Genomic DNA, 56325 nt, shown 5'->3' on the forward strand with positions numbered 1-56325 from the left:
GCCGGGAGATCGGCCGCCGCGCGGTCGCCGTGGCGGAGGGGGACGAGGCCGCCGTACTGCTGGCGGAGCACGCCGACCGCCTGGCCGAATGGTTCGTGCTGCCCCCTGTGCCGCCCGCGCTGCCGCGCAGGCTGGCCAGCAAGGAAGGGCTGCACCGGATCTGCCAGGAGCACGGGGTGCCCACTCCCCGGACCCGGTCCCCCGTCGACCGCGCCGAGTTGGTCGCGGTGAGCCGCGAGTGGGGCTTTCCTGTGGTGCTCAAGGACAGGGAGGCGTTCACCAAGCTGGACGACTCCGCCATGGGACACACCACCGTCGTCCATGACGAGGGTGAGCTGCTCGCCCGGTGCGGGGCGGCCGAGTCTCCGTCCGTCATCGTGCAGGAGTACATCCCTCTCGACATCGCCGAGGAGTGGTTCACCCACCTCTACGTGAGCGCCTCAGGCACGCCCCGGCTCGTCTTCACGGGCCACAAGCTCCGCTCCTGGCCGCCCGGGACGGGCCTCACCACCCGGGCGCGGGCCCGGCCCAACTCCGTCCTCGCGACGCTGGCCGCCGAGCTGTGCCGGGCGATCGGCTACTGCGGGATCGCCGACCTCGACTGGCGGTTCGACCGGCGCGACGGCCGCTACAAGCTGGTGGACTTCAACCCTCGGTTCGGACAGCAGTTCCGTCTCTTCGGCACCGCGCGGGGACTGGACGTGGTCCGGGCGCTGTACCTGGATCTGACGGGTCAGCACGTTCCGGACGAGCAGCAGATCCACGGCCGGGGCTTCATCGTGGGCAATCTGGATGCGGTGTCGGCGACGGTGAGTGCCTGGCGCGAACGCCGGCTGCCGGCGTCGCTGTCGCGGCGGAACCTCGAACGGGCCTGGCTGAGCCGGGACGACCCCGTGCCCGCGGTCGCCGAGGCGGCGCGCTTCAGCGGCACCGTGGCCCGGCGGCTCACCAAACCGGTGCGTGTCCTGGCGCAGAAAGGCGCAGTGTCGTGAGGCGGACCATCCTGCACTTGGCGCAGTCGAGCGAGGCGGGCGTCGCCCGAGTGGTCACGGACCTGGCCGCCGGGCAGTGCGCGAGGGGCGACCGGGTGATCGTGGCATGTCCGGCCGCGGGCACGCTGTCGTGGACGGCCGCGCAGCGTGGCGCCGAGGTCGTGCCGTGGGACGCCGTGCGCTCTCCCGGTGCGGCGCTCCCGCGTGAGGTGGCCGGAGTGCGGCGCATCGTGGACCTGGTGCGCCCGGACGTGGTGCACCTGCACAGTGCGAAGGCGGGCCTCGCGGGCCGCCTGGCGATACTCGGGCTGCTGCCCACCGTCTATCAGCCGCATGCCTGGTCGTTCGACGCCGTGTCCGCTGTCCTGCGGACCGCCACCGTGCAGTGGGAGAGGGCGGGAGCGCGCTGGGCACACCAGGTGGTGTGCGTCAGTGACGGCGAGCGTGCCCATGGGGTGGCCGCCGGCATCCGGTCCCGGTACGCCGTCGTACGCAATGGGGTGGACCTGGACTGGTGCAGCCCGCCGGAGGCCGGTTCCCGTGCGGCTGCGCGGTACCGGCTCGGTGTCTCCGGCGCCGGGCCGCTGGCCGTGTGCGTGGCGCGTCTGTGCCGTCAGAAGGGGCAGGACGTGCTGCTCGACGCCTGGGCGCAGATCGAGGAGCGGCTGCCGCAGGCGCGGCTGGTCCTGGTCGGGGGCGGGCCGGACCGTTCGGTCCTGGCAGCGCGGGCGCCCTCGACCGTCGGGTTCGCCGGGACCGTCGTCGACCCTCGCGACTGGTATCTGGCTGCCGATCTCGTGGTGCTGGCCTCCCGGTGGGAGGCGGGGATGGCGCTCGCCCCGCTGGAGGCCATGGCTTGCTCCCGCCCCGTCGTCGTCACCGATGTGCCGGGAGCCCGGGAGTTCCTGCCGGCACGTCATGTGCCGTTTGCCGTCGTGGCGTTGGACGATCCGGGCGCGCTCGCGAGTGCGGTGGTACGTCTGCTGGCGGATCCTGCGGCCGGCCGTGCACTCGGCGAGGAGGCGCAGGCGCATGTGCGCCGCCATCACGACGTGCGGCGGGTCGTCGAGCGTATGTACACCGTGTACGACGAGGCCCGCCGCGTCTGGGCCGCGGGCGTGCACGGCCGGAACCGTACGACGGCCGGGGCGCGTGATGCGCAGATGCGGTCATGACCGGTCGGCGGAGCCGATCAGTGAGTGCAGGGTGGGGCGCAGCGACGGTACCGCCCCGGACATCCGGCGGACGGCGGAATAGCCGCGCCAGGTCTTCAGTCGGAAGGTCGCGCCGATCTCGGTGGCGTTGATGTCGACGCGCGGGACGGCATGGCGCCCGGCGCCTTCGTGCACGCTGAACGCGATCTCGAAGCCGGCTTCGGCCACGGCTCTGCGTACGGCGGCGTCATGCGTTCCGTAGGGGTAGGCGAAGGCGCGGGCGCGCCTGCCGGTGATGTCGGCCAGCACCGCCGCGGCGTCCACGAGATTGCGGGAGAGGGTCCCGGGCCCGGCGTTCGCCATGTCGCTGTGGTCCCATCCGTGGCATTCGACGTCCAGCCCCGCATCTACGAGTGCGCGCACGCCTTCCGCGTCGAGCAGCGGCTCGTCGGGCATCTCGGCCATCCATGTGGAGCGGCCGCCGAGCACTCCGCTGAGCACGAAGGCGGTGGCCGGGAACCCCAGTTCGTTCAGGATGGGCAGTCCCTCGTCCAGAAGGGCCCGATAGCCGTCGTCGAAGGTCACCAGCACGCTGTGGCTGGGGAAGTCACCGCTCAGGTAGCGGCCGAGCGTCAGGGGCGTCCAGCCCCGGTCGAGGAGCCCTCGCAGTTGTCTGCGGAGCGTGTCCGGCGGGACGAACAGGCAGAACGGGTCCTGCCGGGCGGGGCGTGTGCCCACGCCGTGGTACATGAGTACCAGCGGCCGCTTGAGCGCGATGGCGGGACTCATCGGGAACCCTCTGCATGCGGACCGTCCGCGGCAGCTCCGCCCGATCTCATCCAACCGGCCAGTCCGCGCCCGGCCCCGGCAGCCTTGGCGAGGTCGCGCACCGCCGCGGCGAAGGGGACGAGGGGCAGCGCCGCCCAGTGGTGGCGGCGTACGGCCCGGGCGAGCGGCAGTGACACGTACGCCGCGAACCCCACAGCCGCGACCGACCGGGCGCGCGGGCCCGAGACCACCGCGGCGAGGGCGCCGGCGTAGGCGAATCCCCTGGCCACATCCCGGCCCAGCATGCGCGGGTTCGCCGATCGTCCGTCGCCCTCGCCGTAACGGAAGTACATCTCCGCCGTCCGGCGCAGCGTCGGCCGCTGATCCCAGCGGACCTCGGCGGAGGAGGCGAGGACCGCCCGGTGGTCGGCCCCGATGACGGCGCGGCCGAAGAGCACGTCCTCGGCGGTCCGCAGCTGTTCGGGGAAGCCCCCGGCGTCCTGCCAGGCGGTGCGGGCGAAGGCCATCGAGCGCCCGGTGGGCATGGTCGGGTCGAGTCCGCGGCCGAAGAGCCGGCAGTACACGCGTGTCCACGGTCCCGGATGCCGGGCCTCCTCGGGGACCGGATAGCCCACCGCCGCCATGGCCCGGGCCGGCGCCGCGCCGCCGTCCACCCGGTAGACGCCGGTGATCAGGTCGGCCGGGTCGGGCTCCGCCGCCGCCGCGCGCAGCCGGTCCAGCCAGTCGGGGTCGGGGTAGCAGCCCGCGTCGGTGCAGGCGATCAGCGGGTTGGCCGCGGCGCGCACGCCGGCGTTGCGGCCGGCCGAGATGCCGGAGCCGGGGAGCCGGAGCAGGCGGATCCTGGCGTCCTTCGCGGCCCACGCCCCGACCCGGTCGGCCGTGTCGTCGGCCGAGCCGCCGTCGACGACGACGATCTCGTCCCCGTCCTCCACCAGTTGGGGAACCAGCAGGCCCAGCAGCCGGTCGATCACATCGCCCTCGTTCAGCACGGTGGTCACCACCGAAACCGGCGCCGTCCCGGTCAGCCCCGCGCCGGGCAGCCGAGCGGCCTCGGAGAGAATCTGCACCAGCCGTCCGGCGCACTCGGCGGGGCCCGGATGGGAAGCGGTCAGCCGCTGCCCCACCGCGCCCATGGCGAGACGGGTGTCGCGATCCGCCAACCGCCGCAGCGCCAGGCCCACTTCGGCGGGGGCGCCGGGCGGCACGGAGATCCCGGCGGGCGCCGCACCCGGCTGCGCCACCCGGTCGGCCACGGGGCCCGGCGTGGCGATCACGGGGACCGCGGAGCGCATCGCCTCCAGGGCGACCGCGCCGAACCCCTCCGGATGGGGCATCGCCGGGGTGGGCTTGGTCAGCACCGCGACCGCGTCGGCCCCGGGGATGCTGCGCCAGGCGTCCTCGATCCAGCCCGTGAAGTCGACGCGGTCGCCCACCCCGAGGTCGGCGGCCAGCTGCGAGAGCCGGCTGCGCTCGCCCGGTTCGGCGGGATCGTCGCCCCCGATCGCAACCAGCCGCCAGCGCTCGCCCCCCGGCCTCGCCAAGGCCTCGATCGCATCGTCCACGCCCTTGTTGGCGACCATGCGGCTGAGGGTGAGCAGCAGCGACTCGTCGTGGCCGTTGAGCCGTACGCCCTGTCGTACGAGATTGTCCCGGGCGGCCTCGCGGGGCAGTGCGGTGCCCTCCGGCGCGGGGAACGGTACGAGTACGGCACGGGGGTGTCGCGAGGCGACGACCAGTCCGTCCGCCGTGGCGACGCAGTCGTCGATGAGCGCGGCCAGGAGCTTCATCAGACGGGGGTGGGTGTAGTCGTGCTTGGCCCATACGCAGCGCACCCCGGTGAGCCACGCGGCCGGGCCGCACACGCACGCCGCTTTGATCCCGTTGGCGAGAACCACGTCGGGCCGGTCCGCCCGCAGCCGGCGCGCGAACCATGCCGACGAGGCCCCGACCGCCGATCCGGTCCGGCCCGTGCGGTGCGTGACGCAGGGCACGCCCCGGCGGCGGAACTCCTCGCCCAGCGGCCCCTCCCCCAGCATCACCGCGTCCACGGCCAGCCGGTCCGTGGCGTCGAGCAGCGCCAGCAGCCAGAGTTCGGCACCGCCGAGGATTCCGGCGGTCGTGACCACTGTGACGCGCAGTGGACGGTTCATGGGCCCCTCCTCGCAGAGTCGCGGCGCCGGTCTGCCGCCGACCCGAGGAGGACAGACCAGCGCCGCCCAGAGGATTCATGGCAGCTATATGTATATTTACGATGTATACGTACAGACTAGGCCGAAAGGTGCGCACGGTCAAGGCGGGGTCTCCCGCCATTTCCGGCTAACATCCGTGTTTACGTCGTATACGGACGCGTCGCGAGGAGACGGGCAATGGCAGAGAGCGGCTCCGAGACCGGACCCACCCGTCGCGCCAGCGACCGCGGCCGCTACGGCAGGCTCAGTCGTGAGCGCGTGCTGGCCGCCGCCCTGCAACTGGTGGACCGCGAAGGCCTCTCGGCCCTGAGCATGCGCCGGCTGGGTGCGGAGCTCGGAGTGGAGGCGATGGCGCTCTACCGTTATGCGGCGAGCAAGGACGCACTCCTCGACGGCCTGGTCGAAGCGCTGTATCTCGAGCTGGAGGAGAGCCTGGCCGCCGGCCCCGAAGCCGGCCCGACGGACGCTGCGCCCGCCTGGCGCGCCGAGCTGCACCGCATCGCCCGGGCCACCTACGACGTCTGCCTCGCCCACCCCCAGGCGGTCCCGCTGCTCACCACCCGCATGCTGGCCGTCCCGCTCGCGCGTCGCCCGCTCGCCGTGCTGAAGGACCACGAGAGGGTGCTCGCCCTGCTCCGGGAGGCGGGCCTCGACGACGCCGGCACGGCGGCCGCCTTCCGGGCCTTCACCGCATGGCTGCTCGGCTATGTGTCCGTGGAGCTGCGGCCGATGGTGGACAACCCCGACGAGCAGGAACCGGCGTTCCGCCTCGGCCTGCACCGCATGCCGCCCCAGGAGCTGCCCAGGCTCCGCGAAGCCGCCCCCGCCCTCACCGAGCCGGGCGGCCCGGAGGGCCTGACCGCCGGCCTGGACGCGCTGCTCGACCGTTTCGGGGAGACCGCCGGGAGCTAGACCCCGCACAGGCTCCGCGCGATACGTATTCCGGTACGTATTCCTCGACTTCCGGTACGTATTCTTCGACGGTGCCTGAGACCGAGCTGATGCAGCTCCCCGACATGCCGCTGCACGATCCGTTCATCGTCGCCGACAAAGCCACCCGCACGTACTACCTCTACACCTCCAACGACCCGTCCGTATCGGGCGTGGACGGCACCGGCACGATGGTCTACCGCAGTCACGACCTGCGCGGCTGGATGCGCCCCGTGGTGGTCTTCCTCGCCGCCGAGCAGAGCGGGATCTGGGCGACCGACGGCGGATGGGCGCCGGAAGTGCACGAACTGGGCGGCAGGTACTACCTGTTCACCACGCTGCACAACCAGGACAAGGCGCTTCCGGTGCCACCGGCCAACCAATGGGGCACGCCGTTCCAGCTTCCGAACTACCTGCGCGGCACGATCACCGCCGTGTCCGACTCGCTGCTGGGTCCCTTCACCGCGGTCGACCCCGCGCGCCCCACCCCGCCCGAGAACCTGATGACCCTCGACGGCACGCTCCACGTCGACCGGTCCGGGCAGCCCTGGATGGTGTACGCGCACGAGTGGCTGCAGACCGTCGACGGCACCATGGAGGCGATCCGGCTGACCCCGGACCTGTCGGGAACCGTCGGAGATCCGGTCTTCCTGTTCAAGGCCTCGGACGCGTTCTGGATCAGCGAGCAGATCCCCGGCGGGGTCCCCCACCAGCTCCCGCCGTACATCACCGACGGCCCCCAGCTGTACCGCACCCCTGACGGGTCGCTGCTCATGCTGTGGTCGACGTACGAGAAGAACGTGGCCGGCAAGGACGGCACCGTCAGCGGCGGCTATGTGCAGACCTGGGCCGTCGCCGAGTCCGGCGAGATCACCGGGCCGTGGCGGCAGCAGCGGCCGCTGGTCCGCGACGACAGCGGTCACGGCATGCTGTTCCGCACCTTCGACGAGCGGCTGATGATGGTCCTCCACCGCCCCTTCGAGAACGCGCGAGGAAAGCTGTACGAGATGCAGCTCGTCGGCCATGAACTGCGGGTGCTGCGTCAGCGCACCGACCTCGACGGCGGCGGATGAAGACAGAGCAGGTGTGGCCGTCCGGCGGCGATGCCGGACGGCCACGTGTCTGAGCAGTGCCGTCAGCTCTTGCCGACGAGCCGCCAGATCTGGTTCTTCTTCGTGCTCAGCGCGCTCGCCGCGTCGCAGGTCCACTGGTGGATCAGCGCGCCGGGCGTGGTCGAGACGTTGGAGACGTCGACGCACTTGCCGCTGTGTACGGCGACCAGCTGGTAGTCCTTGCTGTTGCCGAGCGCGGTGACGGGGTTGAGGGTGAACTGCTGGTTGGTGGCGCCGTTACAGGTGTACTGGATGACGGCCGCCCCGTCGGCGGTGGACGCCCCGGAGACGTCGAGGCACTTGCCGCTCAGCTCGTTGACCACGGTGTAGGTGTTGGTCTTGCCGCTCACCGGCTTGAGGTCGAGCATCTGCTGGTAGCCGCCTTCACAGTTCCACTGCTGGTACTGGGTGCCGTTGGCGGTGCTTAGGTTGGTGTCGTCCAGGCACTGGCCGCTGTTCTCGCTGACCGCGACCGTGGAGACGGTGGTGTTGGACGGCGGCAGCAGGGTGACGGTGTAGCCGTCCTTGGTGTTCGTCCAGGGGAGGCTCACCGAGGCCGCGTTGTTGCTGACGTTCAGGGTGGTGTCGGAGATGGTCTCCGGGCCGGCCACCGCGGCGCCGTTGTTGTACGGGACGCGCTGGACGACCGCGCGGACCTGGCCGTTCTCCACCACCGAGGTGGTGTCGAGGCCGGTGAGGTTGACGGTGACGTTGCCGGTGTTGCCGTTGCTGCCGAGCAGCACCTTGGCGTTCTTCGCGGTGTTGTCCTTGGTGGCGAGGCCGTCGGTGCCGGAGCCGGGGGTGAGGCTGACGATGTTGCCGGTCTGGGAGCCGTAGTAGCGGTACATGAACCACTCGCCCAGGGGCAGGTACTGGCCCGCGCTGTTCTTGGTGAGCAGGTTCGCCTCGTCGTCGTGCAGAGCGGTGCCGGAGGCCCAGTTGCCCCGCAGACCGTCGGCGCCGGCCCGCTCCAGGCGGCCGATGAACCAGGCGCCGCCGCCGGGGTTCTGCTGGGAGAGCGCGGCGTACTCGTTGATCTGGTACGGGCGGGTGTTGGTCAGCCCCGCGGAGGCGAGGGTGGAGTTGGCGCTGGATACTCCCGGGACGGGGTCGGCGGGTTCGTCGTGCCAGCTGTAGATGTCGGGGGCGACGTTGTTGGCCTTGACGTAGTTGAGATACGTGGTCCACCAACCGTTGGAGGAGGTGGGCTGGCCGGCCATGCTGGGGCCGACGATGAGCTGGCCCGGGAACGCCGACCGGACGCGGGCGTAGAACCGCGACCACATCTGCAGGTACTGGCTCTGCGAGGGAGCCCAGAAACCCTTGCCGTCGGGCTCGTTCCACAGGTCCCACTCGACGGTCATGTTGTTGGCTTTGACGTCGTTGATGAGCTGCGTGACGAAGTTGTCGAAATGCGTCCAGTCACCGTTGTCGCCGGGCCAGCCCTGGCTGGTGGTGCTGTCCGCGCCCCACAGGTCATGCGGCAGGATGACGAAGGTGCCGCCGAGGGCCGCGGTGCGCTTGTACTGGGCGAGCGTGGCGTTCCAGCGGGTCTGGTAGTCCGCGAGGCTGGTGCCGTAGCCGCCGCTGTTGAGCTGGGCACCGCCGGCCCGCATGAAGTGCCACTTGATGTCCTTGAAGAAGTGGTCCTGCGGGAGCGAGCCGTTCGGCGTCATGCCGTAGATCATTCCGGAGGCGTGGTACGTCGGGGCGCCTCCGGCGGTGGCGAAGTCGACGGTGACGCTCGTGTCCGCGGCCCGGGAGGGGGCGGCCGGTATCAGGGTCGTTGCCAGGGCGGTCAGGAGGACGGCGACGGACGAGACGGCCCGGCGCCTGATGCTTGTTGTGGGTCTGGGGAGGGTTGTGGGCGAATTCATGGTGCGGCTCCTGGAGGGGGAGGACCGGGGCTCGTGACGGCCCCGGGGCTGTGTGGGAGGCGGCCGCTCAGCGGCCCTCTCGGTGGGCGTGTGCCTCGGCCAGCAGGAGGTAGCTGCTGGCGGTCCAGGTGTAGGCGCGGTCGCGAAGACCCGTGCCGGTGAGGGCGTCGAAGTTCTCGGCGAAACCGTGGGTCTCGCACAGGGCGCGGAAACGGGCGCTGATGTCGTCCGCCAGCCGGTGGTGGCCGGCCCGGCGCAGGCCGTCCTCGACGAGGACGGTGGCGGGGGCCCAGATCGGGCCGCGCCAGTAGCCGTCGGCGAGGTAGTGCGGCGAGGTGGTCAGTTCGGTGGCCAGGCCGTACGGCGTCAGATGGGCCTTGACGTGGTCGGCCAGCGCGCTGCTGACCTCAACGGGCAGATGCTCGCCCAGCACGACGGGCATCAGGTCGAGGAGGCTGTCGCTGCTCCAGGTGTTCCCGGTGGCCACGCCCCGGGCGACGAACCGGTCATCGGTCCACAGCTGGTCGAGCAGCGCCGTCTGTATGTCCTCGGCCATCGCCGTCCACCGGCGCTCCTCGTCCGCCTTGCCCAACTCCCCTGCCAGACAGGCGAGTTCATGCAGCTGAAGGACGAGGAATGCGGCCAGGTCAGCGGTGACGACCACCCGCTCGGGGTCGAAGGTGGTGGCGTTGTCCCAGCCGCTGTCGTTGCCGTGCTGGTAGTAGGGAAGTTCGGCATCGGGGGCTCTTCGTGCGGTGAGCCAGAAGTCGGTCCAGCGCTCCAACCTGCCGTAGATGTCGGCCAGTTGGGCCTGGTCGGGAGGTGCCGGCAGGCGGCGGCGCAGATGGCCGAAGGCCCAGCCGTGGATGGGCGGCTTGACGAAGTTGTACAGGACCTCGGAGTGGGTGACCGAGTCGGGCAGGGCACCGCTGTCGTCCTGGTGGTCGAAGGGCAGGGCGAACTGGTCCAGGGCCAGTTCGGGGCAACCGGGCGCCAGGGCAAGGGCGTTGAAGCAGTGGTCCCAGCTCCAGACCTTGTCCATCCAGTGCTTGGACATCAGCACCGCGGGGCGGGTGACCAGGCCCGTCGGCCGTACGGTCGCCGACCACACGACGTAGGCGGCGAGTTCGGCCGCCGGTGTCCCGGACGAACGCCAGGGGGCCACCGCGTCCACGAAGTCCGCGAACGCGCCCCGCGCGGACTCCGCGATGTCGTCGAAGGTCGCCGAGGTCGCGTACGGCGGGCGGGAGGTGTCGAGTTCCTCGACCGCGATCTCCCAACCGCCGCCCCCGTCCTGGGTGATGGCAAGACCGCGGTCGCCGCCGCCCAGGGCCTGGGCCCCGGCCGCCTCGGCGATGCTGCCGGACAGCACGGTGACGCGGTAACGGCGTCCGGTCTCGTACGACGTGAACACGTGCGCGTCCGCCGCCGGATCGTGGAAGAAGTACGTGCCGCTGAACGGGGTGAGGGTGTGCGCGGCGGCGAGGACGCCGAGGCCCAGGCCGCTCCCCCGCAGGCGTACGGTGTCCGGCGACTCGTAGGCGAGGTCGATGCGCCCGCTCTCGCCGATCCAGCTGAGCCGGCCCGGTGTTGCCTCGACGCGGGTCTCGGCGCGGTCGGCCGTCGTCGTGCCCAGGGGGACCATGCGCAGCACGGCGTGCATGCCGTTCTGGTGCGAGACGAGATGGAGGTCCTCGGCGTATGTCTTCTCCGCCACCACGGGCGAGATGTCGAACCAGGATCCGTACGTGCTGAACGGGATGTCGTGGACGGAGAAGGCCGGGCCGGACGGGGCGGCGGTCATGGTGGCGTGACTCGTTTCTGGGGCAGGGGTAGCGGCCGACTGACCAACTGGTCAGCCGTTGTGGCGGGTTGGGGCTCAGTCCTTGACGGCTCCGGCGGTCACGCCGGCCGCGACGTAACGCTGGGCGAGGACGAGGATCACCGCGGCCGGCAGGGAGGCCACGACAGCGGTGGCCATGATGGCGTTCCACTGCTGGTTGTTGTTGCCGATGTAGTGGTAGATGCCGAGGGTGATCGGCTCGTGGGTGCCGCCATTGACGAGGGTGCTGGCGAAGACGAAGTCGGACCAGGACCACAGGAAGGCGAACAGGGACACCGTGACCACGGCGTTGCGGCTCATCGGCAGCACGACGGACCAGAAGGTCCGCAGTGCCATTGCTCCGTCCATCTGCGCGGCCTGGAGCAGCTCGCCGGGGATGCCGGACATGAACGCCGTGAAGATCAGGACCGCGAACGGGACGGCGAGGGTGGAGTCGGCGACGATCAGGCCGGGGACGGACTGGAGCAGCCCGAGCTGGAGGTAGATGGCGTAGAAGCCCATCGCCATGATGATGCCGGGGATCATCTGCGCGGCCAGCAGGACGAAGCTCAGGATGCCGCCGCCGCGCGGGCGCAGCTTGGCCAGGGCGTAGCCGGCGGGCGCGGACAGGAGGACGGTCAGCAGGACGGTGCCCAGGCCGATGACCAGGCTGGTGCCGAGGTAGGGCAACTGCTCGTCCAGGACGGTGCGGTAGCCGGCCAGGGTGCCGTGCAGCGGGAGCAGGTCGGGTGGGCTCTTGCGCATGTCCTGGTCGCGGGTGAGGGACACGTTGAGCATCCAGTACACCGGGAAGAGCATGATCCCGGTCAGCACGACGCCGATCGTGGTCTTCACCCACGTACGCCTGCGGATGCGGCTCATGACAGGGCCTGCTTTCGCTGTACACGGACGTAGACCAGGCCGAAGACCAGGGCGGCGACCACCAGGAGGTTGCCGACGGCCGCTCCCGGGCCGAAGGCCGGCAGGAGGTTGCCGAAGCCGAGCTGGTAGGACCAGGTGGCGAAGGTCGTGGAGGAGTCGGCCGGGCCGCCCTTGGTCATGATCCAGATGATGTCGAAGACCTTGAGCGTGTAGACCAGCCCCAGCAGCAGGGTGATCGCGGACACCGGGCGCAGCAGCGGAAAGGTGATGCTCCAGAACCGGCGCCAGGCGCCCGCCCCGTCCAGGGCTGCGGCCTCGTACAGGCCGGCCGGGATGGACTGCAGGCCGCTGTAGAGCACGACCAGGTTGAAGGGGACGCCGATCCAGATGTTCGCGATGATCACCGAGGTGAGCGACCAGGACGGCGAGGTCAGCCAGTTCACCGGGGCGATGCCGACGGCGTGCAGGATGGCGTTGACGATGCCCGAGTCGGTGTTGAGCATCCACGACCAGGTGGAGGCCGACACGATCAGCGGCAGCAGCCACGGTACGAGGAACAGGGCGCGCAGGGTCGCGGAGAGCCGGAAGTGCTGGTTGAAGAAAACCGCGAGGGCGAGCCCGATGGCGTACTGGAAGACCAGGCAGACGGCGGTGAAGACCGCAGTGTGGAGCAGGGCCGGGGCGAAGGTCGGGTCGTCGAGGACGGTGCGGTAGTTCGCCAGGCCGGTGAAGGGCGCGTCGCCCTGGACGAAGGAGCGGACGGTGTAGTTGCGCAGGCTCAGGTCGAGGTTGCGGTAGAGCGGATAGGCGTAGAAGAGGGCGAGGTAGAGGGTCACCGGGGCGAGGAATCCCCAGGCGGCCCACTGGGTGGAGACGGGCCGGCGGCGCCTCCGGCCGCGGGCCGGGGGCGGGGCGGCGGTGGCCGCCCCGTTCCGGACGCCCGCAGGCCGGTGGTCCGGCGGATGTGTCGTCTGCTTCATGGCGTTCATCGGGCTGACGTCACTTGGCCGCGGACTGCGCCGAAGTGAGCGCGTCCTTGGGCGACTTGGACCCGCTGAGGGCGGACTGGACGGCCTTCCACATCTGCTCGGAGATCTTGGGGTACTTGGTGCCCAGGTCGTCACTGGTGCGGCCCTTCGCCGCCTTGACCGCGTCCACCCACGGCTTCAGCTCGGCGTTCGCGGCCACCTGCTTGACCTGGACCTCGCTGGTGGGAGCCACGTAGGACAGGGTGGTGTCGGTGGTGTTGAGGTTGTCGGTGCTGGTCAGGCAGGACACCAGCTTCTGGGAGGTGGTGTAGCGGCCGGTGTCCTTCTGGACGGGGATGGTCACGAACTCGCCGCCGGTCGGGGCCGAGGCGTTGCCGCCCGTGGCGGCCGGGATGGGCAGCACGCCGTAGTCGAACCCGGCCTTCTTGGCGTTGGCTAGCTGCCAGGTGCCGTTCTCGCTGAACGCGTAGTCGCCGCTGGCGAACTCCTGCCAGCTGGTGGTCTGGGTGTTGTTGAGCACCGAGTTCGGGGCGTAGCCCTGCTTCAGCCAGTCCTTCCACAGGGAGAGCGCGGACACGGCCTGGGAGGAGTCGAGTGCGGTCAGCTTGGCGCCCGAGCCCCAGAACCAGGGCAGGAACTGGAAGCTGCCTTCCTCGGTGCCGATCGCCGAGAAGGTGATGCCCTTCTTGCCAGCCTTCTTGACCTTCGCGAGCGCCGCCGTCAGCGAATTCCAGTCCTTGACCGAGGAGATGTTGACCCCGGCCGTCTTCAGCACCTTCTTGTTGTAGTAGAGGGCAAGGGTGTTGGCGCCGATGGGCGTGCCGTAGGTCTTGCCGCCCGACTGGCCGGCCGCGAGCAGGTTGGGGTCGACCTTCGAGGTGTCCAGCTTGTTGTCGTCGGTCGTGGTGAGCACGCCCGCCTCGGCGAGGGTGGACACCACCGGGTTGTCGACGATGAGGACGTCCGGCGAATTGCCCTGCTGCGCGGCCAGCAGCGTCTTGTTGCCCAGATCGCTGGTGTCGAAGGCGGTCCGCTTGACCTTCACTCCGGCCTTGGTGCCGCACTGGTCCAGCAGCTTCGCCCAGGCCGAGGTCTTGTCGAACTGCGGGTACGGGTCCCAGAGGGTGTACGTCCCGCTGCCGGCGCCCTTGGTGTCGGTGCTGCCCGAGCCGGAGGAGCAGGCGGTGGCACTGACGGCCACGGCGAGTGCGGTCAGGGCTGCGGCGGTCAGACGGCGCTGTCTGGAGGAGCTGTTCATTGCGAGGGTTCCTTTGTTTTGGGCATGCGGGTGCCGAGGGCACGGGGTGGTGAGGGAAAACGGGCACGGCGAACGGCGCTGTCGAGCGCTTCGACGTCCGGTGAGGTGAAAAGACCTACGTGAGGTGAGAGGTGTTACGTGGGTGCGGTCAGGGAGCCGTAGCGGGCCCGGTGCTGGCGCGGAGGGAGATCGGGGGTGCGAGGAGATGGTGCCGGGGCGCCGCGTCGGGATGGTCGAGCCGCTCCACCAGCAGGTCGACGGCGCGTCGGCCCATCTCCTCGGCCGGTACGTCGGCCGCGGTGAGCTGCGGGGTCACCGTCTCCGCCCAGCGGCCGGCGACGACCCCGGTGACGGAGAAGTCGCGCGGTACATGGCGGCCGGCCTGGGCCAGCCCCCGGTAGAGGCCGCCGAGAGCGGCTTCGTTCAGGGTGACCAGGGCGGTGGTGGCCGGGTCGTCGTGCAGGATCTGTTCCAGGCAGGCCTGGCCGGACGCCGCGTCGTCCCCGCAGCAGTACGTCCGCACGGTCAGCCCGCGCTCGGCCGCGGCCTTGGTGAAGCCGTCCAGGCCGCGGTGCGCGGACTCGTAGCCGGCCCGCAGCAGCTGCTCGGGACGGTTGACGAAGGCAACCCGGCGGTGGCCGAGGTCCGCCAGGTGGTGGACGCAGGCCGCCGCCAGCGCGGTGTGGTCCAGGCCGACCCACCAGCCGCCCTCCGGGTGGGCGGTGCGGCCGATGGCGACTGAGGGGAAGGCCAGTTCGGCCAGGTGATCGACCCGGTCGTCCGCCAGCCTGATCTCCATCAGGATCGCGCCGTCGACCCGCCGCTCCCCCAGCAGCCGCTGGAACGAGCGGTCGCTGTCCACGCCGCTCGGGGAGAGCAGTACGTCGTAGTCGTAGGCCGCGGCGGCCTCCACCACGCTGCCGATGAAGTCGAGCTGCATGCCGGTGTAGTGGTTGCCGGCCGGCGGGAAGACCAGGCCGATCGTGTTGGTCCGGCCGTTGGCGAGGGCGCGGGCGCTGGCGTTGGGGCGGTAGCCCAGTTCGTCGATGACGTGCTGGATCTTCCGGCGGGTGTCGTCGGAGACCGGGCGCTTGCCGCTGAGCGCGTAGGAGACGGTGCTCCGCGAGACACCGGCCCGCCGGGCGATCTCACCGATGTTCACGGGTGGCTCCTTGCTTGAGGTTCGAACCGGTTCGACTTCTCAATGGAGAGAGTACTCGCGGGCCGGGTGTCGAACCGGTTCGCGTGAAGTGAAGGTAGGAACCTCACCGAACGCCTGTCAACACCTCTGACGATACTTTCGCACCGGCGGAAGGTCCGGATTTCCTCGGGTCGGGGGGATTGCTGGCCAGGATTGCCGGTGTTAGCTTCCCCGAACCGGTTCGACGAAGTGATCGGAGCCGCCGACCCCTGCCAGCCGAACAGTTCCCTTGCTCGTGCGGCACTGCGATCGAACCGGTTCGATCAGCCCGCAGCGCAGGTCGACCCTCCGCCACTCAAGGATTGAGGACGCAATCCATGCCATCCGCTGACAGATCCGCCCGGCGCCGGTCCCCGGCCGCCGTGGCGCTGGCTCTGGGCGCGGGCCTGCTGGCCGCACCGGCCGTGCCCGCGCAGGCAGCCGATACGCCCCAGCCCACCGCCCACTACACCTTCGACCAGGACGACCTCGCCTCCGGCAGGATCACCGACAGCTCCGGCAACGGCCTGACGGCGACCCTGGTGAACGGCTCCACCGCGCAGTCCGTTGCGGGCACGGACGGCGGCAAGGCACTGGCCCTGCCCGGCGGGGCACCCACCTCCGACGGCGCGTACATCCGCCTGCCCCGCGAACTGCTCGGCGACGCAAGCGACTTGACCGTCTCGGCCCGGGTGAAGTGGAGCGGCGACAAGTCGTCCTGGCAGCGGATCTTCGACCTGGGCACCGATACCACCAAGTACCTGTTCACGACGCCGTACAACGGCAGCGTGCTGCGCACCGCCGTGACCACCGGCGGAGGGGGTACCGAGGCGCAGGTCTCCGGAGACGCGCCGCTGCCCGCCGACGCCTGGCGGACCGTCACCGTCACCCTCGACACCGCCGCCCACCGGGTCACCACCTACCTCGACGGCGTGGCGGTCTCCTCCGCAGCGACGACCGTCAAGGCCAGGGACCTGCTGGACAGTTCGGCCACGGCCGCCGGCTACATCGGCAAGTCCTTCTACCAGGACCCCCTGCTCAAGGGCGCGATCGACGACTTCACGGTCTGGCACTCGGCGCTCAGCCCCGAGCAGGTCGCCGGCACGGTCGGGACCCTCCCCACCCTCGATCAGCTCTCGCAGACGTCCTTCGAGGTCCGCACGACGACCGGGACGGCCCCCGTCCTCCCCGCCGCAGTCCGTTCCTCCTTCTCCGACGGCTACGACCGTGACACACCGATCGGTTGGGACGCCGTACCGCCCGAGAAGTACGCCCGGACGGGCACCTTCACGGTGGCCGGAACCGCCGCCGGACGTGCGGTGAAGGCGACCGTCACCGTGGTCCGCGAGGGAGCCCTGACCGTCGATCTCGGCTCGGACACCGGCAGGTTCCACGGCGGCGCCTCCGGCACCCTCTACGGCGTGTACGGACCGGACGTCCCCACCAACAACCTCATCGAGGGCATGGGCCTGCGCACCGTCTCCACCAAGGCCCAGGACGGCCCGCAGCACCCCGGCGCCGACGCGCTGGACGTGGTCGGGCCGCTGGCCGACTCCACCGACGGCGACGTGTACATCTACATGACCGACATCCACCGCGGCTTCCCGTACGAGTGGCCGGGCGCCACCCCCGCAGAGAAACTCAAGCTCTACGAGGAGAAGATCGCCAAGCAGGTCGACCAGGTCCTGCAACTGCCGAAGCAGTACCAGGACAACATCGTCTTCGTGCCGTTCAACGAGCCCGAGGGCAACATGTTCGGCACCGGCGAGTGGAGCTACGACAAGGTCAGCTGGCTCACCGACCCCGGCGCGTACTTCGCCGCCTGGGACGAGGTCTACAAGCTCATCAAGGGCAGGATGCCCACCGCCCGCATCGCCGGCCCCAACACCAGCGTCCTGTTCGACCAGGTGAAGGGCTTCCTCACGCACACCCTGGCCGCCGGGACCCTCCCGGACGTGATCACCTGGCACGAGCTGAGCCACCCGGAGGCGGTGCGCGAGAGCGTCGCCAAGTACCGGGCGTGGGAGAAGGACCTGTTCAAGGGCACCGACCGCGAGGGCACCCAACTCCCGATCAACATCAACGAGTACGCCTTCAACTACCACACCTCCGTCCCCGGCCAGATGATCCAGTGGGTGTCCGCGATCGAGGAGTCAAAGGTGGACGCCGACATCGCGTACTGGAACATCGACGGCAACCTCTCCGACTCGGCGGTGCAGTCGAACCGCGGCAACGGCCAGTGGTGGCTGCTGCACTCGTACGCCTCGATGAGCGGGCACACGGTGACGGTGACGCCGCCGTTCCCCGGCGAGAACTACACCATGCAGGGCGTGGCCACGCTCGACGAGAAGAAGAAGCAGTCCCGGCTGATCTTCGGCGGGTCCGGCGGCAAGGGGCACATCACCTTCGCGGGCGTCCCCAGGAAGATCTTCGGGGATCGGGTGCACGCCTGGGTGCGGGAGATCGAGTGGAGCGGGCAGGTCGGCGACAACTCCGGTCCGAAGCTGCTGTCGGAGACGAATCTGAAGGTCGGTGACGACGGCACCGTGGTCGTCGACTTCGGGGACGGCACGCTGCCGACGCTGAAGGAGTCCTCGGCGTACGAGATCGTCCTCAGCCCGGCCGGGAAGGCGAAGGGCACGCAGTCGCCGCCCGTGCGCTGGCAGGGATCGTACGAGGCGGAGGACGCGGCCCACACCGGGTCCGGCTACTCCAGGAACGGCCCGGAGGGCTCGACCGGCGACGTGTCGAAGTTCTACACCTCAGGCGGCTACGACGTGGGCGGCCTGCGCACCGGCTCGGACGTCACCCTCGACTTCGGTGTGGACGTGCCCGAGGACGGCACCTACGACCTGAGCGTCTTCGCCAACTCCCTGAACACCTACGACAAGGTGAAGGAGCAGGGCCCCACCAACGTCTTCCTGCGGGTGGACGGCAAGACGGACAGCGAGCAGGAGTTGTATCTGCCGCTCGGCTACAAGTGGGTGGTGTGGGACCACACCGACACCGAGGTCCATCTCAGCAAGGGCAAGCACACCCTGACGCTGGCGGCGAAGAGCCTCGACGGCAAGCGCGCCACCAAGGGTGACGCGATCGTCGACCGCCTGACCCTGTCCTTGCCGGAGGCGTCGGCGGCCACCCAGGTCTACGAGGGCGAGCTGGCCTGGACGGGCGGCGGGGCGCGGCCCGTCTACGACCTTCCCGGGCGCGCCGGAACTCCCGCCACCGGCTCGGGCGCGGTCCGGGTTGCGAAGGACCAGACGGCCACCTTTTGGGTCTACTCCCCCGCCGACCGCGAGGCCACCCTGCGGGTCGACACCCTCGGCGGCGCGGATGCACGGCTCTCCGTCAACGGGCACGCCGTCCTGCGCCTGTCGAAGGGCAGGCACGCGGTGGCGGTCTCCCTTTCGGGCGGCATCAACAAGGTGACGGTGACCGGTGGTTCGGCCGCCACCCTCGTCGATCGCCTGACGGTCACGCCCAGCGACGGCACGCTCAGGGCGCGTACGTACGAAGCGCAGGACGCCGAGCTGGCGGGTTCGGCGACGCTGACCCCGCTGTCCCTGGCGAGCGACGGTACGGCGATCACCGGCATCGGCGGCGACCCGGGCAACGGCAACACCGCGACGTTCACCGTCGCCGCGGACAGGGCCGGCCTGTACGCGCTGCGCATCCGCTACTCCGACCCGGAGCAGTCCGAGGCCACCCACTACAACCCGGACCCGCTCGCCCGTCACGCCGACATCACCGTCAACGGCGGCGAGATGCAGCGCGTCGGCTTCCCGCACAGCTTCCATCAGAACAACTTCTGGGAGCTGACCGTCCCGGTCCGGCTCAGGAGCGGGCAGAACACGATCGCCTTCCGCTCCGAGGAACTGCCGAACTTCGACGGCACTACCTACGCCTCGGACACCTTCCCCGGGGTGCTGCTCCGCTCCCGCTTCGCGCCGCTGATCGACCGCATCACCGTCGCGCCGTATGCGCGGGAGGTGCGGTGAGGGTGACCGCCCCCGGCGACCGGCAGCAGAGGGCGCCGGGGGCAGGATCATCCCAGAGACGTGAGTGCGCCGCCGTCGAAGAACCTGCCCGCGCTGTAGACCATGGGAGGGAGCTCGGTGACGGCGGCGTGCACCACCCGGCAGATGAAGACCGTGTGCGTACTGGCCCGCAGCCGCTCGCGAATCTGCACTTCCATCTGCGCGCTGCTCCGAGCGATCAGCGGGCTGCCGAACGGCCCGCTCTCCCAGTCCAGGTCCTGGAACTTGTCGGCGGCCTTGCCTGCGAACGTGCCGACGACGTCGAGCTGGTCGGTGGAGAGGATGTTGATCGCGAGGTGGTCCGCCCGGAACAGACAGTCATGGGTGGACGAGGTGTGCTGGACGCACACCATCACCGTGGGAGGGTCGAGCGAGATGCTCGAGAACGCGTTGACGGCCAGCCCCCTGGGCGTCTCTCCATCCATCGCGGTCACGACCGTGACACCGGTGACGAACTGCCGGTTCACCTGCTTCATCACGTCGATGTCCGGGGTGGAGGCAAGCGCGGCCATGACGGTGCTCCTTGTCATCTTGATCGTCAGTTCCGTCCCACGTTGATCGTCAGTCCTGTCCCACGCTGATGATGCCCAGCGCCGAGAGCAGCGCCCGGGGATCCCATGTCACGTGCTCCTCGACGACCCGGTCGCCCTCGAAGCGGGCGAACGTGGCGCCGCTGATGTCGACGCGCCGCTCGGTGGGTGGGACACCGAGGAACGCGTTCGCATGGGTTCCGCTGCTGTGCCAGCGGATCGCGGCCCTGTCACCTTCGACCACGATGTCGTCGATGGTGGTGGTCAGGTCCGGGAACGCCGCTCGCGTGGAGAGGATCGCCGCCTTGAAGGCGTCCAGGGTCTGCGGCTGCGGCTCTGTCCCGTGGCGTAGGTAGTGCGGGCTCAGCAACGTGTCGAGTGCATCGACGTCGCCGTGCCCCCAAGCCTCGGCCCATACCTTCTCGATGAGTTCTCGACGGGCGTCGGTGCGCGCCATCTCTTCTCCCTTCACAGGCCCCATGGCTGGCCCCCCGGCCTCGCGTTGGCATACAAGAAGCAGTAAGGCATGCCACAAGGGGAGCGTCAAGGGATCGAGGGTGCAAGATCGCTTCTCCGACCTCACCGGTCGCCAGAAAATGCAGTTCAAGAGCCATATTGCGGCTGCCGCCCCTGGACCATGGAGGGCACACGAAGGCCGTTCGGGCCGGACCCCTTGACCGGTTTGCACGTGCATGCTTATCGTCCTGTGCCATGCAAGAGAGCTTGGAACACCGCATGGAACACACTGACGAGAGCATCGGTCTCCGCAAGCTCGTGCTCTACCGTGATGTCGTCCTCACCGAGGCGGGCGAGGCGCCTGCGCGGCCCGCCTGGCGAGCCAGCGTCGCCGCGGTCATACGCAATCCATGGGTGGCATCCGGTCCCTCGACCGATCTGTCCCTGGAGCAGGCTCGGATCGCACCGGTGCTCGCGAAGCTGCTGACCGACCGGCTCATCGCTTCCCTGGGCGGTGCGGACGAGATCGAGTCGTTCGGCAAGGCCGCCATCGTCGGCACCGCGGGCGAGATCGAGCACGCCGGGGCGTTGATCCACACGCCGTACTTCGGCAATCTGGTGCGAGAGTTCCTCCAGGGCGAGTCCATCATCTGTTTCGCCGACACGCGTGCCGAGGCCGGAGAGTCGCTGATCATCCCTCTCTGGCACAAGACGCATGCCGCGACGCGCAGTCACTACCAGACCATCAGTGCCCGGGTGTCCGACGGGCCGCGGGCGGACGAGCTCGTCGTCATCGCGGCCGCGTCGACGGGGCCGCGCCCGCATCCCCGTATCGGGGACCGTATGACCGACCCCGTCGTCACCACCGAAACCCTGGAGGTTGTGCCCTCATGAGCGTCCGCAGGATCGTGACCGTCGTCGAGGAGATTCACGCCGAGGGGGGCCGGGAGCTCGACCGTCCGGCCCGGATCGCCGTCGTCGCGGCGGTGATCGAGAATCCCTGGGCCGGCCAGGGCTTCGTCGAGGATCTGAACCCCGGCATCGACGCGCACGCCTCCGACCTCGGCGCGCTGCTGGCTCCGGCCGTCCTCGACGCCCTGGAGGCTCCCGCCGAGGCATACGGCAAGGCGGCCATCGTCGGTCTGGACGGCGAGATCGAGCACGGCTCGGCGCTGATCCACACCCTCAAGTTCGGTGATCACTTCCGCAAGGCGGCCAATGCCGCCACCCTGCTGCCCGCGGTCGAGAAGCGAGGGCCGACGGGCGTGGTCTTCGACATCCCGCTGAAGCACATCACCGATGCCACGATCCGTTCGCACCACCAGAGCTTCGAGGTCCGGATCAGCGACGCCCCGCACCCGAACGAGATCGTCGTCGCGCTTGCCGCGGCCGCTCAGGGGCGCCCCCAGCAGCGCCTGGCGCCGCTCTCGACCGAACAGTAGGCGCCCATGAGCAAGCCGACCGTGGTCCTGCTGCACGGGGTCGGGCTCGACCACACCATGTGGGAGCCCACCGCCGGGCTCCTGGCCGACCGCTTCACCGTGATCGCCCCCGACCTGCCGGGCCACGGCACCCGCCCGCCGGTGAGCGACGGGGTGACACTCGCCGACCTGGCCGACGGGGTGGCCGGTGAGATCGGGGCCGGCTCGCACCTGGTCGGATTCTCGCTGGGGGCGCTGATCGCCCAGCAACTGGCCCTGCACCGGCCCGAGTTGGTGGCCACCCTGACCTCGGTCAGCTCGGTGTGCAGGCGCACGGCCGAGGAACGGACCTCCGTCCTGGACCGGCTGCGCACCGCGGAAGCCGACTTCACGGCAAGCGCGGCAGCATCCCTCAAGCGCTGGTACGACGGCACGGACGTCACCCCCGGCTGGGTGGCCCGCACCGAGGCCACGCTGTTCGCCAATGACGTCGGCTCCTTCCTCGGCTGCTATCGCGTGTTCGCCACGGCGGACGCCGAACTGGGGCCGGACCTGGGCTCCATCGCCGTACCTGCGCTGGCGGTGACGGGGGAGAACGATCCCGGCTCCACCCCGGAGATGGCTCGTCGGCTCGCCGCGGCGCTTCCCGACTGCCGGGCGGTGGTCGTCCCCGAGGCTCGTCACATGCTGCCCGTCGAGCGTCCCCGGGCGCTGGTCGACTCCCTCACCACCTTCCTCGGAGAGTGTGCTCATGTCTGACCTCACCACGTTGCAGCACTTCATCGGCGGGGCGCGGGTGGAGCCCGCGTCGGGCGAGTACTTCGAGAGCGCCAACCCGGCCACCCGCGAGATCCTCTACCGGGCCGCGCGCGGCGACGCCGCCGACATGGACCGGGCCGTCGCCGCCGCGAAGAGCGCCTTCGAGGACCCGCGCTGGCGCGACCTCAGCCAGACGCGCCGGGGCCGCCTGCTGCGCCGCCTCGGTGAGCTGATCGCCGAGAACGCCGAGGACCTGGCCCGGACGGAGACGCTGGACAACGGCAAACTGCTGCGCGAGATGCGGGGACAGCTGGCCACCCTGCCGGAGTACTACCACTACTACGCGGGGCTCGCCGACAAGATCCACGGCGACTTCATCCCCACCTCCGACCGCCAGGTGCTGAACTACACGGCCCGGGAGCCGCTGGGCGTCGTAGGAGCGATCACGCCCTGGAACTCCCCGCTGACGCTGACCACCAGCAAGCTGGCCCCTGCCCTCTGCGCCGGCAACACGGTTGTGATCAAGCCCTCCGAACACACCTCGGCGAGCATCCTCAAGCTCGCCGAACTGGCCCTGGCGGCAGGGTTTCCGCCGGGTGCGGTGAACGTCGTCACCGGGTTCGGGGCCGAAGCGGGACAGGCCCTCGTCGACCACCGCGACCTCGCGAAGATCTCCTTCACCGGCTCCACCGCCACCGGGGCCCGTATCGCGGCGGCGACCGCGAGCCGGTTCATCGACTCCACGCTCGAACTCGGCGGCAAGTCCCCCAACATCGTCTTCGAGGACGCCGACATCGCGAACGCGGCGATGGGAGTCGTGGCCGGCATCTTCGCCGCCGCCGGACAGACCTGCATCGCGGGCAGCCGCGTCTTCGCCCACCGGTCGGTCTACGACGAGTTGCTGGAGCGGGTGGCCGAACGCGCCAAGACCATCCGTATCGGCGACCCCCTGGACGCCCAGACCGAGCTCGGCCCGCTGGCCTTCGCCGCCCAGCGCGACAAGGTGGCCGGATATGTCGACCTCGGGCGCAGCGAGGGCGCCCGGGTGCTGACCGGCGGGCAGCCCACCGACGGCGGGCTCGGCGGCTACTTCTACGAGCCCACCATCCTCGTGGACGTCGACAACAGCATGCGCGTCGTACGTGAGGAGATCTTCGGCCCGGTCCTGGCCGTCATGCCCTTCGACACCGAGGACGAGGTCCTACGGCTGGCCAACGACACCGAGTACGGACTCGCGGCGGGGGTCTGGACGACGAACCTCGCCCGGGCGCACCGCATGGCGGCGCGGCTCGACGCCGGGACCGTCTGGGTCAACACCTACCGGGCCATGTCCCCCATGTCCCCGCGGCAGGGCTTCAAGACCAGTGGCGTCGGCGTCGAGCACGGCACCGAGACCATCAAGGAGTACACCCGCCTCAAGAGCGTGTGGATCAACACCAGCGACGAGCCCGTGGCCGACCCGTTCACCATGCGCAGCTGATCGGAGCCGACATGCCACAGGTCGCCATCACCCTCGCCGAGATGAACGCCGTCGGCCCGCAGGACGAGGAGCAGTCATGAGGTTTTCGTTGTTCGTGCACATGGAGCGCTGGGACGAGGAGGTCAGCCATCGCCAACTCTTCGAGAATCTCGCCGAGTTGACCCTGATGGCCGAGGCCGGCGGGTTCGGCACCGTGTGGATCGGCGAGCACCACTCGATGGAGTACACCATCTCCCCCAGCCCGATACCGCTGCTCGCCCACCTGGCCGCGCAGACCTCGACCATCCGCCTCGGCGCCGGGACCATCGTCGCCCCGTTCTGGCACCCGATCCGAGCCGCCGGTGAGTGCGCGCTGCTCGATGTCATCAGCAACGGCCGGATGGAGGTGGGGCTCGCCCGGGGCGCCTATCAGTTCGAGTTCGACCGGCTGGCGGGCGGGCTGTCGGCCCGCGACGGCGGGAAGCACCTGCGCGAGCTGGTGCCCGCCGTCCGGGCGCTCTGGCAGGGCGACTACGCCCATGACGGCGAGATCTGGCAGTTCCCGACGTCGACCAGCGTGCCCAAGCCGGTGCAGCAGCCCACCCCGCCCATGTGGATCGCCGCCCGCGACCCCGACTCCCACGACTTCGCCGTCGCCCAGGGCTGCAATGTCATGGTCACCCCGTTGATGAAGGGGGACGAGGAAGTGACCGATCTGAAGCGGAAGTTCGACACCGCGGTGGCGAACCATCCCGAGGTGCCGCGCCCCGAGCTGATGGTGCTGCGGCACACCCATGTCCACTCCCCCGACGAGCCCGACGGATGGCGGCCGGCCGCGGAGGCGATCGGCCGGTTCTACCGCACCTTCGACGCCTGGTTCGGCAACCGGACCACCCCTCGCAACGGGTTCCTCGACCCCAGCCCCGAGTCGAAGTTCGAAGGCCGCCCCGAGTTCGCACCGGAGGCGCTGCACAGGACGGCGATGATCGGCACCCCTGCCGAAGTGATCGAACGGCTGCGCAGCTACCAGGAGCTCGGCGTCGACGAGTACAGCTTCTGGATCGACACCAGCCTGCCGCACGAGGAGAAGCGCAAGTCGCTGGAGCTGTTCATCAAGGAGGTCATACCGGCGTTCCAGTAGGCCGCCACTGTCCGGCCGAGGTGTCCGGCGGAGGCGTCCCCCGGCCCGGCCCCGCATCGCATTGGTTGACCAATGATTGGTTGGCAAACTACGTTGCTGGCCAAGGAGGTCACATGAGCTTCGAGGCATCTTCCGGTACGCGTGGGGCACGTCAACCCGGGCGCGGCACCAAGTGGTTCAACAAGTGGACCATGAGGCGCATCCGCCGCAAGGGCGGCGGCAAGCTGATGGGCATGGACGCGCTGGTCCTGACGACCGTCGGCCGCAAGAGCGGTGAGCCGCGCGAGACTCCCGTGGGCTGGTTCCCCGGCAAGGACGGCAGCTGGATCGTCGTGGCGTCGGCGGCCGGGGCGGCGAAGAACCCGGCCTGGTACTACAACCTCGCCGCCCATCCCGACCGGGTGCAGGTGCAGATCGGAAGCCGCAAGGTGGAGGTCACCGCCGAGCAGCTCCACGGGGAGGAGCGGGAGGAGGCATGGCGGCAGATCACCGCCGCCGTGCCCCGTTTCGCGCAGTACCAGGTGAAGACCGACCGGGAGCTGCCGATCATCCGCCTGGTGCCCCGCTCCCTCAACTGATCCATTCTCAGAGCGAGTCGGCGTCGATCTGCATCACCACCGCTATGGGCTCGGTGAAGAACTCCCGGCTGAAGGTGGCCCCTTGCCAGTTGCCAGCGAGGGCAAAAGAGCCCCTGTCAGTGGCGAGCCGATCGGCCATGTCCGGCAATGCGTGGCGCTGTACCCTTTGTTTGTTCAAACAAACACTCAGGCCACGCGAGGAACCCATGAGCCAGCCGGAGACCCCGGACACCCGTCGGCCCTCCGCAGCCGACACCGAGGGCCCGGCGTACGTGGAGATGCCGGACTCCGTCGCGGCCGGCGCGCTCAATCACGCGATCCTCCGTGTGGCCCGCCTGCACCGCATGCTGGCCGGCCAGCTGCTTCGTCGCGTCGGCCTTCACCCCAGCCAGGAACTGGTCATGATGCAGCTGTGGGACCGCGGCCCCCAGCGGCAGACCGACCTGGTCCGGCTGCTCGGTTCCGACGCCGCCACCATGACCCGCACCATCCGGCGCCTGGAGAACGCGGGCTTCGTCCGCCGCCGCCCCTCCAGCACCGACAAGCGGGTCACCATCGTCGAGCCCACCGCCGCCAGCAACGCCCTGCGCAGCGAGGTGGAACAGGTCTGGATGGACCTGGAGACCAGCGTCGCCGAAGGCATGACCCCCGCCCAGCAGAAAGAGGCCGTCGAAGTCCTGGCCCGCATCGAGGAAGGCCTCGCCCGGGCCACGTCTCACGACGCCTGAGCGGGCAGAAGGCTGTCGGCGGTCACGACGCGCAGCCGAAGAGGTCCGGAATCGCCGGCACGACGACGCCGCGTCCGGTCAGCTCGGTCAGGCCCGGCGCATGGAGTTGGCGGTACGAGACGCCCATGGCGAGAAGGAGAAGGCACCGGCGCCCAGGCCCAGTTGCAGGCGTCCGCCCGACAGCAGGTCGCGGGGACGAGAGCACGGGCAGGGTCACGGTTCTCACTCCGCAGGCCGGGGCTTGCCGCCACACAGACAATCCATTGGCCGACCAATTTAGTATAGGTGAGATGATTCCACGACAAGTGACTCGCTCGCCGAGCAAGGCCGAGCAAGGAGGAAGAGCAACATGCCGCCAGCGTCCGAATCGGTCCAGGGCAAAGACGACGCGGTTCCGACCGTCGCCGACGCTCCGATGAGCGAGGCCATCTTCCGCGCCGCCCGCGTCCACCGGATCACGGCGGGCAGCCTGCTGCGCGAGACCGGCCTCTACCCCGGGCAGGAGCTGCTGATGATGCAGCTGTGGGAGCGGGGCGAGCAGCGCCAGGCCGATCTCATCAAGACTTTGGGGCTCGATCCGTCCACCGTCACCAAGATGCTGCAGCGGCTGGAGCAGTCCGGGTTCGTCACCCGCAGCCCCTCCCCCACCGACCGTCGGGCCGTCGTCGTGAACGCCACGCGCGCGGGCCAGGCCCTGCGCGACCGGGTCCTGCAGGCCTGGCGCGATCTGGAGGCTGTCACGGCCGCGGGCTTCTCGGACGAGGAGTACGAGCAGGCGATGCGGGTCCTGGCCCGTATCGAGGCGAACCTCACCGGCACGAACTCCGACGCCGACGACTCCTCGATGGCCTGCTGACCGCCGTCACGGCGTCTCATTCGCCCGGGTAGCGGACCCCGATGCGCGCGCGTACGGCATCCAGCGTCGCCATGACCGCGAGCGTGCCGTCCAGTGGGACGTACGGCGATTCGGTGGCGCCGGCCCGCAGACAGCGGGCGACCTCCAGCGCCTCGTGGGTGTAGCCGTTGCCCGGGGAGTCGGGCAGGCGGATCTCCTCGGGCTCGCGGCCCTGCCGATGCAGGACGAAGCCGTCGGCGTGGAAGAAGTCGCGCGCGAACTCGATGCGGCCCAGGGTGCCGTTGACCGAGGCGTGCTGGGCCGTCTGGGTGCCCAGTGAGCAGGAGAGCACGGCGACGGCTCCGCTGTCGTAGCCGAGCAGGATGCCGGTGTTGTCGTCCACTCCTTGGGGATTGAAGTGCGCCCAGGCCTGGACCGCGTCCGGCACGCCCAGCAGCAGGTGGGCGAAGGAGACCGGATACACGCCGAGGTCGAGCAGGGCTCCGCCGCCCTGCAACGGGTCGTGCAGGCGGTGCCCGGCGTCATACGGCAGGGCGATGCTGAAGTCGGCCTGGACCGAGCGGAGTTCACCGATCGCGCCGTCCGCGATCAGCTCCCGCATGCGCAGCACGGCGGGGTTGATGTAGGTCCACATCGCCTCCATCAGGAAGACGTTCCGCTTGCGGGCGAGGGTCACCAGGTCCTGAGCCTGCGCGAGGTTGAGGGTGAACGGCTTCTCGCACAGCACCGCCTTGCCGGCATCCAGGCAGAGCGCGGCCGCCGCGCGGTGGGCCGAGTGCGGGGTGGCGACGTACACGACGTCCACCTCGGCATCTCCGGCCAGGTCCCGCCAGCTGCCGTGGGCCCGGGCGATGCCGTGCCGGTCGGCGAACCGGCGTGCGGCGGCGGCGCTGCGGGAGCCGACGGCCACCAGTTCGGCGTCGTCGGGTATCAGCCGCAGGTCTTCGGCGAAGGCGTGGGCGATGCTGCCGGTGGCGAGGACGCCCCAGCGGACGGGACGGGTTCCTGTCATGGGCCGGGCCCTTCGGTAGGTCGATCGCTCATTTGCCGAAGCCGGCGGTCAGACCACTGATGAGCTGGCGGCGGCCGATGGCGTACAGCGCAAGGATCGGCAGGATGGACAGGACGACCGCGGCCAGGATCGCCAGCACGTTGATGGTGAACTCGCCCTGGAAGCTCCAGACGTTCAGCGGCAGCACGCGCTGTCGGGGCTCTGGGTGAGGACAAGGGGGAAGAGGAAGCCGTTCCAGACGTTGAGGGCGTCGTAGATCGTGACCGTGATCAGGGCCGGGCGGGACAGCGGGAGGGCCAGGTTCCACAGCATGCGCCAGTGGCCGGCGCCTTCCGCGCGCATCGACTCGTAGAGCTCGTCGGGGATGTCCCGCAGGAAGTTGACCATGATGATCACGGTGATCGGGATCACGAACGCCGCCGAGGGCAGCACGATCGCGAGCAGGGTGTCGTACATCTGGGCCTTGGCGATCAGGTAGTACACCGGGATGATCGTGGCCTGCAGCGGGTTGGCGAGGCCCAGCAGGAAGACGCTGAACGTCCAGCGCAGGGCGCGGCTGGTGCCGCGCACGATGGCGTAGGCCGCGAGGAAGGACACCGACAGGGTCAGCGGGGTGGCGCCGGCGGTGACGACGAGGCTGTTGAGCAGGTAGGGGCCGGACCACGTCGAGCGGCAGATAGGGGGCCGCCTCGGGCAGGGCCACACCGAGCCTGAGGCGGTCGGTGCCGGCCTGGTCCAGGTCGGCGAGTGTCATGCGCACGCTGCGGAAGCGGTCGTCGTGTTCCGGGTCCGGCGCCCGGGTGAGGAGGTCGGCGAGGGCTTCCGGGGTGGCGGGTGCGTCGCCCAGCCAGTCGGGGGCGTTCTGCAGTGCGTAGGCGAAGTAGCCGCCCACGCCGCTGTCCCACAGGCCGCGCAGCAGCGCCGTACCGATCTCGGTGGAGGTCTGGAGGTGACTGTGGTCGACCAAGGTGATGGTACCGGCAGAGATCGATTCCAGGCCGCCGAGCAGGTTGGCCAGATAGGCGTCCTCGGCGTCGAAGCAGCCGCCGTAGCCGCCACGGACCAGACGCATGTACGCCGGGAAACTCCAGTCGGTGGCGAGCCCGTGCAGCAGACTCTGCCAGGCGTGCCGGTGGCCGTCGACGAGTCCGGGAAGGACGATCCACCGCCCGCCTCCACCACGTCCGCTCCGCCTGCCGGCAGGTTCGGCGCGACGTCGGCGATACGTCCGTCACGGACGAGCACATCGGCGTCGGGCAGATTCCCGAGGCCGGGGTCCATCGTGACGAGGTGGCCGCCGCGGATGAGGATGGCGCCCGTTGGCTACCTCCACCGGCTAGGACACCAGCGGCCCCTCATAGGCGACGCGAGCCGTCTCGACCTCGGCGAGATGCCGCCGGGACCACTCCGCGAGTGCGGCGAACACCGGGCTCAGCGACGCCGCCAGGTCCGTTGCCTCGTACTCGACCCGCGGCGGCATCTCCTCGTAGAGGGTGCGCGTCACGAGTCCGTCGCGCTCGAGCTGCCGGAGCCGTTGCGCGAGCACTTTCGCCGTCACCGCAGGCAGCCGCTGCCTCAGCTCACCGAACCGGAGCCGGCCGTGATGCAGGAGGCACCACAGCACCTGAGCGGTCCACTTGCTGTGAACGACGTCGACGACGGGCGCGATCGGACAGGGCGCGACGACCTGACTCGACTCCTGACGGGGACCTTCCACCGACATCTCCTGCACTCCGCAACCGGGTCGAAATACTTTGGTCGTCCACTATTTCATTGACGGCACCACCACGGGAACGCGGATTTCAGGCGGCCGACCCCACGCTGTCACACGCGCCGGTCAACGATGAAAACGCTTTGAACTGCACATATAACCTCGCCCAACGCCGCCATCCCTCCGTCGTGACGTGGATCACACGAAGGACGGTATGGGCTCATGGTGTTTACTTGTTCGGACAGTAAACGGCTCGTCTTGAACAACTAAGGATGATGAACATGTCGAAGGCCTTCGAAGCGACCGACCTGGGCGGGACCCGTCTGGCCAACCGCATCGTGATGGCGCCGATGACCCGCTCCCGCGCCTACGGCCCCGGCCAGTCGCCGACCGAGCTGATGGCGGAGTACTACGCGCAGCGGGCGAGCGCCGGTCTGATCGTCACCGAGGGCACCCAGCCGTCGGCGATCGGCCAGGGCTACCCCGACACCCCCGGTATCCACACCGCCGAGCAGATCGCCGCCTGGCGTCAGGTGACCGACAAGGTGCACGCCGAGGGCGGCGTCATCTTCCTGCAGCTGATGCACACCGGCCGGGTCGGCCACTCCACCTGGCAGGGCCGGAAGCCGGTCGGCCCCTCCGCCGTCCAGGCCAAGGGGCAGATCTACACCCATGACGGCATGAAGGACTTCGAGGTCCCGCAGGAGCTGAGCGGCGCCGAGGTCGAGCAGACCATCGCCGACTACGCCGACGCCGCCAAGAACGCCATCGAGGCCGGCTTCGACGGCGTGGAGCTGCACGGCGCCAACGGGTACCTCATCCACCAGTTCCTCGCCCCGAACTCCAACACCCGCACCGACGCCTGGGGCGGCAGCCCCGAGGCCCGGGCCCGCTTCGCCGTCGAGACCGCCAAGGCCGTCGTCGCCGCCATCGGCGCGGACAAGGTCGGCTTCCGCATGTCGCCGGGCAACCCGTTCAACGACATCGACGAGAGCGACCGCGCCGACGTCGAGGCCACCTACACCGCCCTGATCAACGGCCTCGCCCCGCTGAACCTGGCCTACCTGCACCAGATGGAAGCCCCCGGCTACCGCGACTTCACCGTGCAGGCCCGCAAGACGTGGCCCACCACCTTCATCCTCAACCCCTTCACCGGCCAGGAGCCCACCGGCCCGGGCGAGCTGCAGCTCGTCGACGACGGCACCGCCGACCTCATCGCCTACGGCGCCCTCTTCCTCGCCAACCCCGACCTGCCGGCCCGCCTGGCGCAGAACGGCCCCTTCAACACCCCCGACCGCGCCAAGTCCTTCGGCGGCGACCACACCGGCTACACCGACTACCCCACCCTCGACTGATCACCGGCCGGTCATCACGGCCGGCACACCGCGGCGCCCATCGGCCTACAACCCGGCGGGCGCCGCGGCGCTTTCCGGACGGACGGAGACGAGCTCGCCGCAGGCACCGGCATGGAGGCCCGACACCCCATGGACATAAGGCCATCGAGCGGAGACACCCAGGACGTCCCGTCGGCCGCGCACCACGGCCCGATCAGTTATGCGATCTTCCGCATCTCCCGTCTGCATCGCATACTCGCCGGCCAGCTGCTGCGCGAGGTCGGGCTCCACCCGAGTCAGGAGCTCGTGATGGAGCAGTTGTGGGAACACGGCTGTATGCGCCAGGTGGTCCTCCCGAGCGAAGGGCTCGACAGGGACTTCGTCGATCGCTACATGGCAGCGTCGGATGCGCTCCTGCGGCGCGCGGCCCGGGGCTGTCTGGCGGGAGCGGGCGCGGCATCGCTCACCTTGAGGGCTGCGGTGTGCTCGTCCCCGCCCGCTGAGAGATCGGCCATGCGTGAACGCTATTTTCCGAACGGTCGAAGTCGCTGGTCGCCGTGCGGTCGGCCGTCAGCAGGTCGAGCATCTCGTCCACGAGGTGACGGAAGCATCCTTCCAGCAGCTTCTCGGGCAGTCCGCGCACCTGGTTGAAGGCGAACCACCACGGGACGCCGCCGTGCTCACGTGCCACCATCGGGTCATGCATCGCGCACGGCGCCGTCCCTCAATACATGTCCGGTGATGCGTTGGGGTGTAGTCGATGGAACCGTCGCTACCAGACGCGGTCCTGCGTCACCGACGTCCTGGCCTCCACATCAAAGTGCCGACGAGGCGAGGTACGTACGCGTCCGCGCGACTCGGACCCGGTCCGCCGCGAATTCGAGGAGCGATCCGGGCGCGCTCGCCGAAAGTTTCACGCCTCCGGCCTCGCGTGCAGACATCAGAATGTTCTTCTGTGCTGGTGCATCCCATCCCGCGACGCGAAGTTCTGTAACGGATTCGAACTGCAAATGAAACTCGAAGGCGTTGAAGGGTTTCTCCTGCCATTCCGGGCGAGGGTGTGACGGGAGGTGCGAGGTATCGAATCCCAGTGTCACGGAATCTGCGCGCTCGTCGAGATGGACATAGAAAAGGTCGCATGCGCTCAGCTCGGGCGGGGAATCGTAGAGGCTCGCAATGAGTGCGGGCTCCGTGAGCAGTTGAACCCAGCTGTCAGCGCGCATAGAAGGTCTTTTCGTAGGTGCGGGGGATCGTCGAGAAGCGGCGTGCGTCGAGCTTGCTGAGGAAGTGGTGGGGAACCTCGTCCGAACCATCGGGTGCCATGCGGAAACCGCTGATGTGACGGATGGTCACTTGCTCGTGGCTCTGAAAATCGAGCGAGACTCCGGGGCCGCGGACGGACACATCAATCATCCGAGGTTCCGCCGTGGGTGTGGTGGTGAGCCGTGCTCTCGTCGACGGATTCCACTCCCCCAGCGCGAGTTGATCGACCGCCAGGAAGTGGATGTGGCATTGCACCACGTCGCACTGGTTTGCCACCCAGTCCTCCGGCGGGTGGGCGGGGAAATCCAGGAGGTCAATACGGAGCGTGAGCGAGGGGCCCGCCCGGTCGATGTTGATCGAGCGGAGCCTGAATTCGTCCAGGCCGGGAAAGTCGCCGTACAGCCGGCGAAGCGGCTCAGGGTCGGCTGGGATGAGTGGAACGGTCATAGTAGTAGTGCTCTTCGGCTCCGGGGACTTGCCCATTACGGGTGTCGTCTATCGGTCGCACGTGGACGTGTGCGGGTTGATGGCCAGGGGTTCCGGGTTCCTGATGACCGAAGTGGTGGTCCTGGAACACGATGAAGTTCTCGCCGTCGGGGTGTTCGTATATCTCCTCTGTGTAGTAGATCGGTTGGTGGTTCTCATCCATGAGCTGCTTGCCGCCTTGCCACTCTGGCGTCGTGGCCTCTACCCAATCGTTACTCTCCAGGGGGACCGCGCCCTCTGGAATACCTGCGTCCCTGAGTGCCTTGGCCTTGGCTTCCTCATAGGTGCGCTTGGTGCCCGGGACATTATCAGGGTCGCATTCCTGAGGAGCGAGACCGAGCGGGTCGCTCCAGACGTGCGGATTGTGCACGTATGACGCCGGGTTGGGAGCAGGCGCCAGCCCCAGGGGGTCGGGGGTGAGGTAACGGGCGGTGACGGGGTCGTAGATGCGGTGATGGTTGTAGTGGAGGCCGGTCTCGGCGTCGTGGTACTGCCCTGGGAAGCGAAGTGGGGTGTAGGCCGTCGCGCCGTGGTCCCAGGCAGTGGTTCCCCACAGCGTCGTGCGGGTGCGCGCCGCGATGCGTCCGTGTTCGTCGATCAGCTCGGTGGGGGTGCCGACGACGTCGGTGACGATGGCGAAGAAGCGCTCGTCGACTTCGGTCGTCGACAGCGGCTTGCGTTCGTACTGGGCCACGGGGCGTCGGCCGTCGTGGTCCCAGGTGAGGGTGACGCCGGTCGTGCTCCGGGTCTCCTCGCAGAGGGTGTTCCCGTCCCAAGCGAAATCGACCTGTTCCACGACGTCTGCGCTGTCGTCGAGGCGTTGCTTGGCCGTGCGTCGGCCGAGCGGGTCGTAGAGGTAGCGCCAGGTCGTGCCGTCGGGGGTGGTGACGGACGTGAGCTGGTCCTCGGCGTTGTAGCGGTAGCGCCAGATGTCGGGTTTGCGGGAAAGGCGGGTCTTCTGGCGCAGCACGGTGCGGCCGGCTGCGTCGTACTCGTAACGCAGGCCACCGGCGCGGTCGATGCGGGTGCCGCTGTAGGTGCGCTCGCCCTGGCCTTCAGGGACGAGGACGTCGGGCCAGGTGACGGCCGTCTGGTTGCCGGCGGCGTCGTAGGCGTAGGTCTCGCTCCAGTTGTGGGCGTTGACGGCGGTGACGCGGCCGACTGCGTCCAGGGTGAAGTGCGAGGGGCCGTGCAACTGGTCGTCGACGCCCGTGAGATGGCCGTCGGCGCGGTACCGGTACGCGCGTGACTGAATGACGCCGGTGGCCGGCGCCGCGCTGGTGTGGCCGACGAGACGGCCGAGGGGGTCGTAGGCGAAGTCCATGGTCAGGCCGCCGTCGAAGGTGCGGCTCGTCTCGCGCCCCACGGCATCTCGCGTGAACGTCACGGTTCGTCCACCGGTGACCAGCTGCACGCGGCTGCCGGAATGGTCGTAGGTCCATGAACTGCGCACACCGGTGGGGGTGGTACGGGAGACCCTCCGGCCGATGGCGTCGTAGCCGAAGGACATGATGCGGCCGTTGACCGTCTCGGTGAGCACGCGGCCGTGCTGATCGCGCTGCAGCTCCAGCCTGACGTCGGGGCTCGCTGCCGCGGCGAGTTGATCCGTCGTGTCGTACGTGTACGTGGTGAGCGCGCCGTCGACGTCCTTGTGGACGATGCGCCCGAGCGCATCGCGTGTGAAACGGACGGTCTGCCCCACGGGGGTGGTGCGGGATGCCAGGCGCCCCGCGGCGTCGTGGCCATAGCGCAGCACGCGCCCGTCGTAGTCTTCCTCGAGGGCCAGGCGTCCGTCGGCGTCGTAGGAGTATCTCCAGGTCTCTCCCAGGGGGTTGGTGACCTGGGTGAGCCGGAGTCGGGTGTCGTAGGCGAACTCGTGCCGTACGCCGTCCGGGCCGGTGCGCGCGGCGAGACGGTCGAAGTGGGTGTACTCGAAGCGGGTCACCTGGCCGAGGACATCGGTGTGCGTGCGCTGGTTGCCCTCGCCGTCGTAGGTCCAGCCTTCGGCATGACCGTCCGGGAGGATCCGGGTCCTGAGCTTGCCTTCGACGGTCCAGCGCAGCTGAGTCGCCGCGCCCAGCGCGCTGGTCAGCGTGATCGGGCGGCCGAAGGCGTCGCGTTCGTAACGGGTCGCTTTCCCCAGGGGATCTGTGATTTCGAGGGGCATCCCGGCTGCGTTGCATCGCACGTGCGAGGTACTGCCGTCCGGATGCGTCATCGCCGACACATGGCCCTGCGGTGTGTACGCGTACGTGGTCGTGGCGCCGGTCGAGGAAGCCAGGGAGGTGCGGTTGCCGCGGCTGTCGTAGGTCTGCCGTATGGCTCGGCCGTCGAAGCCGGTGATCTGGACGGGCAGGCCCAGAGCGTTGTAGTCGATGTGGCTGCTGCGTCCGTCGGCTCGGTGGACGGTGACGAGCCGTCCTTCCTCGTCGTATGTGAAGGTCGTCGGGTGGCCGAGCGGGTCGGTGCATGACAGCAGGCGGTTGTAGCGGTCGCGCTCGAAGCGGGTCACCGCGCCCAGAGGACTGATCTCGGCGACGACTTGCGACGCGTCGTTGATCAGGTAGCGCGTGGTGTTGCCCTGGGAGTCGGTGATCGCGGTGACGCGATGACCGGTTTCCGGATCGATCGCGTCGTAGGTGAATGTGGCGCTGAGGTGCCCTGCGATTCCTGACTGGTGTACGCAGCGGTGCCGTTCGTCGTAGGCGTAGGTGTAGCTGCTGCCGTTGCTGTCGGTCCACGATGTGATACGACCCAGGGCATCGAGACCGAAGCGCATGGCACGCCCCTCGGAGTCGCCGACCTCGATGAGCTGACCTGCGCTGTTGTATGCGTACGTCTTGATGAGTTGGTCGCCGCCGTCCTCGGCGGCTCCCGCGAGGCACAGGCCGGTGATGCGGCCGTGGTCCGTGGTGATGTTCAGCTGGTAGCCGCCGCAGTGCCGGATCGCGAGGGGCGCGCCGGTGGCGTCGTGGTCGAAGGCGATCCAGTTGCCGTTGCGGTCGTCGAGCTGGTCGAGGAGCGCCAGCGACCCGTCGTGGTGGGTGAAGTACCAGATGCGGCCGGTGGCCGGGTCGGTGACGGTGTAGCCGTCCTCGGTCGCCTCCAGCGGCCAGCGCTCCCCCTCCACCGGCAGCGTCGCTGTCCCCGGTGCCGGGTGCGGGTAGGAGAGCAGGGAGCGGTCCTCGCGTACGAAGATCACGCCCTGGTCGTCGATCAGCAGGCGCTGGTCGAGGGTGGAGCACCAGGCGGGGCCGAACCAGCCGCCGGATCGGAAGGAGGACTCGAAGGTCCGGGCGAACACCAGCGGCAGCGTGCCGGGCAGCGCGATGTCCGTCTGGGACATGAGCATGCGGCCGGTGGCCATGTCGATCGGGTCGCCGTCGCAGACCTTCTCCTTGGCCGACTGCGCCTCGTGTTCCGGGTTGTCGTCGACCGCGTCCCGGGCGCTGCGCCGGGCCTCGGACCCGGCGTTTTCCTCGACGCCCTCGCGAGCCCCGTTCTCCACCTGCTCGCGGCCCTGCCCGGCGCCGGACGCCCGCCCTGTGCCACTGGTGCCGGCGCGCGGAGCTGGCACGTCTTCCTTGCCGCCGCCCTTGAGGATCTTCTCCAGTTCGGAGGCGTGCTTGGCGTCGTTCTCGACGTGGTTCTGAGCGACCTTCTTCAGCCGTGTGCCGGTGTCGTGGTAGAGGTCCTTGACGGCCTTGCCGGCGTCCTCACCGATGGCCTTGCCCATTTTCCGGGCCCCGTCCTCCAGGGCCTGGACGATCCGGTTGCTCATTCGAAGCTCACCGTCGCGAGCTTGGTCCGGAACGTCTCCGCATGAGAGGCCACTGTCTCGGCATGGCCGCGCATCAGCTCCGCGTGCGCGTGCATCCGCTCGGGGTCGACCGAGAAGCCTTCGCCCACCGCCCCGGTGCTCCCGCCGCCGGCGGACACACCGAGCGCGGATTCGGTGGTCTGGAACACCAGCCCCGTCACGGCCTTCCCCACCACATCCACCAACGGGTTCATGGCGGCCTCGATCACCTGCCCGATGATGTACTGCTCCAGCTGCTGCTCAAGGAAGTCCATCAGCTTCTCTGCCGCCTCCACGACCAGCGCCTCGGCCGCCTCGGCGAGGCCCAGGGTCGCCACCGCCGCCGCCTGGTCCGCAATGAACGTGGCCGCCAGCACCGCCAGTTCGGCGATCGCCTCGACCTTCATGGCCACGATCACATCGGCCGCAACATCCAGGGCGGTGGCCACGGTGTGGCAGGCCTCGACCAGCTCGTTCAAGTGGCTGTTGGACAGCTGCGCCCACTTCGCGAGCAGGGCCTCGTACGACGCCCCCTGGTACGCCTCGCCAAGACGTTTGATCGTCGCGGTGGAGTCCTGGTGGGTGTCGTCCAAGTTCTGCGCGAACTCCCGTACATGCGCGGCGAATTCACGGACCTTGTCCTCGTTGACGTTCGGCCAGTTCACCCCGATGAACTGGAGGAACGACACCACTTCCCCCGGCAGCTCGATTGCCATCCCGACCCCCGTCTGTCACATCTATGACAGCCCATCAGGTATGCCGCCCATGAAGGGGTAACGGCCGGGCAAATGCGCGATCAAGTTGACGGGTGCGAGTGGGGAAGCGGGCAATGCCCAAAGCCCCGGATGCAGGGCTCCGATCAGCAGCGGTCCCGGTCGGCTGCGGCGATACGAGCCCGATCCACGCGGCGGCACGGCATTCGTCAGCAGGCGGACGACCAGCCGCTCCCGCCTGGTGCGGCCGAAGCCGCGCAGGAAGCCGAGGGCCTCCAACGCGGCCTGGGTGACGTGGAGTTCGGAACGCACACGAGCCAGATAGCGGGTGGCCTCGCGGGTGTTGCGCGGCACCTCGACCGCGCCCAGCGCCTCTGCGACCGGGGCGACCTGCGCGTAGTAGGTGTCGCATTCGGCGGGGGTGAGCCGGGAACGGCGCCGTGCGTAGATCTGATGGCCGGCCAGGAAGCTGTACACCTCGGGGGTGTGCACCCAGGTCAGCAGCTCGGGATCGTCCGCACGGTACGGCCGCCCGTCCGGCGCAGTCCCGTGGACCTGGGTGTGGATCCGGCGCACCAGGCCGATCGCCTCGCGGCCTACCGCCCGCGCGTCCCCACCAGCCTGCTCGCCGTAGAGATCCCCGCCCCCGATCTGCCCGCCGGCGAACCCGCCGCGGACGGCGAGGTCGACGGCTTCGACCAGCCGACGCTCGACCCCCGCTGGTCCACGCTGCGCCGCCCCGCGACACCCGACTGGGTCACGCTCACCGCCCGCCCGTCCCACCTGCGGCTGCACGGCGGCCGTTCCCCGCAGAGTCTGGTCGGCCCCAGCATGGTCGCCCGCCGAGTGCCGTCCCCCGACGGCGCGTTCGAGGCGACGATCGAGTACCGGCCGCGCTCCTTCCGGCACTTGGCCGGGATCACCGCGTACCACAACACGCGCAACTGGTACTTCCTGCACGTCACCGCCGACGACGAGGGACAGGCGGTGCTCCGCGTGGCGCGCTGCGACCGCGGCGAGTTGAGCGTGGACGAGGCCGACGGAGTGCCCCTCGGCGAGGCCCGCCGACTGCGTCTCGGCCTGGACCTCCAGGGCGCAGTCCTGCGCTTCCGCCACGACAGCGGAGACGGCTGGCAGCGCATCGGCAGCCCTCTCGATGCCACGGTGCTGTCCGCCGAGCACGCCGAGGAGTTCGAGAACGGACAGATCCGGGCCCTCGGTTTCACTGGCGCGTTCGTCGGCCCATGGGCCTGGGACCTGACCGGAGGGGCCTGACTGCGGACTTCGACGAGGCGGCCTGGCGGGACGCTCCCTGACAGGTCCGGCAGGCATCCGTCCGCACGGGGACTTCGCGTCCCCCCGTCACATTCCCCCGTCGGGATCCGTCAGCGAAGCGACCGAGCAACACGGACCCACCGGGATGGACGACACGATGCTGACCAACGTCATGTACACAACGCTCTATGTCACCGACCAGGACCGCGCGCTGAGGTTCTACACGGAGCAACTGGGCCTGGAGAAGCGCATCGACTTTCCGGGCCCTCAGGGACGCTTCCTCACCGTGGCCACCCCCGGCAGCCCGCTCGAGATCGTCCTGTGGCCGCACGCTCCGGCCGCGGGGCAGCCGGCCGAGCGGGAGACGGGCGCCGAGCGGGAGACGGGCGCCGTGCCCGGTCCGCTCTTCCTGGAGTCGGACGACCTGAGGAAGGACTTCGAGCTGTTCCGCGGCCGGGGCGTGACCTTCGACCAGCCCGAACCGGAGGAGTACCCGTTCGGGATCCGCATCGAGGCGGTGGACCCGGACGGCAACCGGATCTCGCTCCGTCAGCGGAACCAGGGAGGCCGCGACGAGAACTGACACCCCCTGACCACCCCCTCGTGGCCGGTGCCGTTGCGGCGCCGGCCACGAGGCGTTTCCAGGCCTCGGAGCCAGCCCGTGAGACCACTTCGTGATAGGAGAGCCAAGATTTTCTCGCAATATGCGTTACAAGCACGCAGTCCCCTGCTAATGGATCCAGTACGCCCTCATAGCCGGCGCCGCCGCCACAGCCCTGCTCGCCACCGCCTGTTCCGGAGCCGGAGCCAGCGGTTCGCCTCGGGCGCCGTTGACACCGCCGAGATCGTCACGGCCACCTATCCGCTGGAGGACGCCGCCAAGGCCTTCGCGGCGTCCGTCGACCCCGAGCAGGTCAAAGTGCTGGTCACGGTGGACGGTCCGTGAGTCCGGGGTCCGGACAGGCCCCGGACCCCAACGGCTCGTGTGGGAAACTGCGAGACCTGAGCGACCGGGAAGGAGGGGCGCCGTGACCGCCCGTACGCGCTTGTCACAGGCGGCCGTCGAGGAGCGGCGCCAGGCCGTGCTGCGGTACGTCGCCGAGCACGGCGAGACCCGTATCGACGACCTCGCCCGGCACTTCGACATCAGTCTGATGACGATGCACCGGGACCTGGACGACCTGGCCGGGCGCCATCTGCTGCGCAAGGAGCGGGGGCGGGCCGTCGCCTTCCCGGCCCTCACCATGGAGACCGCCACCCGCTTCCGCGAGAACAGCGCCCTCGCGGCCAAGAACGCACTGTGCGCGGCCACCGCCGCCCGGATCAGGCCGGGCAGCACGCTGCTGATGGACGACTCGACGACGCTGTTCCCGCTGGCCACGGCGCTGGCCCGGCTGGATCAGCTGCACGTGGTCACCAACTCCGTCGGCCTCGCGCAGCGTCTGGGGTCCGCGCCCGGCGTGAGCGTCACCCTGCTGGGCGGCCACTACCGCGGCGACTTCAACTCCTGCACCGGTCCCTCCGTCACCCGCGCCCTGTCCCGGATCCGGGCCGACCTCGCCCTGATGTCCGCCACCGCCGTTCTGGAAGGCCACCTCTTCCATCCCTTGACCGACTACGTCGAGGTGAAGCTGGCCATGCTCGCCTCCGCCGAAGTGTCCCTGCTCCTGGCGGACCATTCGAAGTTCGGCAAGACCGCCACATACGCCTACGGCACCGTGGCCGACTACGACACCGTCATCACCGACACCGGCACCACCAAAACGGAACTGGCGGCCATGCGCGCCCTCGGTGTGCCGGTCGAGACGGTCGAACCGGAAGAGCCCACCCTGTGATACGCACCCTTTTCGAAACACCGAGCGCCTACCGCCCCAGCGACGCCGAGACGGCCGCGCCCGTGCCCCCGGTCCAGGCCGTGCTGTTCGACTTCAGCAACACCATCTTCCAGATGATCGACCTGGAGACCTGGCTGCGCCGGGTGGGCGCCGCGAGCGGCCGCCTCACCGAGCTGGACCGGCCCGGTGCGGTGGCCGGGATCTCCGACCAGTTGCACACCGCTTTCCGGCTGCCCTCCGTCGTCGCCGTCCAGGAGGGCCGCGACCTCTCGCCCGAGCAGCACCGCCGCGCCATGCAGGGGTGGTGGGAGCAGGTGGATTTCCTGCGCGGCGCGGAAGACGCGGCCTACCGCGAGCTCACCGCCCCGGACGCCTGGATCCCGTATCCGGACACCGGACCGGTCCTGCGTGCCCTGCGCGAGCGCGGACTGCGCGTCGGCATCGTCAGCGACTTCGCCTGGGACCTGCGCATCCACCTCGTCCACCACGGGCTCGACTCCCTGGTCGACACCTGCGTCATCTCCTACGAGCAGGGCCGCGAAAAGCCCGACCCGCAGCTGTTCCTGAAGGCCTGCGCCGACCTCGGCGCCGACCCCCGCGCCACTCTCATGGCCGGCGACAATCCGGTCCGCGACGGCGGCGCGTCCGCCTGCGGCCTGCGTACCTTCATCCTGCCGGCGGAGTTCCGCACCGGGGAGCGTGGCCTGGCGGACGTGCTGCGGCTCGTGACCTGACACCATGTGACAGGAGTACGTGCGTCGACCAGCCCCTGGGCCGATACGTCACGAGTGCTTCGGCGGTTGGATCCACCCCAGGGACCGCTCGACGGCTCGCTTCCAGCTTGCGTATTCCCACTCCCGCCGTTCGGGGTCCATGTCGGGCAGCCACTGGGCGGCCCGGTGCCAGTTGCGGCGCAGGACCTCCAGATCGGGCCAGTAGCCGGACGCCAGACCGGCGGCGTAGGCAGCGCCCAGCGACACCGTTTCGGCGACCAGGGGCCGTACCACGGGAACATCGAGCACATCGGCCAGGATCTGCATGAGCAGATGGTCGGACGTCATGCCTCCGTCGACCTTGAGCTGCTTCAGGGCGAGCGCGGAGTCGGCGTTCATGGCGTCGACGACCTCGCGGGTCTGCCAGCCGGTGGCCTCCAGGACGGCCCGGGCCAGGTGCCCTTTGGTGATGTACGACGTGAGGCCGACGATGACGCCGCGGGCGTCGCTACGCCAGTGGGGTGCGAACAGGCCGGAGAACGCGGGCACGATGTAGCAGCCGCCGTTGTCCTCGACGGTGCGCGCCAGCGTCTCGATCTCGGGTGCGCTGTTGATCAGGCCCAGCCGGTCGCGGAACCACTGGACCAGCGAACCCGTGACGGCCATCGGGCCTTCCAGGGCGTAGACCGTGGGCTGGTCCGCGATCTTGTACGCGACCGTGGTGAGGAGGCCGTGCTGGGAGCGCACGAGGTCGGTGCCGGTGTTCATCACCAGGAAGCTGCCGGTCCCGTAGGTGCATTTCGCCTCGCCGGGCGAGAAGCAGGTCTGTCCGAACAGGGCCGCCTGCTGGTCGCCGAGGGCGGCCGTGATGCGCACGCCCGGGAGCACGGCGCGGGCCTCGCCGTAACTCTCGGCCGAGGAGCGGATCTGCGGCAGCATCGGGCGCGGGACCCCGAAGAAGTCCATCATCGCCTCGTCCCAGGACAGCGTCCGGATGTCCATCAGCATGGTCCGGCTGGCGTTGGTGGCGTCGGTGATGTGCAGGCCGCCGTCCTGGCCGCCGGTGAGATTCCAGATCAGCCAGCTCTCCATCGTGCCGAACAGCACCTCGCCGTCCCGGGCGCGCTGCTCCAGCCCGCCGATGTGGTCGAACAGCCAGCGGATACGGGGCGCGGAGAAGTACGTCGAAGGGGGGAGGCAGCAGTGTTCGAGGAAGAACTCGTCTCCGGGCTGTCGGCTCAGCTCCTCGACGAGCGGGGCGGTACGGGTGTCCTGCCAGACGATCGCCCTGCCCAGCGGGACCCCGGTCCGCCGGTCCCAGAGCACCGTCGTCTCCCGCTGGTTGGCGATCCCCATGGCCGAGATCTGGCCCGCGTCTATACCGGCGTTCGACAGTGCCTCGGGTACGACGCGCTGGAGATTGCGCCAGATCTCGACGGCGTCGTGCTCGACCCAGCCGGGCCGGGGGAAGTACTGCCGGTGCTCCCGCTGGGCGACCGACACCAGCCGCCCGCCGTGGTCGAACAGGATGCATCGCGTGGAGGTGGTGCCCTGGTCGATGGACATCACATACCGCTCAACCATGATCGGCCCTGCCTTCCGATGTGTCGCGGAGGTGCTGGGGGCCTACCAGCGGGCCGCGCCCAGGTCTCTGGAGATCGCGCGTGCCGCCTCCCGCAGCACGGTGATCAGGGCCGGTTGAGGCCGGCCTTTGGTGTCGCAGATCCGCTCGACGGCGCCGGACACCCCGATCGCGCCCACCACGAGACCGCCCTGTCCTCGGATCGGCGCGGCGATTCCGGCCTCGCCCATGCTCATTTCCTGCACCTCGGCGCCCCAGCCGAGATCCCGTATCTCGCCGAGCGCCCGGTTGAGCTCCTCCCGGTGGACCAGGGTGTGCCGGGTGTACGACTCCGGTGCGGCCTCCATCAAGGCGTCGACGGGCACGACTCCGTAGGCCAGCAGGACCTTGCCGAGCGAGGAGGCGTGCAGCGGCAGCAGTGCGCCGACGTCCAGGGTCTGCAGGGTGTCGTCGGGCCGGAAGACATGGTGGATGACGAGGACCTTGCCCTCCAGGGGCGTCCCCAGGCGGACGGCCTCCCCGCTGCGGGCGGCCAGGGCGTCGGCCCAGTTGATGGAGCGCGAACGCAGTTCGTTCACGTCGAGATAACTGGTGCCGAGGTGCAGCAGAGCCGCCCCGAGCTGGTACTTCCCGGTCGCCGGGTCCTGCTCCACGAAGTCCACATGTTGCAGGGTGCGCAGGATTCCGTGGGCGGTGCCCTTGGCCAGGCCCAGCGACGACGCCACCTCGCCCAGCCCCATCCGACGGGATCCGCCGGCGAGCAGGCGCAGGATCGCCGCCGCCCGTTCTATGGACTGGACTGGGCCGGCCATGAAGCGATGGTAGTCCGAGTTTTTCCGGTTTGGGACTGCCGTTCGGTAATGCCGACCTCAGTTCATTGACCGGTCGCAATTCCCTCCTTAGCGTGCCATCACCCCCTGCCCGGGGCCGACGGCGGTTCCCCGAGGAGGAGACATGACAACAGCGCAGCTCGACGCCGCGCCTCGCGGGGATGCCGAACACGTCTTTCCGCTGCCGCACACCCCGGGGGCCGTCTCGGTCGTACGCCGGCGCATACGGTCGATCCTCGCCGACTGGAACCTGGCCGCGGACATCGCCGAAGACGTACTGCTGGTGGTCTCGGAGCTGCTCACCAATGCCATCGTCCACGCGCTGCCCCCGACGACGCTGAGGCTCTCCCGGAGTCACGCGGACATGGACGTATGCAGAGCGGTGCGTGTCGAAGTGACCGACAGGGGGCCGGTGACCCCGGCAGGGCTGTCGGCCTCCGCTGTCGACCCGGACGAGCACGGCCGGGGTCTCGGCATCGTCACCGCGCTGGCGGCCCGGTGCGGCGTGGACGTGCACGCGGGCGGGACCAGCCGGTGGGCGGAGCTGCCGTTCGGGCGGAGCTGAGGCTCACCGAGGTCGAAGGTACGGTCCACGACCGGGGTGAAGGAGCCCGAGACGAGACCGGCGTTGACGAACGCGACCGCGCGGGCCAGGCGCTCGGGGTTCGTGGTGATCTCGAAGAGGGTGTAGGTGCTGCTGGTCAGCGCCGGGAAGGACGGTGCGTTGGGCAGCGGGGTGGGGCGCGGGTCGAGGGCGCCGTAGACCACCAGGGAACCGCCGGGGGCGATGCCCTGGGCGAGGGTCTCGACGCCTGGGCCGGCTACGAGGTCGAAGGCCAGGCGGACGCCCTCGCCGCCGGTGATCTCCTTGATGCGGGCGGGGAGGTCCTCCTCATCGGTGACGATGACGTGGGCCGCGCCGGCGTCCAGGAGGCGCTGCTTCTTGGCGGCGCCGCGCGTGGTGGCGATCGGGATCGCGCCGACGTGGCGGGCGACCTGAATGGCGGCCAGGCCGACGCTGCTGGATGCCGCCGTGATCAGGACGTGGTCGCCGGGACGCACCTGGCCACTCTCGGCGAGGGGGCCGTAAGCGGTGATGCAGGCCATCCACACAGCCGCTGCCTGGACGGGGTCGACATCCGCGGGGCGAGGCACCACGGCCGAGGCCGGGAGGAGGACGCGGTCGCCGTAGGTGCCGTACTCGCTCTGCAGGAACGCCGGCACGACCGCGACCGGATCGCCCTCCGCGAAGGCGCCCACGCCCTCGCCGACCGCCTCGATGACGCCTGCGGCCTCGTAACCGAGCGTGGAGGGGAAGACCGGCTCGTAGAAGTAACCGCCCTCGCGGTACATGATCTCGGCCCGGTTCAGGCCGATCGCATCCACGCGGATTCGCACCTCTCCCGCACCCGGTACACCTGCCTCCGTGTCGCGGAGAGTCAGGACCTCGGGGCCGCCGAGCCGGTCGAACAGTACAAGTCTTGCCATGGCGCATCCGTCCTAGGGCCTGTCTGACAATGCCCAGGGCCGTATCGGCGGTGTCTATGAGGGCGGTGTGGAACGCGGTCTAGGACGCGCCGTCGCTGGCAGCCTCGCTGCGGTGCGGCTCCAGGCGATCGACCGCTTGCTCGCTCCATGCCCGGATGACTGATGCCTGCTCGGGGGTCAGTGAGTCGAGGAAGTGGCGGCGGATGTTGCCGCCGTGCACGAGGATGGCGCTCTGGGCGGCGCGGCGGCCCTCGGCGGTCAGCCCGATCCCCGCGCGGCGACCATCGGCCCCGTACTGGGTGCGCTTGACGAAGCCGCGTTTTTCCATGCGCGTCAGCTGATGTGAGACGCGGCTCTTGTCCCAGTCGAGCGACTCGGCGAGCTCGCCGACACGCATCTCGCGGCCGGCGGCCTGCCACAGCGTCACCAGCACGCTGAACTCGGCCTTCGAGATGTCGCAGTCATGCTGGAGACCACGCTCCAGCTCCCTGGTGAGCAGGCGCTGCGCGCGCATCCAGGTATCCCAGAACTCCCACTCCTCGGGTTCCAGCGATTGAGTCTCCGTCATGTCGCCGAGGATATCGCGACCAGCAGAGTTGTCACTTCAACTCCCTCCAATCTAGAGTTGACGTGACAACTCTCTCGGAAGGAAGACCATGTCACTTCGCATCGCAGTCATCCTCGGAAGCACCCGCCCCGGACGCCGCGGCGACCAGATCGCCGCCTGGGCGCTGGAGGCCGCCCGTGCCCACGGCGGCGCCGACTACGAACTCATCGACCTCGCCGACCACAACCTCGGCAACCTCGACGAGCCCGGCAACCCGAACCTCCAGCAGTACCAGCACGACCACACCCGCGCCTGGGGCGCACTCATCGACAGCTTCGACGGCTACGTATTCCTCGTCCCCGAGTACAACCGCTCCTACCCCGGAGCCCTGAAGAACGCCCTGGACTACGTCTACCGGGAGTGGAACGACAAGGCTGCAGGGATCATCAGCTACGGCGGCTGGGTCGCCGGGGCACGGGCCGCCGAGGCGCTGCGGCTCGTCCTCGCCGAACTCCAGGTGGCCACGGTCCGGGCCCAGCCCACCATCTCGACACACCCCTCGTTCCACACCGGCACCTTCGTCCCCCAGGAGGGCCTCGACACCGCCGTAGGCGGCATGCTCGACCAGGTGATCGCCTGGTCCGGCGCCCTGCGCGGGGTGCGCCATGCCAAGACGCAGACGCCCACGGCTGCATGAGGCCCAGTTCGTGACCGATCACGTGACAGGACGCGGCGAGCTGACGGACGCAGCATGGGAGGCGCTGAAGCCCCTGCTGCCGGCTGCCGATGGACCAGGCCGTCCGTGGCGCGACCACCAGCAGGTAATCAACGGCGTGTTATGGCGGTTGCGCACCGGTGCTCCCTGGCGTGACCTGCCGGAACGCTACGGACCGTGGCAGACGGTCTATGAGCGGTTCGCCCGTTGGGAGCGGGACGGGACCTGGGCCCGCCTCCTGGAGCAGATTCACGCACGCGACGACTCCGTCGGAGCGGCGGAATGGACGGTGTCGGTGGACTCCACCATCAACCGCTCCCACCAGCACGCGGCCGGCGCCCGGAAAAGGGGGCGGGCGCGAACGGCGGGCTGGAAGATTCGGCACGCTCGGCGGCCGACCAGGCACTGGGCCGCTCCCGCGGCGGGCTGACCACCAGAGTCCATCTCGCCTGCGACGGCCAGGGCCTGCCCATGGCTGTCGTCCTCACCCCCGGCAACGTCAACGACTGCACCGTGTTCAAAGCGGTACTGGAATCTGTGCGGGTGCCTCGGGCAGGCGCCGGGCGTCCGCGGCAAAGACCCGACACGGTCATCGCGGACAAGGCGTACTCATCACGGGAGGTCCGACAGGACCTGCGGCGCCGGGGCATCCGCGCAGTCATCCCGGAGCGGACCGACCAAAGGGCCAATCGCCAGCGCCGCGGCAGAGCCGGTGGCAGACCACCGGCCTTCGACCCCAAGCTCCACAAAGCCCGCAACGTGGTCGGGCGCTGCTTCAGCCGCCTCAAGCAATTCCGAGCCATCGCAACGCGCATCGACAAACTGGCAACCCGCTACCGGGCCGGACTCCACATTGCCTCACTCATCCTTTGACTCCGCCAACCCCCTCACGAACGATTGCCAGACACGACCTAGGGGCGGGAATGGGCGAAATGCACCGAGTCCGCTCGGTGCCGGCACGCACCTTGCCCCAAGGTTCGATGGCCGTCAAATTTCTAGCACCATCGAAATAACCGCCTGCCTGCACACCTCGCCCGCGAGCGGGGGCGATCAGGCGACGTCAGGCCGCGCCCGCCTCGGCCTCCGTGGTGGAGGCGGCTACCACGGCCGACAGCAAGCCGGGGAACCGCTCCTCCATCTCATCCGTGCGCAAAGTGTTCATCTTCGACGTCCCCTTGTAGTACTGCCGGATCACGCCGGCCTCGCGCAGCACGTTGAAATGGTGGGTGAGCGTCGAGGGCGAGACCGGAGCGTCGAAGGTGCCGCAACTCATGTCCTCACCGGTTCGCGCCAGTTGGGCCACCACCATGCGCCGAACCGGATCCACCAGCGCCTCCAGAGCCTGCTGCAGCGAGACCTCCGACAGGTCGGGGTGCTCCACTGTCCGAGCGACGGTACGGGGGCGGGCCACGGTGACTCCTTGGGATGACATCGATGCGGTCAGGCCACAGTACGACCGTCATCGAAAATGGGCCTGGTCTCCAAGAGCCGCCTCACACGTCTCACTGGTGTCGGCCGCACAGCCGAGGCCGCCCTCCCGCGTGCGGTCGGCTGCGCACGCGACGAGACGAGCCGAGCCTACGTGGTGCTCTTGAGGTGGCCGGCCCTGCTCAGATGGTCTCCTCACCCTGTGCTTGTCGACCCTGTGCCGGTCGGGTGGTTGCCGTTGCCGGGGGACGGCGGGTTCGGGTGCGGAAGGTGCGGCGGTAGGTGTCCGGGGGCACCCCGAGGGTGCGGTTGAAGTGCCGGCGCAGGGTCGTGGCGGTGCCCATGCCGGTGGCCGTGGCGATGGTGTCGATGCTGTCGTCGGTCTTCTCGAGGAGTTCCTGGGCGTGGCGGATCCGCTGGGCCAGCAGCCATTGCAGGGGGGTGGTGCCGGTTGCCGCGCGGAAGTGCCGGCCCAGGTGGCGTGAGCTCATCCGGGCTTGGCGGGCCAGGTCCTCCACGGTCAGCGGCCGGCCGAGCCGCTCGATGATCCAGGGGAACAGGGCCGTGAGCGGGTGGCCGTCCTGGTCGGGCACCGGGGCGGTGACGAACTGGGCCTGGCCGCCGGACCGGTGCGGGGGGACGACCAGCCGGCGGGCGACGGTGTTGGCGATCGACGAGCCGTGGTCGAGGCGGACGAGGTGTAGGCACAGGTCCAGGGCTGCGGCCTTACCGGCAGAGGTGAGCACACTGCCGTTGTCCACGTAAAGGACATCCGGGTCGACCTCGACCTCGGGGTAGCGGGCGGCCAGGACGTCGGTGTGCGCCCAGTGCGTGGTGGCCCGCTTCCCGTCCAGTAGGCCGGCTGCGGCCAGCACGAACGCGCCGGTGCAAAGGGAGGCCACGCGTGCGCCGCGCTCGTGGGCCGTGCGCACGGCGTCGACCAGTTCGGCGGGCGGGTCCACGTCGACGTCGGCCCAGCCGGGAACGATCACTGTGTCGGCGTCCCGCAGTCGGTCCAGGCCATGATCGGGCTCCAGGCGGAACCGGCCGAACGGCACGGTGTCCGGCCCGCAGACGGAGAGGTCGTACCAGGGGACGGTGACCGCGTCCGGGGCGACGCCGAAGACCTCGTGGGCCACGGAAAGTTCGAAGTGCAGCATCCCGTCGGTGACGGCCAGCGCGACAGATCTCATGTCCGAAACTGTACGGGCCATGTCGTTTCAGACCATCACGGTTACCTGTTCAACCACGCCAGGATGGTCGCAGTCGAGTGGTTGACCGGTTCGAACACGGGAGAGAAGTCATGGCAGCGGGGCAGACGGTGACGGTGTACGGCGCGTACGGGCACACCGGCCGGTTCGTGGTGGCACACCTGCAGGAGCGCGGATTCATTCCGGTCCTGGCCGGGCGGGATGCCGACAAGCTGAAGGCGCTGGCGGACGAGTACCCCGGACTCGACGTCCGCCCGGCATCGGTCGACGACCCGGCATCACTCGACCACGCAGTGGCCGGCGCGGCAGCCGTCATCAACTGCGCAGGGCCGTTCGCCACGACGGCCGCCCCGGTGATCGAAGCGGCCCTGCGAGCAGGGATCCCGTACGTCGATGTGGCAGCCGAGATCGAGGCCAACGCCGACACCTTCGCGCACTTCGCGGACCGGGCCCGCGACGCCGACGCGGTGGTCGTCCCCGCGATGGCCTTCTACGGCGGCCTCGGCGACCTGCTGGCCACCGCCGCGATGGGCGACTGGAAGAGCGCGGACGAGGCGCACATCGCGTACGGACTGAACAGCTGGGAGCCCACCCAGGGGACGCGCGCCGCGGGCAAGGTCTCCGCCGAGCGGCGCGGCGGCCGCCGGGTCCGCTTCACCGACGGGCAGTTGGAGTACCACAGCGACGACCTGCCCACCCTGAACTGGTCCTTCCCCGAGCCCATGGGCGCGCGGGCCGTCATCGGCGAGTTCACGATGGCGGACGTCGTCACCATCCCCAGTCACCTCTCCATCCCCGAGGTGCGCACCTACATGACCACCGAGGCGGCCGGCGGCGTCACGGGACCGGACACGCCTGCGCCCACCGCGGTCGACGAGCACGGTCGGTCCGCGCAGACCTTCCTCGTCGACGTCGTCGTGCGCTCCGGCAACAGCGAACGCCGCGCCGTGGCCCGCGGCCAGGACATCTACGCCGTCACCGCACCGCTCGCGGTCGAAGCCGTCGACCGCATCCTCACGGGACGTACCAGGACGACCGGCGTCGCCTCCGCCGGGGACCTCTTCGACGCCGCCGACTTCCTCCGCGCACTGTCCCCGCACATCACCGTGGAACTGCGCCGCTGAGGAGCGGGCCAGCTGCACCAGCCGGGCACACGGCACCGACCGCGAGCAGGGTCCGCCCGGTTCAGCTCGAACACCTCGATGTGCCGGACCAGGAGGCATGCGCTCTCCGAAGAGCACCAGCACGCACTAACGCGTCCCACCTCAGGCGGACCTTCGGGTGGAGTCCGGAGGAAGAAGGGTGGACCCGACCGGCGGAGCACGACACGTCTGACTACGGGTCACCGGCGCCTCCGAGGAGGCGCGCCCAGAAGTAATTCGGTCATCGCCCGGGCATCTCGCCGCCGATCGGGCTTCGCAGACCAAACGCCGGGGACAACCACGCAGGCCAGTATGACCAGCGCGCCGAACAGAGGGATGAGGGCGATCCACGGGTAGGCCACTGCGACGGGTATCAGGGCACCCCCTGAAACCAGGTTCAGCAGCGGCCGGGCCCTCACGGGTCGGTAGTGCTCGCCATGCGCACAAGGTCCTCTCGGTCCAAGGAGCTTCGGGCTCCAACCGCCTTCCACAACGTATTACGCCGACACATCTCCGACGTCGTTTATGGAAGCGCCTCGCACCGACTCTCTCGGCTGGCGAACCCGAGTTCGTACGGGGAGGGGCATCCAAATCCCCCGAGCGGAAGTGAAGCCATTGTGGCGCACGAAGCTGCCCAGGTGAAGACCTGTCAGAGAAGCGCAGACAGCTCTATAGCGCCTATCGCAGGTTCCGGTACCTCCGTCGCAAACCGTTGCCGGACCGGGAACCATTCGAGGACGTGTTCCAACTCATGCCCGCAAGCTACGGCCTTGCTCTAGGGAGAGTCGATGGAGCGGAGGTCCGACCGCTTCGATTGTGAAGCCGACGAAAAGGTCCGGCCGGGAGCGTGAGGCGCACGTGCCGGCACCGGCCCAGCTCAGCGGCCCGGCTTCACATCAGTCGCGGCTTCATTTCGCATGCCGGTCAGATCCGCGGCTACGAGTTCCGCCACCAGCCGAGTGTGGTCGGTCAGATAGAAATGGTCTCCCTCGAACTCATGGAATCGGTGCTCACCTGTACCGTGCCGCTTCCACTCGAGGATCGCGTCCCCCGGGGTGCGGGGATCTCGGTCGCCGGTGAGGACGGTGAGCGGGCAGGTCGGCTCGGGTCCTGGGCGCCATTGGTAGGTGCGGACCGCCCGGTAGTCCGCTCGTAGAGCCGGGAGGATCAGTTCCAGCACGGCCGGATCAGAGAGCAGTTGGGCGTCTGTTCCGCCCAGCTTGCTCAGATCGGCGAGCAGGCTCGCGTCATCGGTGATGTCGTCCTCGCTCTCCACGCCCCGTGTGGGCGCCGGGCATCCGGACACGTACAGTCGCGCCGGATTGAGCTGTCGGGCCGCCTCATACGCCACCAGGGCTCCCATGCTGTGCCCGAACAGGATCAGCGGCCGTTCGTCCAGGGCCTGTTCGAGTGCCGTGAGAACCTGCTCGGTCAGCTCGTGGAGGTCGTCGATCGCGGGCTCGTGCCAGCGGTCCTGGCGACCCGGGTACTGGACGGCCAACACGTCTGCCACTGAGGATAGTTCGGCGGAGAACGGCACAAAGTAGCCTGCGGCGCCGCCTGCGTGCGGCAAGCAGACCACCTGCACCACACGGGTCGCCGCATCGGGCGTGGTGTGGAATCTGCGCAACCAGGCCCTCGGGCCCAATGTCGTCGTCATGCGCAGTCCTCGCTCGTGTCTGTGAGAGCCGCCGCGGTCGACTCTCGTACCGTGCCGTCCGGATGGGCGAACACGTACGTCAGCTTCGGCAGCGCCTCCCCCAGCGCGTCCAGCATCGTCTGGTGGTCGCCGCACGAGCCCCAGATGACATCCAGCGGCGTGGTCATCACCCCGCCGGCCAATTGGGTGCCCGGCCTGACGTACGGGCGGATGCCGACGATGCCCTCCACGCGGCGGACTTCCGTGGCTCCGTGCACTGCTTCCAGTCGGCACGGCTCCATCGGTGCCATCGTGTTGAAGAGGAAGTGGACCTGTCCGCCGTAGTCGAACTCTGGGATGTCCGAGGTGTCACCGAGCGCAAGAAGGCCGCCGAGGCGGACCATGTCGATACCGCAGACCCTGCGGCTCATCAGGTTCAGATGGCCCGACAGCCGACCGTTCACCTCGATGATGCGCGGGCCTTCGGCCGTGAGCTTGAGCTCGGTATGGGCGATGCCGTAACGCACGTCCAGCACTTCCAGAGCGCGGGTGGTGAGGTCGGTGATTTCCTCGAGCACGGCTTCGGGAAGGTGCGAGGGCCAGTAACTGCCCAGTTCCCTGAACGGCTTGAGCAACGGGAACTTGCCGGTCACCGCCAGGTGCCGCACCCCTTGCGGCGTGCAGACGCTCTCTACCGACACGTAGTCGCCGTACGGTGCGCTCTCTACGCCCGTGAGGAGTTCCTCGACCGTGTACTCGGCTGATGCTCCGTCCGGGAACAGTCGCGGCAGGAGCTGCTCGGCCTCGGCGGCGCTCGTGACGGCGTACGTGTCCCGGCTGCCGCCGCCCCGCACCGGCTTGATGATCGCGGGCAGGCCTACCGCTTCGTGCGCCGAGGGCCACTGCGACGGTGAACTCAGCGGTTGGGTGCGGATCTTGTCGACGCCGGCGTCCCGCAACACCTGGCGCTGGCGGGTCTTGTCGGTGAGGGTTGCGGCCACCTCCGGGGTGTGGGACGGCAGTCCGAGGGCCTGGGCAAGTTCCGCCGTCCTGCGGACCATGCGCTCGCTGTAGGTCAGCACCGCGTCGGGGGCCAGGGATCGGGCCAGTTCGATGTCGCTTCCGACGGATCCGGTGAGCGGTACGACGGCGCCGAAGTTCTCCAGGACCGGCCGCAGCCGTTCGGCATGGCCGGTGGGCGGGACGAGGAACACGATGTTCCCGAGTTCGGCCAGCCCGACACCGATCTCTCCGGCGGAGGCGGCACCGTCGTCGTAGAGCACCGCCAGGGTGCGGCGGCGCTCGCTCATGCCGTGTCTCCGGAGGCTGCGGTCAGCGCGGCTTCGAAGTGGTCGGCGTATGCGCGTACGCGTGCCTCGTCGAGCAGTTCGGGGTCGTACGCGACCGAGACGCGGCTGCCGGCCTCGGCACCGTCGACCTCGAAGTCGACGCGGAACGGGAAGCTCGGCTTGCCACGGACCCACCAGGCACGGGTCTTCAGATCCCGGGTGTCGTCCAGGTCCTGGTAGACGTGGAAGTTCATGAAGTTGAAGGTCACGTCGAAGGGCGGCCGGCCCAGGCGGCTCTCGATCTGGGCCAGCGGGAGGGCACGAAAGGGTGCCGCGTCGCGCTCCAACTCGTGTGCCCTGCGCCCCAGTTCGGGCAGCGGGGCGTCCAGACCGGCGAGCCGCAGTGGCACGGTGTTGAGGTAGAGCCCGACCATCAGGTCAGCGCCCGGCCGCTCCGGACGTGTGTTGACGACGACACCGGTGACGATCTCGTCGCGGCCCGTCCAGGCGGACAGGGCGCGCGCATGGGCGGCCAGGGCCAGCGACTTCAACGAGGTACCGGTGTTGCGGGCGGTGGCACGCATTCCGTCGAGGACCGTGTCGTCGACGGTGAAGTCGATGTTCGCCACGGCGTTGGCGGCGCCGTGGAATTGGCCGCGGGCGAACAACAAGGGCTCGATGTTCGCTTGTTGGTGCCAGAAGGCGGCGGCCTCGGGCGTAGCGAGCAGCTCGCGTTCGGCGACGATGAAGTCGTGCTCGCCCAGGGCGGGCGGCTGAGGCAGTGCGGCACTTTCGCCGCGCAACTTGGCGGCGTAGAGCTCCAGCAGATCGACGATGAGACGGCCGTAGCTCCAGCCGTCGACGATCGCGTGGTGGCAGACGATCGCGACGTGGAAGGTGTCTGGCTGTGCCACGACGTGGCAGCGGAACAGGGGCGCCCGGCTCCAGTCGATGGGCAGGGTCAGGCCCTCACGGCTCCAGCGTCGGATGGTGTCCTGGCCCTTGGTGGGGTTGTCGTCGCCGATCCGCTCGACGGTCAGCGGGGGTTCGACCTTCTCCCACTGCAACTGCACCGACTCCGCGTACGTGCCGAGGTCGAAGGAGGTACGCAGGGCGGCGTGGCGGTCGCACAACTCGCTCAGCGCCTCGCGGAAAAGCCGCTCGTCGAAGGGTGCGACGGTCTCCCAGCCGATCATGGAGTGGTACAGCTCCGGGTCGCCGCTGGTCTCGCACAAGTAGATGATGCCGACCTGGAGGGCGGATGCGGGCAGGGCCGCCGCGACGCCGTCCGGCACAAGGGCGATGTCGCCGGCGTCAAGCAGCGACCCTGGCTCCGCCTCGGATGCCTGGGCAGCAGTCGGCTGGACAGGGGCCAGGGTGGCGAGATGGTCGGCGAGTTCGCTCACGGTGGGATGGAACAGCAGGTCCTTGAGGGTCATGGCGATGCCGTGCTCCTGCACGGTCATCACCACGCGCAGGGCGATCAGTGAGTCGCCGCCCAAGGCGTAGAAGTCGTCGTCGGGACCGACCTCTTGGCCGCCGAGCTGCTCGCTGATGATGCCCGTCAGCAAGGTGACCGGGTCGGAAGTGGTGGGCTGCTCCACAGGGTGAGGGTTCCTCTCGTTCATCGGCCCGCCACCGCCTGGACACGGTGTGGGACAGCGCGGACCGGAAGGCTGGTGAAGCCCGCGACGAAGTTGGACACGAGGTGTTGCGGCTTTCCGGCCGGTGCGAACTCCTCGAAGCGGTCGAGAACCTCTTCGAAGAACATGCGCAGGGTCAGGCGTGCCACGGTCGCCCCCAAGCAGTAGTGGGAGCCGTAACCGAAAGCGATGTGGCGGTTGTCGGCGCGGTGCACGTCGAACCGGTACGGCTCCGGGAAGATCTCGGAATCACGGTTGGCGGAGCCGACCCACACGGCGACGGGGTCGCCTTCGGGCACGACGCCACCGGCGATCTCCACGTCCTGCACGGCGTAGCGCAGGAAGCTGCTCGCCGGGGAGGTCCAGCGCAGCCCCTCCTCGACCAGGGCGGGGACGAGTTCTGCGTTCTCGCGCACCGCCTGCAACTGCTCGGGGTGCTCCATCAGCGCGAGCAGGGTCCCGGCCACGGTGTGCGGGGTGGTCGCGTTGGCGCCCAGGAGCAGGCTGTAGCAGTTGACGACCACCTCCTCGCGACTCAGTTCGCCGTCCCGCATGGTCATCAGCAGCCGGAACGCGTCGTCGCCCGGAGTGCCCCTGCGGGCCTCGTACTGGGTGGCGAAATACTCGAAGAGCTGGTGGTGCGCGATGGCAAGAGTGGCGTGTGGATTTCTGATCGTGAAGACCGGGTCCTGTGGCGCGGCGGCCATGCCCGTCCATTGGACCAGGTCCGCCCAGTCGGGTTCGGGCAGGTCCATCAGCGCCCCGGCTATCGCCATGGGCAGCATCGTGGCCTGCTGAGCCACATCCCAGACGGGTTCCGCGAGTGCGCCGCGGACCAGGGATCGCACGGCCTCTCGGATGCGGTCCTCGCTGCGGGCGAGGCCGCGGCCGGTGAACATCTTGTTCAGTGGCCGGCGCAGTTCGCTGTGCCGAGGCGGGTCGGTGGCGACGAGCATCTGGCCGGAGGCCGCGTCGTCGTGCCCGAGCTGGCTGAGCAGGCTGCCGCGCTCAGAGGTGAACTCGCGATGGTTGCCCAGCACCCGGCAGGCGTCGTGGTAGCGGGTGATGTTGAAGAACGCGCGCCCGTCGGGCAGTTCGCTGCGGTGCAGCGGGGCGTGCTCGCGCATGAAGGCCCATGCGGAGTGCGGGTCGCCCTCGGCGTGGTAGGTCGCGTCGAACAGGTCGATCCGGGAGAGGTCGACCGCGGCCATGTCGGCGTCCGTCACCACGGTCAGCTTCACTGTGTCGCTCCCGCCTGTGCCAGGGACCGAGCCAGGCCCGCCGGAGTCGGGTCGAGGTAGAAGGCGATCGGGGAGATCTCCACGCCGTACACACGGTGCAGTTCGGCGATGAGTGCCACCGCCAGCAGCGAGTGTCCGCCGAGCTCGAAGAAGTCGTCGTCGGCGCCGATGCCTTCGAGGCCGAGATGGTCGCACCACACGCCGGTGACGGCTTGCTCCAAGGGGCCTTCGGGTTCGCGGAAGGAGGCGTTGACCTCAGGACGCTCCTGGACGGTGCGGTGTTCCAGGGC

At 69.4% G+C, this 56325-nt stretch carries 52 protein-coding genes and 2 pseudogenes (2 of these 54 running past the window's edge); 23 read left to right on the forward strand and 31 right to left on the reverse strand.

What is annotated here, in order from left to right; all coding sequences use genetic code 11:
• Both P2Q00_RS29880 and P2Q00_RS29885 read left to right on the forward strand, forming a co-directional pair.
• A protein-coding gene (locus P2Q00_RS29880; RefSeq protein ID WP_275776244.1) for a carboxylate--amine ligase crosses the window boundary here: on the forward strand, positions 1-992 show its 3' portion. It extends 229 nt beyond the left edge of the window; only the last 992 of its 1221 coding nucleotides appear in the window; the start codon falls outside the window, past its left edge; the stop codon is at positions 990-992.
• Entirely contained in the window at positions 989-2167 is a 1179-nt protein-coding gene (locus P2Q00_RS29885; RefSeq protein ID WP_275776245.1) for a glycosyltransferase, read from the forward strand. Before P2Q00_RS29880 ends, P2Q00_RS29885 begins: the two co-directional genes overlap by 4 nt.
• Here the strand turns inward: P2Q00_RS29885 and P2Q00_RS29890 are convergent.
• Both P2Q00_RS29890 and P2Q00_RS29895 read right to left on the reverse strand, forming a co-directional pair.
• On the reverse strand, positions 2162-2935 hold the full coding sequence (locus tag P2Q00_RS29890; protein ID WP_275776247.1) for a polysaccharide deacetylase family protein: 774 nt from the start codon (positions 2933-2935) through the stop codon (positions 2162-2164). The two genes, P2Q00_RS29885 and P2Q00_RS29890, sit on opposite strands and share 6 nt — an antisense overlap.
• The gene (locus P2Q00_RS29895) at positions 2932-5085 is read right to left on the reverse strand and encodes a glycosyltransferase (RefSeq protein WP_275776249.1); all 2154 of its coding nucleotides are present in this window, start codon (positions 5083-5085) and stop codon (positions 2932-2934) included. Before P2Q00_RS29895 ends, P2Q00_RS29890 begins: the two co-directional genes overlap by 4 nt.
• Before the next feature lie 216 nt (positions 5086-5301).
• On the opposite strand from P2Q00_RS29895, the gene P2Q00_RS29900 reads away from it, so the two are divergent.
• Together P2Q00_RS29900 and P2Q00_RS29905 are read left to right on the forward strand one after the other, a co-directional pair.
• Positions 5302-6036 carry a TetR/AcrR family transcriptional regulator gene (locus P2Q00_RS29900; protein ID WP_275776251.1) on the forward strand — a complete coding sequence of 245 codons (735 nt, stop codon included), beginning with the start codon at positions 5302-5304 and terminating at the stop codon, positions 6034-6036.
• A gap of 89 nt (positions 6037-6125) precedes the next feature.
• Positions 6126-7127: a glycoside hydrolase family 43 protein gene (locus P2Q00_RS29905; RefSeq protein ID WP_275776494.1), complete on the forward strand. Its 1002-nt coding sequence runs from the start codon at positions 6126-6128 to the stop codon at positions 7125-7127.
• 62 nt (positions 7128-7189) lie between these two features.
• Here the strand turns inward: P2Q00_RS29905 and P2Q00_RS29910 are convergent, their stop codons facing one another.
• From P2Q00_RS29910 to P2Q00_RS29935, 6 genes are all read right to left on the reverse strand, one after another.
• Complete coding sequence (locus tag P2Q00_RS29910; RefSeq protein ID WP_275776253.1) at positions 7190-9043, reverse strand: RICIN domain-containing protein; 1854 nt, start codon at positions 9041-9043, stop codon at positions 7190-7192.
• Positions 9044-9110: 67 nt separating this feature from the next.
• Entirely contained in the window at positions 9111-10847 is a 1737-nt protein-coding gene (locus P2Q00_RS29915; protein ID WP_275776256.1) for an amylo-alpha-1,6-glucosidase, read from the reverse strand.
• Between the two features lie 75 nt (positions 10848-10922).
• Entirely contained in the window at positions 10923-11747 is an 825-nt protein-coding gene (locus P2Q00_RS29920; RefSeq protein WP_275776258.1) for a carbohydrate ABC transporter permease, read from the reverse strand.
• Positions 11744-12727, reverse strand: a complete 984-nt coding sequence (locus tag P2Q00_RS29925; RefSeq protein ID WP_275776259.1) for a carbohydrate ABC transporter permease — start codon at positions 12725-12727, stop codon at positions 11744-11746. The genes P2Q00_RS29920 and P2Q00_RS29925 overlap by 4 nt, the downstream gene beginning before the upstream one ends.
• A 19-nt stretch (positions 12728-12746) precedes the next feature.
• Positions 12747-13994 (reverse strand): sugar ABC transporter substrate-binding protein, encoded by a 1248-nt coding sequence (locus P2Q00_RS29930; RefSeq protein WP_275776260.1) that lies wholly within the window; start codon positions 13992-13994, stop codon positions 12747-12749.
• Between the two features lie 148 nt (positions 13995-14142).
• Positions 14143-15156, reverse strand: coding sequence for a LacI family DNA-binding transcriptional regulator (locus P2Q00_RS29935; RefSeq protein ID WP_275776262.1), 1014 nt, complete (start codon positions 15154-15156; stop codon positions 14143-14145).
• A 356-nt stretch (positions 15157-15512) separates the two neighbouring features.
• Here P2Q00_RS29935 and P2Q00_RS29940 point away from each other — a divergent pair, with 356 nt between their 5' ends.
• A complete protein-coding gene (locus P2Q00_RS29940) occupies positions 15513-19172 on the forward strand; it encodes a LamG-like jellyroll fold domain-containing protein (RefSeq protein WP_275776265.1) in 3660 nt (1219 codons plus the stop codon).
• A 47-nt stretch (positions 19173-19219) separates the two neighbouring features.
• On the opposite strand, the gene P2Q00_RS29945 is transcribed toward P2Q00_RS29940, so the two are convergent.
• Positions 19220-19723: a flavin reductase family protein gene (locus P2Q00_RS29945; RefSeq protein ID WP_275776267.1), complete on the reverse strand. Its 504-nt coding sequence runs from the start codon at positions 19721-19723 to the stop codon at positions 19220-19222.
• 49 nt (positions 19724-19772) lie between these two features.
• Positions 19773-20198 (reverse strand): ester cyclase, encoded by a 426-nt coding sequence (locus P2Q00_RS29950; RefSeq protein WP_275776268.1) that lies wholly within the window; start codon positions 20196-20198, stop codon positions 19773-19775.
• A 278-nt stretch (positions 20199-20476) separates the two neighbouring features.
• Here P2Q00_RS29950 and P2Q00_RS29955 point away from each other — a divergent pair, with 278 nt between their 5' ends.
• The 6 genes from P2Q00_RS29955 to P2Q00_RS29980 all read left to right on the forward strand — a co-directional run bounded on the left by P2Q00_RS29955 (position 20477) and on the right by P2Q00_RS29980 (position 25555).
• Positions 20477-21091 carry an amino acid synthesis family protein gene (locus tag P2Q00_RS29955; RefSeq protein WP_275776270.1) on the forward strand — a complete coding sequence of 205 codons (615 nt, stop codon included), beginning with the start codon at positions 20477-20479 and terminating at the stop codon, positions 21089-21091.
• Positions 21088-21639 carry an amino acid synthesis family protein gene (locus P2Q00_RS29960; RefSeq protein WP_275776272.1) on the forward strand — a complete coding sequence of 184 codons (552 nt, stop codon included), beginning with the start codon at positions 21088-21090 and terminating at the stop codon, positions 21637-21639. Before P2Q00_RS29955 ends, P2Q00_RS29960 begins: the two co-directional genes overlap by 4 nt.
• A 6-nt stretch (positions 21640-21645) precedes the next feature.
• Positions 21646-22377, forward strand: coding sequence for an alpha/beta fold hydrolase (locus tag P2Q00_RS29965; RefSeq protein ID WP_275776274.1), 732 nt, complete (start codon positions 21646-21648; stop codon positions 22375-22377).
• Positions 22370-23857: an aldehyde dehydrogenase gene (locus P2Q00_RS29970; protein WP_275776275.1), complete on the forward strand. Its 1488-nt coding sequence runs from the start codon at positions 22370-22372 to the stop codon at positions 23855-23857. The genes P2Q00_RS29965 and P2Q00_RS29970 overlap by 8 nt, the downstream gene beginning before the upstream one ends.
• A gap of 76 nt (positions 23858-23933) precedes the next feature.
• Positions 23934-24977, forward strand: a complete 1044-nt coding sequence (locus P2Q00_RS29975) for an LLM class flavin-dependent oxidoreductase (RefSeq protein WP_275776277.1) — start codon at positions 23934-23936, stop codon at positions 24975-24977.
• 113 nt (positions 24978-25090) lie between these two features.
• A complete protein-coding gene (locus P2Q00_RS29980; RefSeq protein WP_275776278.1) occupies positions 25091-25555 on the forward strand; it encodes a nitroreductase/quinone reductase family protein in 465 nt (154 codons plus the stop codon).
• Between the two features lie 7 nt (positions 25556-25562).
• Here P2Q00_RS29980 and P2Q00_RS29985 read toward each other — a convergent pair whose 3' ends face one another.
• Entirely contained in the window at positions 25563-25694 is a 132-nt protein-coding gene (locus P2Q00_RS29985) for a hypothetical protein (RefSeq protein ID WP_275776279.1), read from the reverse strand.
• A 67-nt stretch (positions 25695-25761) separates the two neighbouring features.
• On the opposite strand from P2Q00_RS29985, the gene P2Q00_RS29990 reads away from it, so the two are divergent.
• Positions 25762-26283, forward strand: a complete 522-nt coding sequence (locus P2Q00_RS29990; RefSeq protein WP_425579633.1) for a MarR family winged helix-turn-helix transcriptional regulator — start codon at positions 25762-25764, stop codon at positions 26281-26283.
• Between the two features lie 349 nt (positions 26284-26632).
• Entirely contained in the window at positions 26633-27139 is a 507-nt protein-coding gene (locus tag P2Q00_RS29995) for a MarR family winged helix-turn-helix transcriptional regulator (protein ID WP_275776280.1), read from the forward strand.
• Between the two features lie 16 nt (positions 27140-27155).
• Here the strand turns inward: P2Q00_RS29995 and P2Q00_RS30000 are convergent, their stop codons facing one another.
• From P2Q00_RS30000 to P2Q00_RS30010, 3 genes and pseudogenes are all read right to left on the reverse strand, one after another.
• Entirely contained in the window at positions 27156-28151 is a 996-nt protein-coding gene (locus tag P2Q00_RS30000) for a Gfo/Idh/MocA family protein (protein ID WP_275776282.1), read from the reverse strand.
• 28 nt (positions 28152-28179) lie between these two features.
• Positions 28180-28802 (reverse strand): annotated as a pseudogene (locus P2Q00_RS30005) (carbohydrate ABC transporter permease); the annotation flags it as partial.
• Positions 28803-29487: 685 nt separating this feature from the next.
• Positions 29488-29874, reverse strand: coding sequence for a winged helix-turn-helix transcriptional regulator (locus P2Q00_RS30010; RefSeq protein ID WP_425579632.1), 387 nt, complete (start codon positions 29872-29874; stop codon positions 29488-29490).
• 269 nt (positions 29875-30143) lie between these two features.
• Here P2Q00_RS30010 and P2Q00_RS30015 point away from each other — a divergent pair, with 269 nt between their 5' ends.
• On the forward strand, positions 30144-31217 hold the full coding sequence (locus tag P2Q00_RS30015) for an alkene reductase (protein ID WP_275776284.1): 1074 nt from the start codon (positions 30144-30146) through the stop codon (positions 31215-31217).
• Between the two features lie 442 nt (positions 31218-31659).
• On the opposite strand, the gene P2Q00_RS30025 is transcribed toward P2Q00_RS30015, so the two are convergent.
• The 6 genes from P2Q00_RS30025 to P2Q00_RS30050 form a co-directional block, all read right to left on the reverse strand.
• A complete protein-coding gene (locus P2Q00_RS30025) occupies positions 31660-31890 on the reverse strand; it encodes a hypothetical protein (protein WP_275776507.1) in 231 nt (76 codons plus the stop codon).
• Positions 31891-32011: 121 nt separating this feature from the next.
• Positions 32012-32419 carry an Imm50 family immunity protein gene (locus P2Q00_RS30030; protein WP_275776285.1) on the reverse strand — a complete coding sequence of 136 codons (408 nt, stop codon included), beginning with the start codon at positions 32417-32419 and terminating at the stop codon, positions 32012-32014.
• A complete protein-coding gene (locus P2Q00_RS30035; protein ID WP_275776287.1) occupies positions 32409-32906 on the reverse strand; it encodes an Imm50 family immunity protein in 498 nt (165 codons plus the stop codon). The genes P2Q00_RS30030 and P2Q00_RS30035 overlap by 11 nt, the downstream gene beginning before the upstream one ends.
• On the reverse strand, positions 32875-36726 hold the full coding sequence (locus P2Q00_RS30040; protein ID WP_275776289.1) for a DUF6531 domain-containing protein: 3852 nt from the start codon (positions 36724-36726) through the stop codon (positions 32875-32877). The genes P2Q00_RS30035 and P2Q00_RS30040 overlap by 32 nt, the downstream gene beginning before the upstream one ends.
• A complete protein-coding gene (locus P2Q00_RS30045; protein ID WP_275776292.1) occupies positions 36723-37460 on the reverse strand; it encodes a WXG100 family type VII secretion target in 738 nt (245 codons plus the stop codon). Before P2Q00_RS30045 ends, P2Q00_RS30040 begins: the two co-directional genes overlap by 4 nt.
• A 21-nt stretch (positions 37461-37481) precedes the next feature.
• Positions 37482-38033, reverse strand: coding sequence for an oxygenase MpaB family protein (locus P2Q00_RS30050; RefSeq protein ID WP_275776294.1), 552 nt, complete (start codon positions 38031-38033; stop codon positions 37482-37484).
• Here P2Q00_RS30050 and P2Q00_RS30055 point away from each other — a divergent pair.
• The 5 genes from P2Q00_RS30055 to P2Q00_RS30075 all read left to right on the forward strand — a co-directional run bounded on the left by P2Q00_RS30055 (position 38019) and on the right by P2Q00_RS30075 (position 41301).
• Positions 38019-38732 carry a beta-xylosidase family glycoside hydrolase gene (locus tag P2Q00_RS30055; protein WP_275776295.1) on the forward strand — a complete coding sequence of 238 codons (714 nt, stop codon included), beginning with the start codon at positions 38019-38021 and terminating at the stop codon, positions 38730-38732. The genes P2Q00_RS30050 and P2Q00_RS30055 overlap by 15 nt on opposite strands.
• Positions 38733-38877: 145 nt before the next feature.
• Entirely contained in the window at positions 38878-39315 is a 438-nt protein-coding gene (locus P2Q00_RS30060) for a VOC family protein (RefSeq protein ID WP_275776296.1), read from the forward strand.
• 150 nt (positions 39316-39465) lie between these two features.
• Entirely contained in the window at positions 39466-39678 is a 213-nt protein-coding gene (locus P2Q00_RS30065; RefSeq protein WP_275776297.1) for a hypothetical protein, read from the forward strand.
• Between the two features lie 82 nt (positions 39679-39760).
• On the forward strand, positions 39761-40567 hold the full coding sequence (locus P2Q00_RS30070; protein ID WP_275776299.1) for a DeoR/GlpR family DNA-binding transcription regulator: 807 nt from the start codon (positions 39761-39763) through the stop codon (positions 40565-40567).
• Positions 40564-41301 carry an HAD family hydrolase gene (locus P2Q00_RS30075; protein WP_275776301.1) on the forward strand — a complete coding sequence of 246 codons (738 nt, stop codon included), beginning with the start codon at positions 40564-40566 and terminating at the stop codon, positions 41299-41301. The genes P2Q00_RS30070 and P2Q00_RS30075 overlap by 4 nt, the downstream gene beginning before the upstream one ends.
• Positions 41302-41349: 48 nt before the next feature.
• Here P2Q00_RS30075 and glpK read toward each other — a convergent pair whose 3' ends face one another.
• The gene (glpK, locus tag P2Q00_RS30080) at positions 41350-42864 is read right to left on the reverse strand and encodes a glycerol kinase GlpK (RefSeq protein ID WP_275776303.1); all 1515 of its coding nucleotides are present in this window, start codon (positions 42862-42864) and stop codon (positions 41350-41352) included.
• Between the two features lie 42 nt (positions 42865-42906).
• On the reverse strand, positions 42907-43674 hold the full coding sequence (locus P2Q00_RS30085) for an IclR family transcriptional regulator (protein ID WP_275776306.1): 768 nt from the start codon (positions 43672-43674) through the stop codon (positions 42907-42909).
• 142 nt (positions 43675-43816) lie between these two features.
• On the opposite strand from P2Q00_RS30085, the gene P2Q00_RS30090 reads away from it, so the two are divergent.
• On the forward strand, positions 43817-44257 hold the full coding sequence (locus P2Q00_RS30090) for an ATP-binding protein (protein ID WP_275776308.1): 441 nt from the start codon (positions 43817-43819) through the stop codon (positions 44255-44257).
• A gap of 14 nt (positions 44258-44271) precedes the next feature.
• Here P2Q00_RS30090 and P2Q00_RS30095 read toward each other — a convergent pair.
• A pseudogene (locus P2Q00_RS30095) lies at positions 44272-45180 on the reverse strand (zinc-dependent alcohol dehydrogenase family protein); the annotation flags it as partial.
• Positions 45181-45259: 79 nt separating this feature from the next.
• The gene (locus tag P2Q00_RS30100) at positions 45260-45748 is read right to left on the reverse strand and encodes a MarR family winged helix-turn-helix transcriptional regulator (RefSeq protein WP_275776310.1); all 489 of its coding nucleotides are present in this window, start codon (positions 45746-45748) and stop codon (positions 45260-45262) included.
• A gap of 88 nt (positions 45749-45836) precedes the next feature.
• Between P2Q00_RS30100 and P2Q00_RS30105 the strand changes: the two genes are divergently transcribed.
• Entirely contained in the window at positions 45837-46424 is a 588-nt protein-coding gene (locus tag P2Q00_RS30105) for an NADPH-dependent FMN reductase (RefSeq protein ID WP_275776312.1), read from the forward strand.
• Between the two features lie 22 nt (positions 46425-46446).
• Positions 46447-47315, forward strand: a protein-coding gene (locus P2Q00_RS30110; RefSeq protein WP_275776499.1) for an IS5 family transposase whose coding sequence is annotated in 2 segments (ribosomal slippage) — positions 46447-46786 and positions 46786-47315 — 870 coding nt in all. Because the reading frame shifts where the segments join, the coding sequence is not laid out codon by codon here.
• 187 nt (positions 47316-47502) lie between these two features.
• Here the strand turns inward: P2Q00_RS30110 and P2Q00_RS30115 are convergent.
• Together P2Q00_RS30115 and P2Q00_RS30120 are read right to left on the reverse strand one after the other, a co-directional pair.
• Positions 47503-47823: an ArsR/SmtB family transcription factor gene (locus P2Q00_RS30115; protein ID WP_425579631.1), complete on the reverse strand. Its 321-nt coding sequence runs from the start codon at positions 47821-47823 to the stop codon at positions 47503-47505.
• A 229-nt stretch (positions 47824-48052) separates the two neighbouring features.
• Positions 48053-49063 carry a helix-turn-helix domain-containing protein gene (locus P2Q00_RS30120; RefSeq protein WP_275776316.1) on the reverse strand — a complete coding sequence of 337 codons (1011 nt, stop codon included), beginning with the start codon at positions 49061-49063 and terminating at the stop codon, positions 48053-48055.
• Between the two features lie 110 nt (positions 49064-49173).
• Between P2Q00_RS30120 and P2Q00_RS30125 the strand changes: the two genes are divergently transcribed.
• On the forward strand, positions 49174-50205 hold the full coding sequence (locus P2Q00_RS30125) for a saccharopine dehydrogenase family protein (protein ID WP_275776318.1): 1032 nt from the start codon (positions 49174-49176) through the stop codon (positions 50203-50205).
• An 895-nt stretch (positions 50206-51100) separates the two neighbouring features.
• Here the strand turns inward: P2Q00_RS30125 and P2Q00_RS30130 are convergent.
• The 5 genes in view from P2Q00_RS30130 to P2Q00_RS30150 are tightly spaced (at most 20 nt apart) and all read right to left on the reverse strand, a layout consistent with a single transcriptional unit that may run on beyond the window.
• Entirely contained in the window at positions 51101-51883 is a 783-nt protein-coding gene (locus P2Q00_RS30130) for a thioesterase II family protein (RefSeq protein ID WP_275776319.1), read from the reverse strand.
• Entirely contained in the window at positions 51880-53172 is a 1293-nt protein-coding gene (locus P2Q00_RS30135; protein WP_275776321.1) for an ATP-grasp domain-containing protein, read from the reverse strand. Before P2Q00_RS30135 ends, P2Q00_RS30130 begins: the two co-directional genes overlap by 4 nt.
• Positions 53169-54755, reverse strand: coding sequence for a condensation domain-containing protein (locus P2Q00_RS30140; RefSeq protein ID WP_275776323.1), 1587 nt, complete (start codon positions 54753-54755; stop codon positions 53169-53171). Before P2Q00_RS30140 ends, P2Q00_RS30135 begins: the two co-directional genes overlap by 4 nt.
• Before the next feature lie 20 nt (positions 54756-54775).
• Positions 54776-56035: a cytochrome P450 gene (locus P2Q00_RS30145; RefSeq protein ID WP_275776325.1), complete on the reverse strand. Its 1260-nt coding sequence runs from the start codon at positions 56033-56035 to the stop codon at positions 54776-54778.
• Positions 56032-56325: the end of a non-ribosomal peptide synthetase gene (locus P2Q00_RS30150; protein ID WP_275776326.1), read on the reverse strand. Its footprint extends 1476 nt past the window's final position; 294 of the gene's 1770 nt are visible here — the last part of the coding sequence; its start codon lies beyond the right edge, outside the window; it ends in the stop codon at positions 56032-56034. The genes P2Q00_RS30145 and P2Q00_RS30150 overlap by 4 nt, the downstream gene beginning before the upstream one ends.

The organism is Streptomyces coacervatus, assembly GCF_029223485.1.
In the GTDB taxonomy this organism is placed as follows: domain Bacteria; phylum Actinomycetota; class Actinomycetes; order Streptomycetales; family Streptomycetaceae; genus Streptomyces; species Streptomyces coacervatus.

Bases quoted from the DNA above. Each gene is read 5' to 3' on its own strand.
- P2Q00_RS30065 (WP_275776297.1), top strand. From the start codon at position 39,466: ATGGATCCAGTACGCCCTCATAGCCGGCGCCGCCGCCACAGCCCTGCT.
- P2Q00_RS29965 (WP_275776274.1), top strand. From the start codon at position 21,646: ATGAGCAAGCCGACCGTGGTCCTGCTGCACGGGGTCGGGCTCGACCAC.
- P2Q00_RS29950 (WP_275776268.1), bottom strand. From the start codon at position 20,198: ATGGCGCGCACCGACGCCCGTCGAGAACTCATCGAGAAGGTATGGGCC.
- P2Q00_RS30135 (WP_275776321.1), bottom strand. From the start codon at position 53,172: ATGAGCGAGCGCCGCCGCACCCTGGCGGTGCTCTACGACGACGGTGCC.
- P2Q00_RS29915 (WP_275776256.1), bottom strand. From the start codon at position 10,847: ATGACCGCCGCCCCGTCCGGCCCGGCCTTCTCCGTCCACGACATCCCG.
- P2Q00_RS29925 (WP_275776259.1), bottom strand. From the start codon at position 12,727: ATGAAGCAGACGACACATCCGCCGGACCACCGGCCTGCGGGCGTCCGG.
- P2Q00_RS29910 (WP_275776253.1), bottom strand. From the start codon at position 9,043: ATGAATTCGCCCACAACCCTCCCCAGACCCACAACAAGCATCAGGCGC.
- P2Q00_RS30120 (WP_275776316.1), bottom strand. From the start codon at position 49,063: ATGAGATCTGTCGCGCTGGCCGTCACCGACGGGATGCTGCACTTCGAA.
- P2Q00_RS29995 (WP_275776280.1), top strand. From the start codon at position 26,633: ATGCCGCCAGCGTCCGAATCGGTCCAGGGCAAAGACGACGCGGTTCCG.
- P2Q00_RS30010 (WP_425579632.1), bottom strand. From the start codon at position 29,874: ATGTCGGTGGAAGGTCCCCGTCAGGAGTCGAGTCAGGTCGTCGCGCCC.
- P2Q00_RS30000 (WP_275776282.1), bottom strand. From the start codon at position 28,151: ATGACAGGAACCCGTCCCGTCCGCTGGGGCGTCCTCGCCACCGGCAGC.
- glpK (WP_275776303.1), bottom strand. From the start codon at position 42,864: ATGGTTGAGCGGTATGTGATGTCCATCGACCAGGGCACCACCTCCACG.
- P2Q00_RS30060 (WP_275776296.1), top strand. From the start codon at position 38,878: ATGGACGACACGATGCTGACCAACGTCATGTACACAACGCTCTATGTC.
- P2Q00_RS29895 (WP_275776249.1), bottom strand. From the start codon at position 5,085: ATGAACCGTCCACTGCGCGTCACAGTGGTCACGACCGCCGGAATCCTC.
- P2Q00_RS30125 (WP_275776318.1), top strand. From the start codon at position 49,174: ATGGCAGCGGGGCAGACGGTGACGGTGTACGGCGCGTACGGGCACACC.
- P2Q00_RS29985 (WP_275776279.1), bottom strand. From the start codon at position 25,694: ATGGCCGATCGGCTCGCCACTGACAGGGGCTCTTTTGCCCTCGCTGGC.
- P2Q00_RS30100 (WP_275776310.1), bottom strand. From the start codon at position 45,748: ATGACGGAGACTCAATCGCTGGAACCCGAGGAGTGGGAGTTCTGGGAT.
- P2Q00_RS29940 (WP_275776265.1), top strand. From the start codon at position 15,513: ATGCCATCCGCTGACAGATCCGCCCGGCGCCGGTCCCCGGCCGCCGTG.
- P2Q00_RS29890 (WP_275776247.1), bottom strand. From the start codon at position 2,935: ATGAGTCCCGCCATCGCGCTCAAGCGGCCGCTGGTACTCATGTACCAC.
- P2Q00_RS29905 (WP_275776494.1), top strand. From the start codon at position 6,126: ATGCAGCTCCCCGACATGCCGCTGCACGATCCGTTCATCGTCGCCGAC.
- P2Q00_RS30090 (WP_275776308.1), top strand. From the start codon at position 43,817: ATGACAACAGCGCAGCTCGACGCCGCGCCTCGCGGGGATGCCGAACAC.
- P2Q00_RS30045 (WP_275776292.1), bottom strand. From the start codon at position 37,460: ATGGCAATCGAGCTGCCGGGGGAAGTGGTGTCGTTCCTCCAGTTCATC.
- P2Q00_RS29980 (WP_275776278.1), top strand. From the start codon at position 25,091: ATGAGCTTCGAGGCATCTTCCGGTACGCGTGGGGCACGTCAACCCGGG.
- P2Q00_RS29975 (WP_275776277.1), top strand. From the start codon at position 23,934: ATGAGGTTTTCGTTGTTCGTGCACATGGAGCGCTGGGACGAGGAGGTC.
- P2Q00_RS30030 (WP_275776285.1), bottom strand. From the start codon at position 32,419: ATGCGCGCTGACAGCTGGGTTCAACTGCTCACGGAGCCCGCACTCATT.
- P2Q00_RS29945 (WP_275776267.1), bottom strand. From the start codon at position 19,723: ATGGCCGCGCTTGCCTCCACCCCGGACATCGACGTGATGAAGCAGGTG.
- P2Q00_RS29990 (WP_425579633.1), top strand. From the start codon at position 25,762: ATGAGCCAGCCGGAGACCCCGGACACCCGTCGGCCCTCCGCAGCCGAC.
- P2Q00_RS29920 (WP_275776258.1), bottom strand. From the start codon at position 11,747: ATGAGCCGCATCCGCAGGCGTACGTGGGTGAAGACCACGATCGGCGTC.
- P2Q00_RS29930 (WP_275776260.1), bottom strand. From the start codon at position 13,994: ATGAACAGCTCCTCCAGACAGCGCCGTCTGACCGCCGCAGCCCTGACC.
- P2Q00_RS30085 (WP_275776306.1), bottom strand. From the start codon at position 43,674: ATGGCCGGCCCAGTCCAGTCCATAGAACGGGCGGCGGCGATCCTGCGC.
- P2Q00_RS30040 (WP_275776289.1), bottom strand. From the start codon at position 36,726: ATGAGCAACCGGATCGTCCAGGCCCTGGAGGACGGGGCCCGGAAAATG.
- P2Q00_RS29900 (WP_275776251.1), top strand. From the start codon at position 5,302: ATGGCAGAGAGCGGCTCCGAGACCGGACCCACCCGTCGCGCCAGCGAC.
- P2Q00_RS30015 (WP_275776284.1), top strand. From the start codon at position 30,144: ATGTCGAAGGCCTTCGAAGCGACCGACCTGGGCGGGACCCGTCTGGCC.
- P2Q00_RS30025 (WP_275776507.1), bottom strand. From the start codon at position 31,890: ATGGTGGCACGTGAGCACGGCGGCGTCCCGTGGTGGTTCGCCTTCAAC.
- P2Q00_RS30105 (WP_275776312.1), top strand. From the start codon at position 45,837: ATGTCACTTCGCATCGCAGTCATCCTCGGAAGCACCCGCCCCGGACGC.
- P2Q00_RS30035 (WP_275776287.1), bottom strand. From the start codon at position 32,906: ATGACCGTTCCACTCATCCCAGCCGACCCTGAGCCGCTTCGCCGGCTG.
- P2Q00_RS29955 (WP_275776270.1), top strand. From the start codon at position 20,477: ATGGAACACACTGACGAGAGCATCGGTCTCCGCAAGCTCGTGCTCTAC.
- P2Q00_RS30130 (WP_275776319.1), bottom strand. From the start codon at position 51,883: ATGACGACGACATTGGGCCCGAGGGCCTGGTTGCGCAGATTCCACACC.
- P2Q00_RS29970 (WP_275776275.1), top strand. From the start codon at position 22,370: ATGTCTGACCTCACCACGTTGCAGCACTTCATCGGCGGGGCGCGGGTG.
- P2Q00_RS29960 (WP_275776272.1), top strand. From the start codon at position 21,088: ATGAGCGTCCGCAGGATCGTGACCGTCGTCGAGGAGATTCACGCCGAG.